This window comes from Clostridium weizhouense (assembly GCF_019431045.1).
In the GTDB taxonomy this organism is placed as follows: Bacteria; Bacillota; Clostridia; order Clostridiales; family Clostridiaceae; genus Clostridium; species Clostridium weizhouense.
The window spans coordinates 1-57,671 of record NZ_JAHXPT010000012.1; the positions used below are offsets into that span (position 1 = coordinate 1).

Consider the following 57,671-nt stretch of genomic DNA (forward strand, 5'->3'; position numbering starts at 1 on the left):
CTTCTGTAAATTTTAAGCTCAAGCCCAAATCAAAGGTTTGAGTTTTTTCTGCCTAACTTCGTATAATTTGCTATGAAAAATGGGAAGTAACACTGCAACTACCAATAAAACAGATCCTAATCAAACAGAAAAAGTTGAACAAACAAAGGAAGAAAATAATACAGCTAAAAAAGATGAACCTAAACAAGAAGCTAAAAAAGATAATAAAATAAAATCAGGAACATATAAAGTTGGAACAGATATTCCAGCAGGAGAATATTTAGTTATATCAAAATCTATTGGATATATAGAATGTGCAAAAGATAGCAAAGGACAATTAGACAGTATAATATTTAATGAAAATTTAACATCTGGTAGTAATAGTTATGTTACTTTAAATGATGGGGAATATTTTAAAGTAACTGGTGGAGAAATGTATACGGTAGCAGAAGCACCATCTATAATACCTAAAGATGGTTTATATAAAGATGGAATGTATAAAGTAGGACAAGATATTCCAGCAGGAGAATATAAAATAAAGTTAACTGGAGGTATTGGATATACTGAGGTAAGTTCAAATAGTAGACATCAATTAAATAATATAATTTCAAATGAGAATGTACAAGCAGATACATATTTAACAGTTCAAGATGGACAATATTTAAAATTATCAGGTGTAGAAATTCAAAAATAAAAATATAAGATAAAAGAGTAGTAGGTAAAAATGAACTGCTCACTATCTATTTGATAGAGAGTGGTTCATTTTGATTGTTTTTAATTTATTTTAGAATATTAATTATTTTATTTAAATTAGATTGTTTTGGAATAATCTCATTGCATTCATATTTAAAAAGAGTAGTTTTATGTATAAAATTTGAAATAATTTTTCTTGAATGAGAATAGGAAATGTTAGTAATAAAAAGTAATAAAATAAGTTTAGAAGTTTAGAAGTTTAGAAGTTTAGAAGTTTAGAAGTTTAGAAGTTTAGAAGTTTAGAATTTAAGAATTTGCTTGTATAATGCGACTTAACAAGATTTTTGATTTACAAGTTTACTATTTTTATGTAATTTTAAAAATAAAAACCATATATTAGATTTAATAATTAAAAATAAAATTATTAAATATTTTTTTTATTATAGAAAAATGCTGAAATAACCTTTAAGACTATAAGAAACATTTTTAAATAGTACCTTATTTAAAGTAAAGTGTTATGATGTTTTGCATACTATGAGGAAATGATACTTAGAAATATATAAGTAAAGTTAAAGAAAAAGAGTTTTATGTTGTTATTATTATATAGGAATTTAAAATTTATAAATAGCTAAAGAAAGAGTTAAAATTTATAGCCTAAAGTAGAAATAAAATCGATACTTTAGGCTTTTTTAAATTATTTCAATTTTAAGTTTTAAGTAAAATTTATAAGAAGGTCTGAAGTTTTTATGTACAAAACTTTAAGGATTATATTTAATTTTTAAAGCACATTTACTAAAAAACTATGATCTACTTAGTGCTATTTGTCCTTCACCAGCTATTATAATAAGATCTCCATCTTTAATAAAACCTACATTTATAGGCTCATTAATACTATCAAATCTTTTGAAATATTTCTGATTACCATTTGAGTCAATTATTATAAAGGTTGTAGGAGGAACCTCAAGAAGTCTAGCAGTAGCACGAAAAGGTTGCTTTTCAGAAATATTATATACACCTTGTTTATAGGTATCTGATACAAAAGCTGCTTTTGGAGTTTGAATAAAAGCAAATGTTGATATTAAAAATATTATTATAAAAAGTTTAAATTTCATTAGATACACCTCACTATATTATATTTTGTGAGATTTTAATAAAAATATTCACTACGTAGCTCTATATGAAAATATACTAATGAAAAGTAGAAAATGTTTTTTCATCAAAGAACTAAAACATCTAAATTTAAAAATAGACTTTAATTAAACAATAATTGTTTTAAAAAGGTAAATATAAAGGTATAGCAATGAATAATAAACATTGCTATACCTCCATTTTAATTAAACAATCTTTTTGATAAAAGCTTATACCATATTTAACAATATTCTTATAACCTTCACTTCTAAGCTCTTCAGTATATTTTTTCTCTTTTATTTGCTTTAAAGCATCATCAGCTCTTTTTTCTAAATCATCTATATCTTTAGCTATTTTAAATTCAATAACTATTGCTATTCCTCTTTTTGAAACAGATTTTATATAGATATCGCTTCTTCCTGTTCCGCCTTCTCTATTGGATTTTACTATATAATCATGCATATTAGCTAAGACTCCAGCTACAAATCCATGATAGAAATTTTCATAGGCATCATTAAAACTTATTGTTTGTATAAGCATTTTATTAAGCTCTTCTTCAAAAATCTCTGGTTCTTTATTTAATAAGGCTTCATACATTTTAGATAAATCTTTTACTTTAACCTTATCATGAAACCATTTTAGAATTTTGTTCTTAAAAATATATTTAACTTCTTTATTAGGTATTTTTAAGCTTATATAATGATTGTCTTCTTCATCCATTCTTTCACCAACTTTTTTAAAGTACCCAGTAAAGAACATGAAATTCCAAAGATTTTCCATGCTATCATAAACTTCATCATAAGTTATATCTTCATGAACTCTTTTTTCTATAGTATTTCCTTCAATCAAAAGCTCAATTTCCTTTTTGGTTAAACTATCTGCTTTTTCAATTAAACTTTTAACAATACTATTTGAGCTTGTATTTGCCCAATAAGATGTAGGAAATGCGTTTATGTTTGGTAACAAATCATAAACATATTTTACTACACTCCATGGATTATAAACATTAGTTGAACCAAAAATATATCCATTATACCATTGTTTTATAACATCATATTTTTCTTCTAAGTTATAATCTTTAAGTATTTTTTTTACATCACCATCTGTAAATCCAAAATGTTCTGCATATCTATCATTTAATATTGAAATAATATTTAAATTGTTAAGTCCTGTAAAAATACTTTCCTTTGAAATACGTAAACAACCTGTTATTACTGCAAATTCTAAAGAAGAATTTGTTTTTAATGCAGATTCAAAAAGTGATCTTAAAAATGAGATCATTCTGTCGTAAAAGCCTTCAAAAAACGAATTTTCAAGTGGTACATCATATTCATCAATTAATATTATAGTCTTTTTATTATGATATTTTTCTAAACATTGACTAAGAAAAAATAATGAATCAATATAATCTCCTTCATCACCTTGTTCTCTTAGAATCTTTAAGAATCTTTCTTTATCATCTTTTAATTTTTCACTTTTTAATATATATTCATGCCTTTTATATTCTTCTGCTATTCTTCGTGTAATAGAAATATAAGCTAATTCAAAATTAGGTTGTTTTCCTGATTTTAAAGAAAGATTAATTACAGGGTATTGTCCCATATGAGAAGTATATTTTTCTCCTGCCTGCATTATATTTAATCCTTCAAAAAGATAAGAATTATCTTCTTCTCTTTTTTCAAAGAAATATTGAAGCATGCTCATATTTAATGTTTTTCCGAATCTTCTCGGTCTTGTAAATAAATTAACTGATGCTTTATTATCAATTAAATCTTTTATTAATAATGTCTTATCTATATAATAATAACCTCTAGTTATTAACATTTCAAAATTATCTACACCTATTGGTAGTGGCTTTAATTGCATCTTGTTCCTCCTTTTAAATATAGTTAATTAAATTTGTTTATATCTTATATTATATCCTAGAAGTTACTTTTCATAAACTACAATATAAATAGAAGCTTTATGTATAAATAAAATTTCTATTTTAACAAAAAATTTATAAGATATTATTTGAAAAATTAATATTATTATATTTTCAAAATATGTTATAATTAACCAATGAAAAAATGATAATTTATTGTTGAAATTAAATACTATTTTGATTACTAATATTTCTAACTTGACATTTCTATGTGATTTTGTCTAATCAAGAATGTGATGTTTGGACTATGAGAAAAGAGATTCAGTTGGAATTATACAAAAAATATTATATTAAGTAAGTCACATATTTTGAGTATAACTAAATAGTAATTTGTAGGGGGGATTGAATGGGTAAAATATTAGGGTCTTGGAGTAGGATGCGTAAATATCTTGAACAAGAAATGCTTGCTGAATGTTTGCATGGGCGAGTTCGATATAACTGTACTTCTTATGTTGGCATGGATGGGTGCCATATTTTTGAAATATATATTGATAACAAATTGGTAAAGCAATTTTCATGGGAAACAGTTAATACCTATTTTATTGAAAATGGTTATAAAACAAATTCTAATCCTTTTGGTACAGGAGAATATTGGGATGAATTTTGGTTACTTATAGATACTGTGCCTATACAATTTAGATTAGAATATACAGATAACGAATTCTGTGAAGCTCTTGAAAAATATAGAAATCAGATTATTCAATACAGCATAAATTCTGACAATCCTTTGGAAAGAATGTTTGCTGTGTTAGATAGGAGAATTGGTAAAAGAACCCTTGCTAATGTAAAAGAAGTGTTAGACAAGCAACCAGAATGGCTTCAATTTATTTATCGGTTAAGATTGGATTCAGAGAATATATAAATATTAATAAATTTCAAGTTGAGTTATACCAAATTTTTGTTGGTTATAACTAATAAAATTTTAAAAAAGAGGTTACATAATGAAAAAAACTGTATTATTTGTTATTTTAGATAAGTATTCTGATTGGGAAGCTGCTTATTTATCTTCACTAATTTTTGCATTGGGTCAAGAGAAATATTCTATAAAAACTGTTTCATTAACGAAAGACAGTATTAAATCATTAGGTGGGTTTACTGTTATTCCAGATTATGATATTAAATTTGCTCCAACTGATTTTGAAGGTTTAGTTCTAATTGGTGGAATGTCATGGAGAACTGAAAAGGCTCAGCAGGTTAAGCCTTTAGTAGAAAATGCGTTGAACAACAAAAAAGTTTTAGGTGGCATTTGTGATGCCACAGTTTTTCTAGGCAAAATGGGTATTCTAAACAATGTAAAACATACCAGTAATGATTTAAATGATTTAAAACAATGGGCTGGAGATGCTTATATGGGAGAAGAAAAGTATATGATGCAACAGGCAGTGAGAGATAACAATATTATTACAGCAAATGGCACAGCATCTTTAGAATTTGCTAAAGAAGTAATGATTGCATTAGAAGTTGCACCTGAAAAACGTATTCTTGAATGGTACAATTTTCATAAATATGGTTGTTATGAAGTAACTATACCACATATGTAGATTTTATTAGAGGGAGTAGCAACATAATAAATAAAAAAGTAGACAAATTCTAAATTTAATAAGGAGATACTAATATGTTCATAGAAACAAAAAGATTAATTATTCGTGATTTTAAACAAGAAGATGAAGAATGTTTAATGAAAATTATTTGGCAAAAAAATGTGATACGTTTTATGAAAGACTGGTCTGAAAATAGTACTGTTCCTGGAAGGCTATCAGGGTATATTAAGTGGCTTGAATCACAAAAGGAATCAAAAGATATTTATGAGAATAAACGATATGCTGTTGAATTAAAAGAAACAAATAAATTGATTGGCATGGTTGGAATGGGCTTAGAAGATACTATAAATGAAGTAGAAATGGCATATTTTATAGATGAATATTATAGTGGAAATGGTTATGCTACTGAGGCATTAAAAGCATTATTTGAATGGTGTATAAATGTATCAGATATTCCATATATGATTCTTACCATTGATTGTGCTAATGTCGCTTCATGCAAAGTAGCAGAGAAATCAGGATTTGAATTGTTTGAAAAAAGAACACCTATCAGCCATAAACAGCCTAATATGGAAAGTGATAGCTATTTTTACTATCGTAAGTACAGATAAATTTTAATTTAATGTATACTAGTTAAACTAGTAATTTGAAAGGTAGGTATAAACATGAACCATTGTGGAACACAAACTATAGAAACAGATAGATTGATTTTGAGAAAATTTATCCCAAAGGATTCTGATGCAATGTACAAAAATTGGGCTTCAGACGTAGAAGTTACAAAATATCTTACATGGCCAGCACATAAGAATGAAGAGATTAGTCTATCAGTTACAAATGAGTGGATTGATTCTTATAGTAGAAATGATTTTTATCAATGGGCAATTGTACTCAAAGAAGAAAGTAATAACCCAATAGGGACAATAGGTGTGAATTATATAGATGAAGATGTATCTATGGCTCATATTGGATATTGTATAGGGCATAAATGGTGGCATAGAGGAATCACTTCAGAAGCATTAAAAGCAGTCATAGATTTCTTATTTAAAAATGTAGATGTGAATCGTATTGAATCAAGGCATGACCCCAAAAATCCAAATTCAGGAGCAGTTATGAAAAAATGTGAAATGGTATATGAAGGAACACTAAGAAGCTCTGATCGAAATAATCAAGGAATATGCGATGCATGCTATTATTCAATATTGAAATCAGAATGGTAAATTTAATTTTCAATAATATAAATAGTAATTTAAACGGGAGTAGTTATGAAAAGAGATATTTTATTTAAAACAGATGATTTTATATTTTCATACCGTGTAGCTGGAGTTTTAATACATGACAATAAAATATTATTGCAAAAACCAGTGAATGATGATGGCTATTCATTGATTGGAGGTCATGTAAAAATAAAAGAGACAACAGAACAAACTTTAATAAGGGAATTCAAAGAAGAAATACATGAAGAAATAAATATTGTTAGTCTATTTGCAATAGGAGAAATATTTTTTCCATGGAATAAAAGACCCTGTCATCAAATTAGTTTATACTATAGAATTCAGTTAAGTGAATTAAATTCTATACCGTCTGATGGAATTTTCAGAGGATATGATGAAATAGGAAATGAAAGAATAGATATAGATTTTTGTTGGATTCCATTAGAAAAATTGAAAGAAATAAAGGTATATCCACAAGAACTAATTCCATATATCTTGGAAGATAAAAATGAAGTGATTCATTTTATAAGTAATGATTTATAGATTCTAATAATTAGAGTATATTTACAAATAGTAATTTGATAAGAAATAGTGTTTAAGATGAATATATATGAATTTGGATTAGATGCCTATTGTAATACCAGAACTGAAAACACAAATTCAATATTGGTATGGCACACTTGAAAAAAAGCAACGTAAATTAGATATAGATTATGTTAAAAAAGTTTTTACATTAATTGAGTTTGTGGAATTAGAAAATTTAGATCACAGTGAGTTTGCTATGATTTACCCTAAAGAATTCACAAAGAAGGGACAAGTTTTTTTAATAGTTAATTTCGTAAATTCAATTTGCTAAAAAGAGAGATGGTGAAAATTAGTGATGCATACATTAGATTTCTTAGCATATGTTTGGAAGTCAAATGATATAAAAGAAGAATTATTAAATAACCTTCAAAGTGAGAAAAAAGAAGTTATAGATATTGGAGTACATCGATTAAAGTTTGATTTTAAACAGCATACAGTTCAGATAAATTGTAATGATCCTGATTACATTTTTATGTGCAAAATGGTACCTTTAGAAATGCCATTACAAACATTAGAAAATTTGATTGAAAAGGAGTTTAATAATGAGAATAATAAATGGAATTTGATATAGAAAATAATAAACAAATTACAATTTGTGGAGGGGTTGTTATGTCTAAATTAATTATTATTAGAGAAAATTCAGGTAGTGGTAAAACTACAGTGGCAAAAACGTTACAACAAAAATTAGGACATAATATTATGCTTATTTCACAGGATGTTATTAGACGAGATATCTTATGTGTACATGATGGACTTGATACAAAAGCATTACCCCTTATTAAAGAGCTTATTTTATATGGAAAAAATAAGTGTGATATTGTCATATTAGAAGGTATTTTAAATTCTAGTTGGTATCAAACATTATTTGAACTTGCAAAGTCTAAATTTAAAGATAAAATATTTGCTTATTACTATGATATTCCTTTTGAAGAAACCATAGTACGTCATCAAACAAAATCAAATTGTAATGAGTTTGGAGAAAATGATATGAAACTATGGTGGAATGAGAAGGATTTTAATAAAACTCTTTAAATATAAAGATAAATTTTAATTTAATGTATCGAAATAATCAAGGAATATGCGATGTATGCTATTATTCAATATTGAAATCAGAAGTGTAAATTTGAAGGAAATATATGTATGAATATAAAAACTATTATAATTTTCCTCAAGTTATGCGTAACTCTTGAAAATACTAAATTTCTAACAATTTAATTAAGTAGCACGCAAATTATAATAACATCTTGGAAGGGGAAAACTAAAATGACAAAAAAAATAGAAGAAGATTATTCAGATAATGTAGAATTTAAAAATATGTATAAAGATAAAGAGTATAAATTAAATTTAAGAAAAGAAACTCAACATTTTATAATTCATTATACTGAATTTGACAAAAAGTGTATAGATAAAATTTCGGATATTATTGAAAATAGTTATAATAGAATTACCAATAATTTCAATAAACAACTTCAAGAAAAATTAATTATAGAGATTCATCCAGACCGCAATAAACTTCATATAGCTTTAGGATTTCCAAATGCACCTGATTGGGTAAGAGGAGGGCTTGGAATAGGTAAAATTGTAATAGCATCACCTTTAAATCCACCACCAGGTTCAGATTTTTATAATGTATTAAATACAGCGGTTCATGAATTCGTACATATTATAGTAAATAAAATAAATGAGAATACACCAAGATGGCTGAATGAAGGAATTGCATGTTATGAAGCAAAAGACAATAATGAAAATTGGATAATAAAAACTGTTGAAAATGGATTAGTAAATAATATTATACCTACATTTAAAGATTTAGATACAGGTGAGGATTTTGAAACGTTTTTCAAACGTAATGGGTATCAATATTCATATACTATAGTAGAATCAATAATTAAATTATTTGGATATGATAAATTGTGTAACTTAATAAAAGCACCAAATAGTTTTGTAGAGATTTTTGGAATAACCGAAAATGAACTTCAAGATAAATGGATTAATTATATAAAAGTGAACTACTTGCATTGATGAAATATAAACTCTCCAGCCTGAGTGTTTTTTCTCTTTACAATTAAATTTTGCTAAAAAACAGGATTTTCTAATCAATATAATATTATTTTAAGTGTAATACTAATAGTAATTTGTAGAGCAACTAAACAGATATTTAACCAACTAAGGGATAGTACAACAAGTCATAATTTATATTATAAATATAGGAGGATAATATGTTTCCAAATATAGAAACGGCTGAAAAGGAATTAGAAATAGCAGGACAATTAAATCAGGGACCATGGGTACAACATTCTATTAATGTAGGATTAGCAGCTCAAATAATTGCTAAAAAATGTACTAATCTTAGCGATGACAAAGCATATGTATTAGGAATTCTTCATGATATAGGTAGAAGATATGGCATAAGTGCAAGAAGACATGGTATTGACGGATATAAATTTATGATGGAAAAAGGTTGGGACGAAGTAGGTAGAATTTGTTTGACACATTCATTCCCAGTTCCTGACTTTGACAAAGAAATAGGCAAAAATGATATGAGTGACGAAGAAAGTGGATTTGTTAGAACGTATATTAATGACATAACTTATGATGACTACGATAAACTATTGATTGTTTGTGATGCACTTGCAGATGCTCAAGGTTTTTGTATGTTAGAAAAGCGATTTGTCAATACAACAAGACGCTATGGAACATTTCCATTTACTGTAGAACGTTGGAATGCAACATTTGAAATGAAAGAGTATTTTGAACAACAAATGAATTGTTCTATATACGATATTCTTCCAAATATAAAAGAGACTACGTTTATAGATGTACCATTATGGAAACCAGCAGTAAAATAGACTTTAATTATAAAAATCAATTTATTTAGCTTTTAATAATTATTAATTATTAAAATTTGAAATTTAGATCTTAAATGTTTATATAATGTAAAAAAGTATAGCAAAAATCTAACATCTTATAGTTATATTCTTACTATAATAAATATAAAAGTAAATAACTAGTCAAAGATGTGATAAATATTTAAAAACATACAATTACGTGAGTTATACTAATAGTTACGATGTTAGTATAACCCACGGAAGAAGTAGTTCATCCAATAAACTATCATACTGACTAGTTATTTATTTGAATATGAGTAATTAAAAGGGCTAATCAGTCACTTTTAGTACTGAATTAAAAACTGATTTCTTTTTTTATTGCTTTTTTAGGACATATTTTTATGCATTCTCCACATCTAATACATTCTGCACTATTAGGGTTTTTACAAACTTCTATATGCATCTTACATTTTTTTACACAAGCATTACAACTTGTACACTTATTTTTATCTATTGTCATTTTACAAAAACTTACCTTATTTAATACTCCATAAATTGCACCCAAAGGACATATGTATTTACAAAATGGTCTATATATAAAGATAGAAGATCCAATAACTCCTACTAAAATTAACATTTTCCATGCAAATAAAAATCCAATAGTTTCTCTTAAAGATTTATTTAATAATACTAATGGTATTCCTCCTTCTAAAGTACCAGCTGGACATATAAGTTCGCAGAAATATGGAGGACTAATTCCAAATTCATTTACTAAGAACATTGGTAATAATATTACAAAGACAATTAAAATAACATATTTAAAATACCTTGAGATATTATCTATTTTTTTATTAACTTTAATTTTAGGAAATGGTATTTTGTAAAGTAAATCCTGTAAGAATCCAAAAGGACATAACCACCCACAAATAAACCTACCAAATATAATTCCAATCAAAGAAATAAATCCTGCTACATATAACGATACATTATATTTTACACTTCCTATAACTGCCTGCATAGAACCAATAGGACAAGCTCCCATGGCTCCTGGACAAGAATAACAATTAAGTCCTGGTACACATACTTTTTTACTATATCCCTTATAAATATTTTTTTCAAAAAAACCATTTATATTTGCATTTGTGATAATAGTAGAAAGTATTTGGAATATTCTTCTTTTATCCAATTCCTATACACTCCAAACATATATTCACTGCTTTTGTAAAAACAATATTTACTTCTTTTCTATATATACCTCCAGCAATAAAGCCTATACTAGCAATTAAAATTCCATACTTACATAGTTTTTCTCTCATACTACTTGCTCCCTTACAATAATAATCCAACAATTTTTATTTTAAAATTGTATTTATAGCTTTCTTATACTCTTCTTTACTGTAACTCCCTACTAAAGATTTACCAACAATGTTTCCGTTACTGTCAATAAATATAGTTGTTGGTGTTCCTGATAAATCTTTTAATATACCATTCTTTAGGCTTTCATCAGGGACAATATTATCATATTTTACACCTTTTTTATCAAGAATTTTTTTTGCAAGTGCTTCATTTTCATCATTAGGAGTATCAGAAACAATACCTAAAACATTTATATTTTCTTTTTCTAAATCTTCATAAAGATTTTGAATATCTGGCATTTCTTCAATACAAGGCCCACAAAATGTTGCCCATATATTTACCATAGTAAGTTTAGAATTTTTAAATATGCTACTATCTATTTCTTTTCCATCAATAGTTTTTGCTTTAAATTCTACATTTTTATAATCAGATATTTTGTCTTTTGCTTCAACTGGTGTAGATAATTTTATATTTTTCTTAAATTCATTAATTCCATCACGGACTTCTTTAAATTCCTTTTTTTCTTCATCTGATAATCCATTTTCATCATATTCATCATTATATAATAGATAACATTCTAAATTATCTTTCTCTGCTACCTTTTCATGATTTTTATAGTTTTTAAATGTTTTTTCTTTTTCTTCTATTTCCTCTTTTTGTCCATCTTTTTCTTTATTTTTATCAAGCACCATAATTACAAAGAAATCTTTTGCTTTACTTTGATATGTTTCAACTACCTTTTTTTGTTCTTCTTCAGTTTTTTCCTTTTTTGAATCTTTCTCTAATTTTTTAATAAATTCAAATGGTACATACTCATATGGAATTTGTCCAACTATATAATTTTCTCCATATTTTCCTGGCGCTACACACGTTGGAGAGACACTACCTTTTTTTTCATTCCAAACTTTTGGCATATAATATTCTAGTCCAATTTCATCGAATTTTATTTTTTCACCTTTTTTAGTGTCATCTTTACTATCTGTTTGTTCAATTACATTTTTATCTTGCTTAGTTGTTAACTTTCCACATCCTACCATTGATATACAAACTGTTGCTATAAGAAGCATTGTTAAACCTTTCTTTTTCATGTTCATTCCTCCAAATAAAAAATTTCACTTTTAGTTAATACAATAATTAATCTCTAAGTTTACTTTTAAATATCTTTTCATTTTTAATCATATAATTAAATTTTTCCTGTTGTTTCCTTCAAATCCATTATATAAATCCAAATTTAAATCATGATAAACTAAAGCTTAAATAAACCTTAAAAAAGATTGTATCTCAGAAATTCTGCTATACAATCTTTTGCTAATTTAACTGAAATGTAATGTTTCTTCTATTCAAATAATCTACAAATTATTTCTTAATTTCATTTATCTTGTGAATATATGTAAAGGCTTATTGATATAATCAATATTATTATGTTTACAATATATGTTATAATTAACCAATATAAAAGTGATAATTTAAAGGGGGAGTATATGAAAGAAAAAATAGCAGAAAATATTAATATATTGGGTAAATTTTGTGGGAAAAGAGACATCTCAATGTTGGCATCAAGTGAATTAAAACTAAAATATGGTTTGGAACAAGTTGATGTTATGGTTCTTTTTGGTGGAAGTATTTTGACAGGTGGAGATATTTTAGCAGAAGCAATGAAAAATAGAATTGCAAAGAAATATGTCATTGTTGGTGGACAAGGACATACAACAGAAAGTTTGAGAATAAAAATGCATAGTGAATTTCCTGAAATTGAAACTAGTGGATTACCAGAAGCAAAGGTGTTTGCAGCATATTTGAAATACAAATATGATCTTGAACCAGATTTGTTGGAATGTAAATCCACAAATTGTGGCAACAATATAACATACTTATTAGATTTATTAAAAGAAAATAATGTATCTTTTAAAAGTATAATTCTTTCTCAGGATGCAACTATGCAAAATCGTATGGAGGCAGGACTTCGAAAATATATTTCTAAAGATAATATAATAATTAATTATGCGGTTTATGATGCAGAGGTGCTTGTACGAGATGATGAATTAGAGTTCAAGCAGGATATTTTGGGAATGTGGAACATTGAAAGATATATTACACTATTGATGGGGGAGATTCCAAGACTTTCAGATGATTCTGAAGGATATGGACCAAATGGTAAAAATTATATTCAACATGTAGAAATACCAATTGCGGTTAGGAATGCATTTATGGAATTAAAGCAGGAGTATGGCTCTTTTATTCGTGAAGCGAATCCAATTTACTCATCATAATAATAAATTTATAATTTAAAGTATAGCAATTAAAATAGCAATTTGAAGAGAACTTAAAAATTATAAGATAATTAGGAAAGCACATTATGTATTTGTTTGTTGTTTGTGGCCAGAGAATATTTTATATTAGATAGTTAATTCTATTATAGAAAATATAAGGATTTTACATAAGTTTAATAGTGTTTGATATGAATTCTAAAATTTTATGATTTAGATAAATGTCCTAATTTTTTAGTGAGAGTGAGGGAAAGAAATGAGCTTAGAAGAAACAGAAAAATCAGATAAGATTTCAATCAATGATGATGAAAATGATAAAATTGATTGGAACAAACATTATGAAGTAGTAGAGAAAATAGGTGTAAGAGGTTATTCACAAAAACATTTCGAAGAGTGTAAGTCTATATGGAAAACTATGGTCCCTAAATCAGGGCAAGCTAATACCCTTCAAGGTGAAATGCTTAGAATAGCAGTAAAATTAAGAAATGAAGCGATGAATAATGGAAATATAAATTGGGACGATAATTTTGAATGGTTCTGCTTGTTTTTAAAAGAAAAGTTAGTAGGTTGTGGTTTATTTGATGAAGAAAAGAATATGAAAATAAAAATGATTTTAGATTATATAAATGATAATGGAAATTATGCTCGTAAATATGCTAATGGGGAGATTACTAATGATCAAGTTGATATATTCAAATTAGCATATGCAGATGACGATATTTACAACTATTTAGAAGATAGTATTGCAGAATATTATTTAGTCAATAAGTCTCCTATATTATATGAAATTAAAGATTTTATTTATAGATAAACTATTAATATGAAATTCCATTTTAATATATACCAATTAAAATGGTAGTTTGAAGGGGAGGTAAAAAATGACAATACAAACTGAACGATTGGAAATTATCCCGCTAACTCTTAATCAATTAAAACTATGGATTGAAGATATTCCTGCACTTGAAAAAGAATTAGATTGTTCCTATAAGGCAGAACCAATGCAAGGATTTTTTCTTGAAATAGTAAAGAATCAGTATGAAATAACCCTAAAAGATCCTAATAATTATTTATGGCATAGCTTTTTCTTCTTGATTCGCAAATGTGATAGGGTTGTAGTAGGTTCAGCAGATTTTAAAGATATTCCTAATGAAAATAGGGAAGTTGAGATTGGCTATGGTTTAGGTAAAGAGTTTGAGCATAATGGTTATATGACAGAAGCTGCAAAAACAATGTGTAACTGGGCATTAAAACAAAACGGTGTTACAAATGTAATTGCTGAAACTGATTTAGAAGGTTTAGCTTCTCAAAAGATTTTAGAACGTTGTGGATTCAAAAAGTATAAACAGGGAGAAACTCTTTGGTGGAGATTGTAAGTATAATATTTGAACTTAATTTGAGTTTAAAGAAAAAAGTAATTAATAAAATGTAAAAATATTGTGAAAAATTAATCTAGTGAAAAATAGACTACATTGTGGATATAAATCCCATAATGTAGTCTATTTTTATCTACTAGAATTTAAAACTTATATTAATTAATTGAAAAAACTTATCTTAAAATCAAATAGTATTTTACCATAATATGTTATAATAAAATAAGTAAATATAGTTTGATAGGTAGGAGAAGATTATAGATGGAAGTAGAATTTAAGATTTCAAAAGAAGAATTAATAGATTTTCATATGAGATATATTGCTAATACAACAATTTTTAAATATCAAATGATTTCTAATTTTATATTTAATTTTATGGTTTTTTTATTGATAATTTTTTGTTTTAAAGATCCTTTATATAAGGGTGCTGGTTTAATCACTTTATTTGTGATGCTATTATTTATAAAGAGAATTTTTAGATATAAATTAAGAAAAAAATTCTTTAAAATATATTCATTCGATAAGTATAAGAATTTATTTGAACAAACTAAATTAACTTTTACTGAAGATGGATTAAAGACTAGTACTAAATTTTCAGAAAAGGTTTATAAATGGGATTCTATAAAGAGCATACATTTAATAGAAAATTATATATTTATAAGAACAGTTAATAATGAAGACTTATTATTTTCAATACTTTCTTTTAATCCAATTGAAAATAAAGAGTTATTTTTAGATACAATAACTAAAAACACAAAATTAGAAATAGAAAAAGAATATCCTAAGGATGTTAAATATCTTTAAAACTAGATTTTATAAAATGATAGCATCTACTTTATAAATCACTTGAAAGTATATTATACGTGCAATAATTACATCTTAATCACGTAAAGTTAATTGCTTTTTTTCTTAATCCTTAAATAGAATTTATGAAATCCTATTATTGTAGGTGTGAAGATATAAGATAATAACAATAATGCTATAGCTGGTATAAATACATCTGACTTTGTTGTTTTTGCAATTATTATACCTAAAGCTGCACACAAAGAAGTAAATGATGATATCAATCCTTTATTTATTTTTATTTTTCTAAATCCATTTCTCATTTTATTTTTAATATTTTTTGCTATGGCAATAACTAAACATATATATATAATTATGCTTATAATAATTACAATCAAAGCTTCTAATAAATCTAGATTTTGTACAAAAATCATCATAGAAAGACTGAAATATAAAATTGAACTACCAATAAAAGCTACAGATGTATAAAGATTTATTAAAAATTCTAATCTTTCTGGAAAAATATATAGAATTAAAGAAATTAAATTGTACACACTCATAATAATAATAAAATTAATTATCTCAGACCAAGTAATTGATTTATTATATACAGCTATATTATAAATATCCACAGAAAGAAAATTCATTATATTGCAAATAAACATCACTAAACGTATCAATGATCTCATTTCTTGTTTTTCTTTTTTAGCTGAATAAATTTCCATGAATTCTTTATTGCATTTCATCTTAACTCTCCATTCCCTAGTCTTAACCTAATTAAATAGACATCTTACTTTTTATAATAATATTTATATTTTTAATCGATGTTATAAGAATTTTTAATATTATTTCTATATCTAATATTTTACCATAAAAAGGATTATTATTAGATGTAATTTATATATGAATATTAAATTATTTATTATATTTTATTACAAAAGATGTTATAAATATTATTAGAAAAGTAAGTAATTATATTTGTAACATAATAGTTAATCATAAATAATAATAAAATTATTGGATTATAGAGTATAAAGCTGATATAAATTTAGTTATGTTTTAATATAGTCTTGAAATTGAGTATTAAAAAAAATTATAGATGGAATTATCCACCTATAATGCTCCGATACACTTTTTATTTTATAGAATATTATATTAGTCTATTTTTTATATAACATATCTATATGTGGAATGTTATCTTCTAAATATTCCTTAGAAGTTTCTTTAAAACCAAGACTGCCATAAAAATCAACCAAATATGCTTGTGCTTGAATCTTAATCTCTTTCTCATTTAAATTTAATTCTATAAACTTGATTGCTTTTAACATCATTTCTTTTGATATACCTTTGCCACGATAATCTTTATGTACTAGTACTCTTCCAATAGACATTTCATTATATGAAACCCCTTTGTTTAAGATTCTTAAATATGCAATAATTTTATCGTTATCTTCAAGGTATAAGTGATGTGCGTTTTCATCTTTTCCATCACAATCTTGGTAAGCACACTGCTGTTCTACAATAAATACTTCATTTCTTATTTCTAAAATTTTATATATGTCTTTAATTTTTAATTCTTCAAATTTTTTTAGTTTCCAATCCAATGTTTTGCCCCCTTTTAATTGTTTATTTATTGTTCTATATGATATTTATTTTAACACAATTTACAAATTTCACACAGTATATATATTGACTCTTTATTCTTTAATCTTTTAGTTTTATAAATGAAAGTTCTATATTGATTTGAACTATAAAGTTTTTAATCTTATAAAATATGGTATAATTTAGAAATAAATTAATAATATGGAGAAAAATAAATGAAAAAGAAAATTATTAAAAGAATAATTCTTATAATTATATTATCTATTATTGCATTACTATTTAGGCCTACATACACACCAAGTATAGATGGTGATAAAAGTATTAGTAAATTAGTTAATATTAAAGTTTGTGGTCAGAATCAAACACTGTTAATCAGAGGAAAGAATAAAGAAAATCCTATTATTTTATTTTTACATGGTGGTCCAGGCTTAGCACAAATATGTTATGCAAGAAAGTACCAATCAAAGTTAGAAGATGATTTTTTAGTTGTTAATTGGGATCAGAGAGGTTCGGGAAAGTCATACTCATTTTTTATGAATAAAGATAATTTTACAAAAAATCAATTAGCAAAGGATGCAAGAGAGATAATTGACTATCTATGCAAGAATTACGGAAAGGATAAAATAATTCTAGTAGGTCATTCATGGGGAACTGAATTGGGTATGAACATAATAAAGAATGATTCTTCTAAAATCTTAGCATATATTGGAGTTGGACAAGTAGTTAATAATACAGAAGGAGAATGTATATCGTATGAACATGCTATAGATTTAGCAAAACAAAATCAAGACAATAGTGCATTAAATATTTTAGAGGACATAGGTAATCCACCTTATAAAGATGTCATAAAGGCTACATTAGAAAAAGAAAATATTATAAAGAAATATTGTCCATTAGAAAAAGATATTAATGTTACAAAAGATGTTGTTGAAGGATGTTTATTTTCACCTGAATCAAATTGGTTAGATGCAATAAAATATATATGTGGAAATAAGCTTTCTGCAGAGAAATTATGGGGAACAAATAAAGATTTCAATTTATTTAATGATGTGAAAAAAGTGGATATCCCAATTTATTTTTGTGCAGGGAGATATGATTACACAACTCCATCAGTTTTGGTAGAAAAATATTATAAAATGCTACAAGCTCCATATAAAGAGTTTATTTGGTTTGAAAATTCAGCACATTATCCACAATATACTGAAAGTGATAAATTTCATAACTTATTATTAGATATTTTAAAGACTAGAGGAGATATAATATGAAGAGTTATAAGACAATAGAATTAGCAAAAATGTTTAATCTTCATTCTAATACTATTAGGTTTTATGAGAGTATTGGTTATATTTCAAAAGCTAAGCGTAAACTTAATGGTTATCGTGAATTTACAGATAAACATGTTTTACAGTTAAAAATATGTAGACATATCTTAGGATATAGATATACAAATAGCCATATACGAGATATAGGAAAACTTATTATTACCTCGGCTGCAAAAGGTAATTTAATAGAAGGAAAACAATATGCTCATGATTATATTAAAATTATTGAAAATGAAATAGCTTTAGCAGAAAAAACATCTCAATCATTACATAAGTGGGCAGGGTTAAAACATGATATAGGTAATAGTAATAATATAGAAAAACTTTATACACGTAAAGAAGTAGCTTGTTTGCTAGGAGTTACTAGTGAAGCAGTTCGTAATTGGGAACGTAACGATTTAATAAAGTCAGATAAAAGAGGTAATAAAAAAGAAGTTTTATTTAATAAGATTGATTTAGATAGAATTCGGATAATTTATATGTTGCGACAGACTGGTTATAGTATGTCTGCAATTCATCGTTGTCTTATGGTTTATGACAAAGGACAAGCAGAATTAGTAATAGTTGCTCTTAATAAAATAGATAAGCAAGAACTATTATCAGCAGGAGATTGTTGGTTAAGTGAGCTAAGAAATTTAAAAGTAGCTGCAGAAAAAATTCCATTAATCTTTGATAAGTTAGAAGAAGCATAATATTAACCTTACAGTTGTACACCACCATATTTTTAAGTTGTATAGTTTGAATAAAGATACATTTTATACAATAAGCAATAGAAGGAGAATATTATGAACAATAGTGAATTATTAAAATTAATTACTAGGGAGCGTCCAGTAGGAACAGAAACTAATGCAGAGATATTAAATTATCTTGAACAAGAATTTATGGATACAGGTTATGAAGTTACATCTTTGCCATTTGACTGCGTTGTTTGGAAACATAAAAAATCTAAAATGAAAGTAGAAAATATAGAATTGGAAATTAATCCTAGTCCATTTTCAAAACCTTTTAATGGGAGTGGAAAGGCAGTGATTATAGAATATTTAAAACAATTACAAAATCAAAATTTGAGTGGAAAAATTATTGTATTATGTGGTGGGCTAACTGAAAGACCTTTACAACCTAAAGATTTTCCATTTTACTATCCAGATGAAGATAAGGTTATTATTTCATTATTAGAATCACAAAAACCTAAAGCTATTATATGTATTACAGGAAAAAGTCAGTTGAATGGTATGAATCCTTTTGCTATGTTTGAGGATGGCAATTTTTCTATTCCATCTGCATATATGAGTGTCGATATACTACCACAATTAAAAAAGCTAATAAATAAGAGTAAAGTTATTTCGTTGTCAATTAATTCTGAGAATATAATGGCAAGAAGTAGGCAATTAGTAGCACATAAAAAAGCTATTAATTCAAAAAGAAAAATTGTAATATGTGCACATATGGATACTAAGTATAATACTTTAGGTGCACTTGATAATTCAACTGGTGTTTGTGTTTTAATGAAAATAATGAATTATTTTAAACAAGTCTCTTATCCAATTAATATAGATTTTGTTCCGTTTAACAGTGAGGAATATTTTGGTGCTAATGGAGAGGTTAATTATTTAAATTATATTAATAATAATGAGAATGAGAATGAAATTTTATTAGTAGTAAATATTGATTCACCATGTCATATTAATTCACAAACTGCTATTTCCTATTATAATATGGATGCAAATATACAATCCATTATAAACAGTATTATAGAAAGACATAAGAATATAGTGAAAGGTAATGAATGGTATGCTGGAGATCATTGTGCATTTGCTTTAAAAGGTATACCATGTTTAGCTGTCACATCATCTGATTTATTTGATGGTGCTTTAGAATATACACATACACCTAAGGATACGTTGAATACGATTGATCTCCAATTGATAACTACGACTGCTAAATTTATATCAGATGTAATCAAAAAATTGGATTTAAATTTTAATTAAAAAGGATTAGAGAAATGAGTAAAGAAAGGCAATATTATTTTTTAGATGCTTTTAAAGATGCAATTATTATAGAAATTGGAAGGTGCTATCCTGGTGATCATGAATATTATTGCTGAAAAAAAGTATTTGTGGTTAATTACGGAATATGGGATTAATTTTTTATAAATTATAAATAGTAATTTGAAGGGGAGAGATTGGGGGGATTATACATGGACATTAATGAAATAAAATTTCCTAAAGATATATTTCAATATATGAATGACAATATAGAGTATGGGTGGATTGATATAAATGGTGATAAACATATTAAAATAATGAAAGATTTTAGAAAAATCTATAGAATATCTTCTATAGAAGAAACGATTGATAGTGGATTAGGGACATGTATAGAACAAGTCGCTTTAATGCATTATTTACTCGACAAGTTAAAGGTAAAAAATAAAATGTTCTGTTGTAGAATTTATGAACCAGATGATTATGGTAATTTAGAAGAGGAAGAACATATGCATTGTTTTGTACTTTACTATTTAAACAATAAGGTTTATCATATGGAACATCCTAATTTTGAGAAAAAAGGCATATATGAATATGATAGTGAAGAATCAGCAATTAATACTATTGTTAATTACTATATACAATTAAGGGGAGGAAAAGATAGTCCACTAGCAGAATTTTATAAAATCGAAAAGGGGTTATCGTTTAAAGAATTTAATAAGTACATTAATCAAGTTAATTTTGCAATTAAATGATATATATTTTCAAAACACAATTTATTTAGTGTTTTTTCGAATCATCTATAAATATTATGTCTAAAAATAGTATACAAAATATTCCAAAAATATATTGAACTTTCTTGATTACAAGTGTAAACTAAAAATAGAAATTACATTTGTAATCAGAAAGGAGCTTAAATAATAATGGACAATATACCTAAAATATCAAATGCTGAATGGGAAGTGATGAAAGTAATATGGAACTGTCCTGAAATTACATCAGTCAATATTATACGTGAACTAAAAGATAGAGTAGAATGGAAACCATCTACAATAAAGAGTCTAATAAATAGACTATTAAATAAAAACGTAATTGGATTTAAAAAATTAAGTAATGAATATTTATATTTTTCATTGATATCAGAAGATGAGTGTATAAAAGAGGAAAGTAAATCTTTTATTAATAAAGTATTCAATGGATCTGTTAAATCAATGCTTTTAAACTTTGTTGAATCCAAAGAAATATCCGAGACAGATATAGAAGAATTAAAAGACATACTCAAACAATCAAATAAAAAGAAAGGTTGATGTGTATGGATTTTTTGCATATTTTCGAAATTATTATATTATCTTCTTTGATTGGAAGTATAATTATACTAATTACATTAACTATTAATAGTATATTTAGATATAAGTTAAATCCCACATTTCGTTATTATATATGGTTAATATTAATTATAAAATTAATCTTTCCTTTTGGACCGGAAAACTCTCTGAATTTTTCTAAGATATACCAAAGAGTATATATAGAAAAGTATACAAATGAAACCTCATTAAAAGTACAAGAAAATTCTAAAAAACAATCTAAAAACACAAATCTAGATGATTTTAAATCAATAAATTCTTTTCAAAATTCAAATGATAATAAATTTACCCACAAAATTTATATACCGTTCAAAAATAAACTTCATATTGAAAAAATATTCTTTTTCTTATGGATATTAGGCGTCATATTCTTAACTTGTATGTTTATTTCAGCACATAAAAAACTTAAACAAATAGTTAAAACTTCTGTTAAAGATGTAACTGATGCTCATAAAGAAATTTTATATAACTGTATAAATATTATGCATATGAAAACTAAGGTAAAAGTATTATATTCTTCAAAAATAAGCAGTCCTTGTTTATGTGGATTAATTAAGCCAAAGATATTAATTCCAATAACTCTAGTAAAGAATATTAATGAAAAAGATTTTAAATATATTTTAATGCATGAGTTAACCCATTTAAAAAGGAAAGATGTATTAATAAATTGGATTATTATTTTATTGTCAATTATTTACTGGTTTAATCCAATAGTTGTTTATGGTCTTAAGAAAATTAGAAAAGACTGTGAATTTTCATGTGATAATAATGTAATGTCTTATTTGAATGAAGATGAAAATATACAATATGGTAATGTATTAATAAAAGTATTGGAATTGTGTAGATGTAATAATAGAGTTAGAGGGGCCACTTCAATGGTTAGGGATAATTTAGAGATCAAAAGGAGGATTATTATGATTTCAAAATATAAGAAAATAAATTTTAAGGGCATATTACTAGCTACTATTATTGTTGTTATTATAGGCGTGTTAGCAATCAAAGTAAATGCTTCAAAGCTAAATATTGATAATATTATAAAAGCAGAAGTTTCAGCTCCTGATAATATAGTTAATAATAATGAATCTAACCCTAAATCATTAACCACTACAAATAATATATCAAGTGATAACGCAAAGCCTGTAGGAGGATTGTCATCTGATATTATAATTTATAATAGTCATGCCGATGAAGCTTACCAATCTGGTATAAGTGTAACTGATATAGGTAAGTTAATTAATGATAAACTTTTAAAAGAAGGCATAAAAAGTGAGTTTATCAAGTGCACAGTTCCTAAAGAATATAATGAATCATATCAAAATTCACGTGATTTAATAACATCAAATGTTAAAGATTATTCAAATAATATTTTGTTAGACATGCATCGAGATGCAGCAAATTATTCTAAATCTGATACAAGAAAAATAACAGTTATTCTTGCTAAAAATAATCCTTATTATGAAAAAAATAAAGAATTTGCTGAAGGTTTATTACAAAATATAAATAATTCAAATGAAATTAAAACAGGAATAATTTCGTATAATCATGGAAAATTGTGTTTCAATCAGGATCTATCTAAAAATTCACTACTTATTAATTTGGGTAATGACATGTCTAATGATAGTGATATAGAAGCTTGTGTAAATGCACTTGTTTCAGCTTTAAAGAAATTTTAATTTTATAGTATAACAAAAAAACAATATATCGATAATTATTATATTCCTAATGTGAATACTTTATAAAAAACAGCAAAATAAAATGCCATAGCTTATAAATTATAATGTATTTGTAAAATGAAAAATGTAGATTTAAAATAGAATTATAGTATTGCTTATTAATAGATTAATTAAATTTCAGGTTTACAAAATATAATTTTCTCTCCTTTTAGTAAGTGTAAATTAAAAATCAAGCTTGATTAAATAACTTTTAATTTATACTAAAAAATAATTTAGAATTCGGAGGGATTATAAAATGGCAGAAAACATGACAGAAAATGCAAAGTATATATATTCATTTTTTAGAAATAAAGGTTGGACAGGTAACTCTATTTGTGCAATGTTAGGAAATATGCAAGGTGAATCTGGAATTATTGCAGATATTAATGAAAAAGGTGGAGGTGGAGGATATGGTTTAGTACAATGGACTCCAAAATCTAATCTTACTAATTGGGCAAATAGAAATGGATTAAATTATAGAACTGTTGATACACAATGTAGAAGAATACAATGGGAACTTGAAAATAGTCAACAATTTTATGCAACAAGAGCATATCCAATGAATTTTAGAAAATTTACTCAAAGTACAGATAGTCCTACTTATTTAGCAAAGGTATTTATAAACAATTATGAAAGACCTGCTAATCCTAACCAACCACAAAGAGGTGTTTGGGCTGAACAATGGTATAAACGTCTTGTTAATGGAGATACTTCCACAACCCCTTCTACACCATCAACTCCATCAACTGGAGGTAGCACATATACAGTTAAATCTGGTGATACTTTAAGTGGAATTGCTGCAAAATTTGGTGTTACTGTAGGTCAACTACAATCATGGAATGGAATCAGTAATCCTAATAAAATTTATGTAGGACAAGTTCTTAAAGTAAAAGAAAATACACCATCAACTCCATCTACTGGAGGTAGCACATATACAGTTAAATCTGGCGATACTTTAAGTGGAATTGCTGCAAAGTTTGGCGTTACTGTAGGTCAACTACAATCATGGAATGGAATTAGCAATCCTAATAAAATTTACGTGGGACAAGTTCTTAAAATAAAAGGATCTTCTGGTGGACATACTGGAAATATCACATATACAGTTAAGTCAGGTGATACTTTAAGTGGAATTGCTGCAAAGTTTGGTGTTACTGTAGGTCAACTACAATCGTGGAATGGAATCAGTAATCCTAATAAAATTTATGTAGGACAAGTTCTTAAAATAAAGAAGTAATTTGTAAATTTCTTTATAAAGACCAATCATATATTATATAAAAAATTTAATGGGCAGTAATAGCAGCAGCTACTATTGCCCATATTTTTATATTAACTATCCATGAAAATAACCAGTTCTTGATGAAACTACAACATAGGGGACTTCCTTACCATCATTTTCTATATATGCTTGATATAAATCATCATGTAAATGTTCTAATCTAACAACTTTTTCTCCATATTTATCATATAAATCTTGTTCAAATAACTTTTTCCAGTTATTAGCGATAGGAGCATTTAGAGTTATATATTCTGCAAATTTTTCTAAATTCTTAGAATTGCCACCACTTTTTATATATTGTTTATATAAACTTTCAATATCAACTTGATTTAAAAAACTTTTGCTCCACTTTATTTTTTGTGCTTCTGATTTATTTTCTTGACCATTAATAATATAATCTATAATTTTTTCTTTAATATTTTCATCAGTTGCACTATTTGGCGAATGAGAAGATTTATCATTAGAAGTATCAACAGATGTTTTTTCATTAGAAGAATTATTAGAACTTTCTTTTGTATTTTTTGATTTATTAGTATCATTAGAATTTTCTTTTATATTTTTGTGTTTGTAATTATCATCAGTACTTTCTATACTAGCTTGGTTTGAATTATTATTCACTAAATTATTTGTATTTTTAGATTCATTTGATGAGCAGGACGTTAGAAAAATTGTAAAAAATAATGAATAAGCAATTAGCTTCTTCATTATATCATCACCCCTTTTTTTACTAATTTTGTATTATAATTGTAATATATATGATATAATAGTGCAAAAATTTTTAAAAAATATAACTTTAAAAATCTGTATTATTTTAAGAATTAATATATTATTATTCTAAAAATAATTACTTAGAGTAAAATTATTAAATAGTTATATATAATTAAGGAGGAATAATTATGGAATTTTTACTAATTTTATTAGGATTATTATTTTTATATATTATAATACAATTTGCTATTGACAGGTCTATAAATACAAAAATATTAAAAGAAAATCTTAAAGTTTTAATAGAAATAAGAGAATTGCTTAAAAAGCAAAATAAAAATCTTTAACTAAAACATATAGTATTATGCTATTTAAGTTATATAGTAAATATGGCAGAATATTTTTTCATAAAAAACATATTATAAAATTAGTTAAATAAATAGTATGGAGGATTATAATGAGATGTTTAAAGAATCTACTAATTTTTATTATGGTTCTAATTACGACAATGTTTTTACCGATAGAAATTAATAAAAACAATACTTATGCTAATTCAAATTTTATTAAAAAAGCTCCTATTAAAATAGGCGTATTTTTACATGATTTTAATGAATATCTTACGCTTGTAAAACAAAATTTAGAAGATATTCAAAAAGAAAATCCAGATAAAGTTGAATTTACCTTTTTTGATGCAAAAGAAAATCAATCTATACAAAATGAAAGTATTGACAAAGCTCTTATAGAAGATTATGATGTTTTAATTGTAAATTTACATACTATAAAATTAAATGAAGTGGAAAATATTCTAAATAAAATAATTAAAAAAGATATACCATTAATTGTATTTAATGAACCAGACAAAGATTTAATAAACTTTGTTGGACGATATGGTGTTTTTATAGCAACTCTTGGTGAGGAATCTGGCATTTTAGAAGGGCAGATTCTGGCTGATGAATGGAATAATCATAAAGAAATTATAGATAAGAATAAAGATAACATATTGCAATATATTATGTTAAAAGGAAGAATTGGTAACCCATTAGTAGATCAAAGGACCAAGTTTGCAATTTCAACACTTAATGAAGCTGGAATAAAAACAGAAGAGCTTACATCATTCAATGGTGAGTGGAGTAAAGATTTAGCTAGAGAGGCTATTGAATCTATGTTTTTAAAATATGGGAACAGAATTGAAGCTATAATTTCAAATAATGATGCTATGGCAATAGGTGCTATTGAAGCCTTACAAAAATATGGATATAACAAAGGTAATAAATCAATGACTATTCCAGTAGTGGGAATTGATGGAATACCAGAGGCTATAGAATTGGTTAATAAAGGATATATGACAGGGACTGTTATCCAAGATCCTCGTGCTAATGCTGAAGCTCTTTATAAGGTTGGAATGAATCTAGCTTATAAAAAACCTCCTCTTGAGAATACAGATTATAAATTTGATGATACAGGAAATGTAATTAGATTACCTTACAAGGAATATAAAAAGCAATAATATATTTATATAAATAAAAACACCGTATTATTTAGTAGATAAATTTTACGGTGTTTTCATATTGTATAAAATTTAGATTAAAAAAATAAGATTTACTTAGTTATAATTTATCTTAAATAAAGTGTTTAATATTTACTCATAATCTCCTTCTTTCATAATTTTGTATGAAATTATAATATTCCTTAAAAGAGAATATGTTAAAGTTAAAACACAATTTACAAAGTGATTAAATATAAGAATAATTAAAAAATTATTACAATGATAGTATATGTAATATTATTCTTGTAATTTTATATATGAGCGAATATAATTTATTTAAATGTAAATGCAAATCTATTGCAAATAAGCGAGACTTATATGGAGACTAAAATAAATATAGTATCTGGATTTTTAGGTGCAGGAAGAATTTCTTTAATAAAAAGATATAAATAATCCAATCACAATTTAGAGGTGAAAAGATGAAGATAAAAATTGAAATAGTTATGGGGTTTCTTGGCTCAGGAAAAACTAATTTTATAAATTCTATGTTACAACAGGAAGAATTACAAAATGAAAGTATTGTAGTTATCCAAGATGAATTTGGAAAATGTGAAATAGAATCTGATTTTAATAATCATAAATCAAGTAAAATAATTGTAATAAAAAATGATGAAGGTAAAGAAATTGATGTAGATTATGTTAAAAAAATTATAAGTGAATATAATCCTAATAGAATTTTTATTGAAGTAAATGGTATGAAAAATTCTAATAATATTATTAATATATTTAATGAGAAAAGTATAACCAAAATATGTAGAATTGATGACATAATAAGTATAATTAATATAAGAAAATTTCCTATGTATTTTAGAAATATGAAAAGTATAGTTGGAACCCATATTTTTAATAGTGAAACTATAATTTTAAATAATATAAGTAAGTTAGAAAAGAATGATTTTCTAGATACACTAAAAGAAATTAAAAATATTAATGAAACAGCTAATATTCTTAAACATGTTTCTATAATAAATGAAAATCAAGAAAAAGAAGAAGATTATTTAGAAATAGAAAAGCATTCTTTTGTTTTTAATACTTTAGTATATTTAATTCCGTTAATATTTATATTAACTTACTTTATTATAATTACAACATTAAATATTGATATATCTAGTGAATACTTAGATAAATTTAGAAAGTTTAATACTATGTTTATAAGCATATTGATTCAAGGCTTACCTTTCATTCTTATTGGAAGTTTTGTATCAGCAATAATTCAAAGTTGTATATCGAGAGATAAGTTGATGAAATTATTTCCTAAAAATATTTTTTTATCATGCATAGTTGCAGCTTTGGCAGGGATATTATTTCCTATATGTGATTGTGGGACTATACCAGTTGTTAGAGGGCTTATGAAAAAGAAAGTACCAATAGCAGCAGGAGTTACTTTTATGTTAGCATCACCAATAGTAAATCCAATAGCCATTATTTCAACTATATATGCTTTTCAAGGAATGAAATCTGTAGTAATTTATAGGGTATTTACAGGTATAATAATTTCAATTTCAGTAGGTCTTATTATGCAGTTTTTTACAAAGAAAGATGAGGAAATTTTAAAAAGTAGTGAAGATATAATTGAGTGTAATTGTGGATTTTGTAATGAAGGTTATGATTATAATAAAAGCAAATTAGAAAAGGTAAAGTCTATATTTATTCATGCCGCAGATGAATTTTTTAATGTAGGAAAATTTATGATTATAGGAATTTTTTTATCTAGTATTTTCCAAAGTATATTATCATTAAATAATAGTAGCTATATTCCAAATGATAATAGAAGTTCACTTTTGTTTATGATAGGACTAGCTTTTTTACTTTCAGTATGTTCAACTTCAGACGCCTTTATTGCGAAAGGATTTTTAAAGCAATTTTCAATAAATTCTGTAATGGGATTTTTAGTAGTTGGGCCTATGTTAGATGTTAAAAACACAATTATGCTTTTGGGAAGTTTTAACAAGAAATTTGTATTAAAGTTAATATTTGTTATTATTATAGTGTCATTTGGAGTTTTAATTAATTGTAATTTAGCTTAGTATATAAGTTCCAATAAAGTTTGTTCATTAATATAAATTTTAGAATATTTATAAATAGTATTTCTTATTAGTAGAGTGAGGAACTTATATAGAAAAATTTATGATATTATGCTTCTAACTAGATATTTTTAATTAAAGATATAATTTTATATGAAAATTATATAAAAAGTATAAATGTAATAACTTAATTAGAACATATATATATTAAAAAATAACAGAATAATATGTTTTGCATACTATTTAGGTATTTTTTAATATTTTAAGATTGATTGAAAGAAGGTCAGATATGAAAAAATTAAATTCAGATATTATTATAAAGATATCAATATTACTTGGTTTTTCATTATTTTATTTTAAAATTATTGTAAATAATGAGTTGACAATGTATGTACATCCAAGAATTGTTCCTTTTGTAGTTTTTGGAATGATATCTATGTTTATAATTGCATTATTTTTAGTTAAAGATATTTTTCAAAATAAAAAGAAAAAAATTAAGTTTAAGAATTATATAATTTTTATGATTCCACTAATTATGATATTTTTTATGGAAAGTAATAGTGTAAGTTCTACTGCAATTAAAAGTAGTGATATCAATGTAAATACAACTTCTAATGTAATATCAGATAGTAATTTAAATAATCTTTCAAGAGATAATATTAATCAAGATAATAATTTAGAAAACGACTCAAGATCTGATGTGTATAAAGAAAAATATGAAAATAATCTACAAGTTACAAGTGATAAAAAGGAATTAGATATTAAAGATAATGTTATAAACATAAATTCCAAAAACTTTATATTTTCACTTGATGAAATTTTAGCGAATCCAGAAAAATATGTAGGACAGGACATAGAAATAACAGGATTTGTGTATAAAGATAAAAATATTAAAGAAAATGAATTTATAATAGGAAGATTTATGATGGTATGCTGTGCAGCAGATATGCAAATTGCAGGAATCAAGTGTGACATTAATAATCTAGAATCCTATGATAATGATACATGGGTAAAAGTAAAGGGAAAAATAAAAACTGACATTTATGAAGGTACTATAGAACCAGTTATAGTAGTTGAAAAGATAGAAAAAGATCTTAATCCAGATACCTCATATGTATATCCATTTTAAAATTTGGTTATGTTTTAAGTGAATGTTGATATTGTAGTATAAAGCTCATGGACAGGGGAATTTGCTTTAAGAACTCTAAAATAAAGCTTAGTCCAATTAATGCATGCTCCCAATCAAAGATTGTTGACAAGCAATTAATTGTACAAATCTTCATTGAGAGTTCTAAAAAGTAAATTTTAATGCCAGTTCGCCCTTATACTAGAATATCAACACTGTTTTAAAACATAGCGTAAAATTTATTGTAAAAGAATAAATTTTAATTAACAAAGGAATTGAAAAATTAGAATTAGATATTTTATAAAAATAGTACTATTTTGAAATATAAATTAAACTATAAAAATAAAAATACAAATTAACATTACGAAATTGAAAGAATATCGTAATTTAAATCGATACTAAAATAAAAATATTTAGTTTAAAATTAACCCATACCTTAGATAAGTGAAAAATAATTATTTAAGATTCATATAAATGGAGGGATTAATTTTGAAAAAAATATTTATAACATTAGGAATAATAGGAACATTAATAATTGGAGCAGGTATAGGTACTAGAAGTTTAGTATATCCATTAACTAATAAAGACACTATAAAAAAATATTCTAAAGAATATAATGTAAAGCCAGAAGTAATTGCTGCAGTAATACATTTTGAAACTAACTTTAAGCCAACACCTTATAAAGAAGGACATAAAGTTGGTTTAATGAACATAAATGATACTCAAGGTCTTAATATGGCTAAAGAAATGGGATTGAATATTACAAAACCTGAAGATATCGCATCCGATGATGTAAATATAGCACTTGGAACATGGTATATTTCTAACAATGGTGGTGATTCAAATTTAAATGATATGATGGGGCAATGGATTTTACGTAATAATGATGAAGATGATAAAGAAAAAATGGTTGAATATGCAAAAGAATATTATGGAGAAAAAGTAGAAAGCAGAGCTAAAGTTTATAAGATGTTATATCCAGAACTTCAATTTTAAATATATATTACTCTTCACAGTTAGCTTATATAAGCAATATGAAGAGTAAAAAAAATTATATCCTAAAGTAGAGATTTCAGAATTTCTATTTTAGGATTTTTATTAGGCATATGAATAAAAAATAATAAGTCCAAAATGCTCTGAGTATTTTTCGTTAGGCAAGGAAGCATATTTCTCTGATAGCTAGCCTATTAGGCAAATCTGCTGACGCAGTATAATGGAAAATAGGTTTGGCAAATGGACTTGTTATTTTTTTTGATTATGTCTTATCTTAAATTTTTTGCTTTAAGTAAAATTAACAAAATTCTTTATACTTCTTCATATATTAATTTTATAAAAATATTCTCTTCATGTTCATTTAATACATCATTTAGTTCATCTTGGTTAATAGGAGTTCCTAATTTAAGAAGATTGCTCATAAAACTATCTGAATTTGCATGAAATAAATATACTTCTGTTCCTAAATTTAAATCAATATTATTAGTAAAATATTCAGATGAATATTTTAAAAGATTTTCATCTATATTACAATTCCCGCTGGCAAAACCATTATTTTCATCATTGCCTAAAAGAAAGTTTATTTTATTATTTTGAAGATTCATAACTATAATTTTATTATCATTTTCTACTTTTTCACATGTGTTGTCTTTAAGCATACTTGTAATTCTTTGTTCCTTTATTTTTTCAGTATTTTTATAAACTTCATACATAAACGTTATCTTATAATTTTTGTCTTTAGGAAGATTTTTTAGATGATACATTAATACTTTATTTCCAGTTACATTAATACTTTATTTCCAGTTACATTTAATAAATAGGTCTCATTTTTGGATAATTCTTTATATACAAGTTCTGTTTTATTATTTCTAGTAAGATAACAACTTATTAATAATAGTGCTGAGACTAAAATTAATATCGTTAATTTTAATTTTTTGTGCATAATAGTTATATTCCCCCTTTTAAAAAGTTAAATAAATGTATAAAGAGCAATTACTATATTTAAAAATATTTAAATATTAATATAATAGATATAAATATCTATCTTATAATATGCAGTTTAATTTAAATTGCGTGCATGCAATTTTGTTACTATAAATTGATTATACAATATTTGGTATAATTAAGTATTGACAATATTTAATTCTTAATAAAACATTAATGAAGGATAAAATTAAAAAGTAAATCCTTTTTGTACTTCTAATTTTTATAACAATGTATTTAAAAGTAAATATATAATTATTGGCTTTTGACAATAATTATATATAAGAGTAATATAAAAATAACTAATTTTTATCAAATTAATATTAAATTTATTTTTTAGTATTAATTAAATGATTTATAAGTAAATTTTAAATTATTATCATAGTATATTATTGAAAAATAATTTTTAAATAGGAAGTAACTTTATGTGTATAGAAGAATTATCAGATACTCTTATAGATCATTTTAATTATCCAAGAAATATTGGAATAATTGATTATCCAAACGGAGAAGGATTTAATGGAGATCCAAAGTGTGGAGATTACTTAGAAATATATATAAGAGTAGAAAATAATTTAATTGAGGATATTAGTTTTTTAGTTTTTGGATGTTTTGGAGCCATTGCTACTGGTAGTATGACAATGGAACTTGCAAAGGGAAAAACTTTAGAAGAAGCTTTAAAGATTACTGAAGAAGATATTATACAAGCTTTAGGAGGATTGCCTGAAGACAAAAAGCATTGTTCTAATTTGGGGGTTACGGCACTCAAAAATGCTATTAAGGACTATTATAGTAAGGAGAAGAATTAATGAGTTTAAAAATAACAACTCTTATAGAAAATGAGCCTGATCAAAATAATTTTTTGATTAATGAACATGGACTTTCTTTATATATAGAAATTAATAATATAAAGATTTTGTTTGATACAGGTCAAAGTGGGAATTTTATTAAAAATGCAAAAAAATTAAAAGTTGATTTAAATAATTTAGATTATGTAATATTAAGTCATGGACATTATGATCATAGTGGTGGATTTATGAAGTTAGTAGAAAACATAAATAATTCATTTAAATTAATAGTTGGAGATGGATTTTTAAATAAAAAGTATAAATTATTAGAAGAAAATAAATATAGATTTAATGGTAATACTTTTGATGAAAAATTTATTAAACAAAATAATATTCCTACAAAGTATATTAATGAAGATACTTATAATATTAGTGAAGATGTAATTGTATTTTCTAACTTTGAAAGAAGTACTGACTTTGAAGTTCTTAATAAAAAATTTTATATCAAGAAAGATACTAAATATATAATTGATGAATTTTTAGATGAAATAGTATTAGCTATTAAAGTTAAGGAAGGATTAGTAGTTATACTTGGATGTTCACATGTTGGAGTTGTAAATATTTTAAAAACAATAATGAAAAGAACAGGTATGCCTATTTATTGCGTAGTTGGAGGAAGTCATTTAATTGAAGCAGATGACTTTAGATTAAAGAATACAATTAAATTTTTAAAAGAAAACAATATTTCTATTTTGAGATTGTCTCATTGTACAGGAGAAAAAGGTATAAGAGAACTTCAATGTGAATTTGGAGAAAAATTTGTATATAATAATACTGGCAATATTATTGAGATTAGTTAAAGATAGTAAATAAAAAGATTATATATGCTTTTTGTAAGTAGCAAACGAATGTGTTGAATTATTATTTAGACATATTTGTTTGCTATTTTTATTGTTTAGAAAATTATATCCTTAGAAAGTTATGGATAACTTAAATCATATTTTTAAAATGTTAAGAAATAAAAACTAAAGAATAAAAAGAATATATATTCGCCCGATTTTTCTTTTTTTACATGCATTCAAAAAGGTAAAAAAGTAAAAATTTATGAATTAACATATTTTAAATAAATAAAAATATAATTGGCATTTGACAATAATAAAAAATAGGAGTAAAATCATAATTAGCAAATGCCAATAAAGTTAGGGAGATGATTAAATGAAAATAGCAATTTCAGCAAAGGGAAAAAATATTGATGATTTACTTGATATGAGATTTGGAAGATGTGAGTATTTTCAAATATGTGATACAGAAAGTGCAGAGATTAAAATTTTAGAGAATAAAGGGATATTAGCAAGTGGGGGAGCAGGCATAGCAGCTTCTAATCAATTAATTGATGAAAATATAGATGTTATTATTACAGGAAATCTTGGTCCAAATGCTTTTGAACTTATTGAAAAAGCAGAGATTAAGGCATATAAATGTGAAAGTATTTCTATAAAATCAGCATTAGATAAATATAAAAATAATGAACTTGAAGAAATACAAATTGCAGGTATGTCACATCATGGAATGCATAATTAGATTGGAGGAATAGAGGCTATGAATATAGCAGTTCTTAGTGGAAAAGGGGGAACTGGGAAAACTACAGTTTCTACAAATCTTGCCCTTGCATTAAAAGCAAATTATATTGACTGTGATGTAGAAGAACCTAATGGATTTATATTTTTAAAACCTGAAATAAGTGAAGAAAAACAAGTTAAGATTGACTATCCTTTTATAGATTATAAGAAATGTGTTTCGTGTGGGAAATGTGTTGATGTATGTCAATTTAATTCTCTTGCAAAAGTTAAAGAAGATATAGTGCTTTTTAATAAGTTATGTCATGGATGTGGAGCTTGTAAAATTGTATGTAAATATGATGCGTTAACTTATAAAAAAAGAGAAATAGGAAAAATTGAATTTGGAAAAGCAAGGGGAATAGAGTGTAGAAAAGGATTGTTAAATATAAGTGAACCAATGGCTGTGCCAGTTATAAGGGAGCTTCTTAACGATTTGCCTGAAAACATTAATTTAATTGATTGTCCACCAGGAACTTCTTGTAATGTAGTAACTAGTTTAAAATATGCAGATTCAGCAATTCTTGTTACAGAACCTTCAGAATTTGGACTTCATGATTTAAAAATGGCTGTTGAACTTGTAAAAATGTATAACATTCCTTTTGGAATAGTGATAAATAAAGATGATGGAAAAGATAATATAATAAAAAAATATTGTAAAAATGAAAAAATAGATTTAATTGGAGTTATACCTTACAATAGAAATTCTGCAGTTTTATACTCTAATGGAGAAGTTTTATATGATGATTTAGAACATAAGAATTTATTTGATGATTTATCTAATAAAGTTAAGGAGGTGCTGAAATGGAATTAGTAGTTTTAAGTGGAAAAGGTGGAACAGGAAAAACTACAGTTGCCACTTCACTATCTGAACTTGCAAAAGATGTAATAAGAATAGATTGTGATGTAGATGCACCAAATTTATATATGTTTTATAAAGGTAATGATATTGAAAAAAATAAATTTTATGGAAGTAAAAAAGCTACTATAAATGAATTAAGTTGCATTCAATGTGGAAAATGTAAAGAAATATGTAAATTTAATGCTATAGAAGATTTTAAAATAAATTCATTTTTATGTGAGGGATGTGGAGCGTGCACTTTAGTATGCCCTAAAGAAGCTATAAAATTAGAAGACGAAAAAACAGCTGATACTTTTATTACTAAATTAGATAATGGAATAATATCAAGAGCAGAAATGGAAATTGGTAGCGATGGATCAGGAAAACTTATAAGTTATTTAAGGAAAAATGGTAGAAAGTTTAATTTAGAAGAAAAATTAACAATAATAGATGGTTCACCAGGAATTGGTTGTTCTGTAATATCATCTGTTACTGGAAGTGATGCAGTTTTAGTTGTTACCGAACCTACTAAATCAGGACTTGAAGACTTAATGAGAGTTGTTGCATTGTGTGAACATTTTGGTATTTTTACAATGGTTTGTATAAATAAATTTGATATAAATCTAGAAATGAGTAAGAATATAGAAAAATTTATTAAAGATAAGGGATTAAGTTTGGTAGGAACAATTCCTTATGATGATGATGTTATGAAATCTATAAATGAATTAAAACCAATTGTATATTATACAGAAAGTAAGGCATCAGAATCTATTAAAGAAATGTGGAATAATATAAAAAAAATTATTTATTAAAGATATAAAGCTTTTAGTTACAAAAGGAGATCATAAATGGAAAAAGTATTAGAATTTCATAAAGAAGGATATAATTGTGCAGAATCTGTACTTAAAGCATTTAATGAGGAAAATGGATTGAATATTCCAGTATCAATAGCTAGTCCTTTTGGTTCAGGAATGACTGTTGGAAGTACTTGTGGAGCAATAACAGGTACACTTATGGCAGTAGGAATGTTAAAAGGCAGAAATACAAATGAAGAAGTAAATAATTCAAGAACAGTTACAAGAGAAGTGATTAATAAAGTTAAAGAAAAATATGGAACAATTGAATGTATTGAACTTAAGAAAAAAGGTGTATCTTGTGATGAAATAATAAAATATGCTTATGATATATTAAAAGAATATTCAAAATAAGATTAAATATTGTAATTACAAATTACAAAATTATTAATATAAAATTTAAAATATTTAGGAGGAAATGAAAATGAAAATAGCAATTGCAACTCAAGAAAAATATGTAAGTGGACACTTTGGACACTGTGAAGGATTCACAATTTATGATTTAGAAGAAGGAAAATCTCTAAAAAAAGATTTTATACCTAGTCCAGGACATAAACCAGGATTTTTACCAGTTTTCTTAAAAGAAAAGGATGTAAATGTAATAATTGCAGGTGGTATGGGAGAAACAGCACAAGATCTTTTTAAAGAAAATAACATAGAAGTTTTTGTTGGAGTTCAAGGATTATGTGATGATGTTATTCAAAAGTTTATAAAGGGAGAATTAAAATCAACAGGAAGTGTATGCACTGAACATGCTCATGAAGGACACTGCAATGACTAATAATTGGGAATATATATATGGATAAAGATATTTCTTTTTATAAAGATATAATTCAAAAAAATGGACATAAATTTACTATGCAAAAAAGAATTGTATTATTAGAAATAATTAATTCTAAGACTCATTTATCAGCAAAAGAAATTTATGAAAAAGTTAAAAATGAAAATATTGGTTTTACTACCATATATAGAAGTTTAAAATTATTTAGTGATTTAGGTATAATAAAAGAAATAAATATTGATGGGATAAGTTATTATGAAATAAAAATTTTTAGTGGAAAGCCTCTGCATATTCATTTTAAATGTTCCAAATGTAATAGTATAATAGATATTGATGACAACTATTTAAATTTAGAGTATATTAAATTAAATAGAAAAGTTGAAGAAAAAAAGGCTGTAGAAGTAAATGATGTAGATATTATGCTAATTGGAATATGCAACAGATGCAAGGAGGATGAAGATGGCAAGACCAACAAAGTTTAGACGAGTAGAATTTTTCCCAGAAGATAACTATTTTGTACCTTGGGGAAAACCTAAATGTGAAATTGAAGAGATAGTTTTAAAGGTAGAAGAACTTGAAGCTATGAGATTAAAAGATATTGAAGGTTTAAATCAAGAAGAATGTGCTGAAAAAATGGAAGTCTCAAGACAAACATTTCAAAATATTATAGATAGCGCAAGAAAAAAGACAGCACTTGCTTTAACAGAAGGAAAAGCAATAAAAATAAGTGGTGGACATTATACTACAAAACTTTGTAAATTTAAATGTCTAGATTGTGAAACAGTTTATGAGATAAATTATGATCAAGATAGATTTATTTGCCCAAATTGTGGTTCAGAAAAAGTTATGTGCAATAAGAAAGCACAATTTTGTAAAGATTGGTGCAAGGGTAATAATAGAGAAATTAATACTTAAGGTTTTAAAGACGGGAAGTAGAGTATATGTTTAAAGAAGAATATTCAAATATTGTTATGGATCATTTTATGTGTCCTAGAAATATGGGATTAATAAGTAATTTAAATGGAGAAGGAACAAATGGGGACCCGAAATGTGGAGATTACTTAAATATATATATAAGAGTAGAAAATAACTTGATAGAAGATATAAGTTTTTTAGTATATGGTTGTCCAGCATCGATTGCTACAAGTAGTATGACAACAGAACTGGCAAAAGGTAAAACGTTAGAAGAAGCATTAAAAATTACTGAAGATGATATAATAGATGCTTTAGGAGGATTACCTGAAAATAAAAAACATTGTTCTAATCTTGGTGTTATGGCTTTAAAAAATGCTATTCAGGATTATTATAAAAGAAAAATATGATAATAAAAATATATGATAAATAATATAGTTATAATTTTTATTATAAAGTGTTTAGAGTTAGGGTTTGATTTTCTAGATACAAAGTTATTTAAAAGAGCCCAAAGTAGAATTTTAAGTTTTCTACTTTGGGCTCTTTTATTTATTTTTGAGCTTCACTAGATGTCCAAGTTCTTAAATGTGATTTTCTAACTTTATCCTTACCAGCTGCATCTAATTTCCAATAATCGCTTGATAAAGCACCTTCCCAATGTCCGTATACTGGATTTGGTAAGATAATAAAGTGAGTTCCAAAATTATCTTTATTTTTATCAACTAATTCATTTCTTTCTGCTACCCCTTTACCATAAGAACCAACAGGGAAATCACCTTCATCATCACCCATATAAATTATTACATTATAATCTTTAGTTATCTCATCCATTCTAGGTTGTTTATTACTAGAAGTAGTTTTTAAACGCATATGTTGTTTATCTACGCATGGATAACCTAATTTTTGAAGATTTTTTATTGTAGCGTCAAGTCCAGTTTTTTCATCTCTTCCTGTTACATAAAATATTTCCACGCCTTTACTTGAAGCATAATTTAAGAATTCTTTTGCGCCAGGCATAGCTTTAGCATCAGCGTGATCTACCCATTCTCCCCATGTTTTATCACTAAAAGCTTTATCTTTGCCAATCAATCCTGCTTCATATTCATTATTATCAATTACAGCTTCATCACAATCAGTAATTATAGCTAAAGGTTTATCTCCAGTTTTAAATTTTGAAGATTCTTTATCTACAATCATTTGTGCAGTATTATAAGCTTGATAGCATAAGGCTCTATATTCACCAGATGTTTGCATCCAAGCTACTCCCATTACTAATTGTTCATTTAAATCTTTTAAACTTTTATTAGATTCAGTACTTATTTTTTGTTGAGTATCCTTATCTTGTCCAATATTTGTAGTTGCTAAAGCAGTAGTGGATGAAGACATTAAGACAAAACTTAATGCCATTGACATTAAAAATTTCTTTTTACTTTTTAACATATAAACCCCTCCTATTTGTAAAAGATTACATATAAATATATTCTACATATGTATAAAATTTCCTTTAGGCTATAATATTTCTTTTTAAATTTTAACTGTGAATAATAATATATAAGTAAAATTTAATATCTTTGATTTAAAAAATATTTAAATCAAAGATATTTATGTTCTATAAGAGAAAATAAATATATAGAATATATAGATTTTAATCATTTGTTTATTTCAATTAATCCTATAAATAAATATATTTTTACTTATTAGGATAAATATGTTTTATAAGGATTAAATATGAATAAATTTTAACTGTATATTCAAAATTTATTCATATTTATGATATAATTTAATATGTAAAATTGTAAATTATAACTATAATATAGGAGGAAAAAATGAATAATTTTACGTTAATAGTAGATATCTTTTTACATCTTGATAAATATTTAGGAACAGTAATAAATAATTATGGAATAGAAACATATTTAATATTATTTTTTATAATATTCTGTGAAACAGGGCTAGTAGTAACTCCATTTTTACCAGGAGATTCACTTATTTTTGCAGCAGCTACGTTTGCAGCTCTTGGAGCAATTAATATTTATATATTAATACCTATTTTGATAATATCAGCAGTTTTTGGGGATACAGTAAATTATGAGATAGGAAGATTATTGGGAAAGAAAGCCTTTAAAATTTGCAATGGTAAACTTATAAAGAAAAATCATATAGATAAAACTAATGAATTTTATGAAAAATATGGTGGTAAGACAATAATATTTGCAAGATTTATTCCTATAGTGCGTACTTTTGCACCTTTTGTAGCAGGTATAGGTAAAATGAATTATAAAAAATTCTTTTTATTTAACTCTATTGGAGGTACTTTATGGGTGTTAATAGTAGCATTGTCTGGATACTTTTTTGGACAAGTAGAGTTTATAAAAAATAATTTTTCAATAGTTGTTATTATGATAATTTTTATATCTATATTACCTGCTTTAATTGAATTTGCAAAACATAAATTAAAAAAAACTGCAATGGATTAATAAGAGATATTTTCTGTTTAGAATTGCTTTTATTTTAATTTAAATGTAAAGTATAAATGGAAGTTTATACTTTTAACTAATTTTAATTTTAGGAGAAAAAATAATGAATATACAAATATTTGGGATTAAAAAATGTTTTGACACAAAAAAGGCTGAAAGATATTTTAAGGAAAGGAAAATAAATTTTCAATTTATAGACTTGAATGAAAAGGGTATGAGTAAAGGCGAACTTTCAAGTGTTTTAACAAGCATAAATATAAATGATTTAATAAATTCTAAAGCTAAAGACTATATTAAATTAAATTTGAATAATATAAGAAGTAGTGAAATAAAATCAGAAATACTTTTAAAGAATCCTAAAGTAATGAATACTCCGGTAGTAAGAAACGGTAAAATAGCAACTATAGGATATAAACCTGAAATTTGGGAAACTTGGGAATAAAAATAAGTCTATCAATAACGATAGACTTATTTTTATTTAGTATTTTTTTTACGTTTTTTGGTATTTTTTTTCATAACAGAATAACCAAATGAACCAATAGGTTTTTTACTTAATGGGAAATATTCTCCATGACAATAAGAAATTAAATTGGCATTTTCAAAATGAATCTTTCCATTTTCATCTAATAAATTTGAATCAATATGTGAACATAAAACTTCGGCTATAAACATATCATGTGATCCTAAAGGAACAATTTGGCTTACTTTACACTCAATATTAATAGGACATTCATTTATATAAGGAGTAGATATTTTATCACTATCTTTTAATGTAAATTTCATTTCTTCTATCTTATTATTTTTTTTCCCAGATCTAACACCACAATAATCTACTGCTTTAACTAAATCAGAGCTAGGCAAATTTACAACAAACTCCATAGATTCTTTTATATATTCATAAGAAAGTCTTTCGGGCCTTATTGAAATATATAACATAGGAGGTCTAGTAGAAGCAGTACCAGTCCATCCTACAGTAAAAACGTTAGTTTCACCTTGGCTATTTTTAGAAGTAATTAATACTACGGGTACAGGGTTTAAAATTGCACTACCCTTAAATTGAATTTTATCCATATATATTCTCCTATGTAAATAAAACTTATAATTTAGTTATTTTTAATATCTTCTTCTATAACGTCTTCTTCTATTTCTATTATTTTTAGCCATATTTCTAATAAAGAATATTAATGTAACTATTATAATAGCTATTATTAATACAGTACCATATAATAATAGGTTGTCTTTAAAAATTTTTCCTACAGATATTCCAACTGTACCTTGAACTTCTTCACTATAGTTTCTAGTACTATATGTTAATTTAGTATCTTTATTGAAAGCAAGTTTCCAAGCACTACCGTTTGAAGGATTATAAGTTATCTTTGAATCCTTATCGTTTATATCATTTTTATAATACATTACATCTTGAGTCAAAGCTATAGGAACAGTAATAGTTTTTGTTGGTCCAAAGAACCCAAATGCTTTGTATTGTAAATCAGTAGTACCAACTTCTTCATTTGCTTTTTTGTATACTTCTTTTTGTGCTGTAGAACTATAATTCATGATTGCGTCCATGTCATTAAACTTAGTCATGTCAGCATTATCAATCTGTCTACTCTTAAGTACTACACCTATTAACTGTCTTCCATCTTTTTCATACACAGCAGCTAAACAACCACCAGCAGCATTTGTTAATCCAGTTTTTCCAGCAATATTACCATTTTTACCAAGTCCTAAATTTCTATTTTCTAAAATTATTCTAGTGTTACCAATGTTTATTGGTGCTTCTTTTAATTCCATAGTTTCTTTTTCCCATGGATTTTCGAAAGCAGCTTTGGTAATTAATGATAAATCATACGCTGTTGTGTAGTGGTTAGGATCATGTAGACCATTAGCAGTAATAAAATTACTATTATTAGCACCTAGTTCTTTTGCTCTTTTGTTCATTAAATCTGCAAATGCGGTAGCACTACCAGAAACATTATCAGCAATCATATAAGCAGTATCATTACCAGAGAAAAGAAGCAATCCTTTCATTACGTCATCAGCAAGCATTTTATCTCCAATTTTCATGCTATTTTTCATGTAGTTAATGTTTAAAGAATATTCAGGTTGATCTTTAGCTGATTTTGTAAAAGTAATTTCTTGATTTTTACTCCTGTTTTCAGCTAACAATAAGCCTGTTAAAAGCTTAGTAGTACTCGCTGGATATCTTTTGCTGTCTGCATCTTTAGAATAAATTACCTCTCCAGTCTTTAAATCCATTGTTAAAGCTGCTTCAGCTTGAATTGTTGGTAAGTTTTGTGTTTTTGATTCACTAGCATAACTCTTTAAAGAAAATGGTGTAAATAATGAAATGGAAAGAGTTAATGCAAGTGTTTTTAAAATAAAATTTTTTTTCAAGTAAGATCTCCCCATCTCTATATTAATATATTAAACAACATTAAGTATAACATTTATGTTACATAATAACAATAAAATCAACGTAATTAGAGGTAAATCTACCAATTACAATTGTTAGATTTACCTCTAATTACTACATATATATTAAAATTTTTTGAACAAACTATATATAACAATATAAAAGGTTTGAAAAGGGGTGAATAGCATGAAAAAATATGTAAAATATGTTATGTTAACTGTTTTGAGTTTAATAATGCTTTTTAATTCATTTACTGTAAATGCATTACAAAATACGGAAAGGAAAATCGTATATTTAACTTTTGATGATGGACCGTCACCTCATAATACAGAGAATATTTTAAGTATATTAAATGAGAATAATGTAAGAGCTACATTTTGCGTAATAGGATCAAATGCATTAAGACATAAAAATATTATTAAACATTTAGATGAGTATAATATGTCTATAATACCTCATTGTAATAATCACAAATACGATGAGTTATATTCATCAACAGAATATTATATGAATGATTTAAAAAGTTGTATGAAAATAATAGATAATTTAACTAATAAAAATAATACATTTAATTTTGTTAGAATGCCTGGAGGGTCTGATAATCTTGTATGTAATTCTGATGTCTTATATAATATAAAAAGTGAACTTAAACGAGAAAGGATAAATTACATAGATTGGAGTGTAGATTCAGGGGATGCTTCTGCAAAATTAGTTTCAGCAGAAAACATAGAAAATAATATTCAAAAACAAGTAGGCACAAATAAAATAGAAGTAGTCTTAATGCATGATTTAGATAATAAAATAACTACAGCAGATGCACTTCAAGATGTTATTGATAGATACAAAAAGTTGGGATATGAATTTAAAACTCTTAACGAAATTGAAGATTGGGAGATTGAGTATTTAACCAATAAACGTATTATAAATAAATGAACGTACTTATAAATAAATTTATATAAAAATATAATTGGGTAAATTATTTTATTTACCCAATTATATATAGATATTAAATTTTATCTACTACCTTATTTAATCTTTTATGAATAGTTTGTTTAGCATTTATCTCAAAAGTATCATCTAAGTTTTCTAAATTTATATCTTTACAATATTTTTTAGATAAAGCCAAACTTAATAATTTATCAGCAAATTCAGGATTTTTAGATAAAAATGAACCATGGAAGTAAGAACCAAAAGTATTTTTATAAATACAACCTTCATATCCATCTTCACCATTATTACCATATCCATGGATACACTTTCCAAGTGGAGTATTGTTATTTATATATGTTCTACCAGAATGATTTTCAAATCCAACGTATGTTTGATTAAATTTTTCATTATATATTTCTGTATTTCCAATAAATCTTGTATCTCCACCTTCAGTATATATGTCCAATATTCCAAGTCCATTGATTTTTTCACCATTAGGAGCAGTATAATAGTTACCTAATAATTGATATCCTCCACATATTGCTAGAAGTACTTTTCCTTCTTCTATATATTCTGTTAAACTTGATTTTTTTATTTTATTCAAATCATCTGATACAATAGATTGTTCATAATCTTGACCACCGCCAAAGAAAAGTATGTCTATTTCATCTTTATTTAATTCATCATTTAAAGAAGAATTAATAATATTTACTTTAATTCCTCTAGATTCAGCTCTATGTTTTAAAATTAATACATTACCTATATCACCATATACATTTAATAAATCGGGATATAAGTGGCAGATAGTTAATTCCAAACTATTACCTCCTTTAATTACCATAATTTTTTTATGTAGCCTTTTGAATGAAGGTACTTTCTATAGTTTATCATTGCAGTATATGTTGCAAGAATATATACTTTAGAACAGCTACTATTTTTTATTGCTTCTGTTAATTTTTCATAATCTTCTTCAAGTACAAATTTATCCTTATCAAGACCAGCTATTTTTAATCTTACAGCCATATCATACATTCTCATACCAGAAACAAATATATTTTTAATTGGAAGTGATGAGATTTTTTCAAAGTCTACATCCCATATCCATGAAACATCTCTACCATCAGCATAGTTATCATTTAATAAAAATGCAGCTGAAAAATCTTCTTTATTAAGGCAAAGAGTATCTAATGCTTGATTATAACCAGCAGGATTTTTAACTAAAATTATTTCAATATGTTTATTATCTATTTGTATTTGTTCTTGTCTACCAAAACTTGAGTTTTGATTTTGAAGAGAATTTGCAATTATATTATCTTCAACTCCGAGTTCTTTTGTTATTGAATAAGCACATAATGCATTGTAAATATTATAAGCCCCAGATTGACTTATTAAGATTTCTGTATCATTAATAAGAACAGATGAATTCTCAGGAGTTAAATCAAAAATCTTATTAACTGAATAAGATAATTCAGGTCTTTTATAGCCACATTCATCACAATAAAAATCTCCTAAATGATTGTAAGTTACAAAATTGTAAGAGTACCTAGATTTACATACTTTACAAAATTTTGAGTCTGCATTTATATCTATAGAAGAATTTTCTGAAATAGGGGTATTAAAACCATAATATATAGTTGGATTTTTTAAATCTAATTTTCCAAGTAAAGATTCATCTCCATTTAGAATTAATTTAGAAGAAGGAACTTTTACAACACCTTCTAAAATTTTATTTAAAGTTGTATAAACTTCACCATATCTATCTAACTGATCCCTAAATAAATTTGTTACGGTTATTATTTCAGGGTTAATATGCTCAGTAATAAATTTAACATTAGCTTCATCAACTTCAATTACAGCATATCTATTTTCTACCTTTTTAAAGAACTTGTAATTTGATATAAAACAAGCGGTAATACCCGGATATAGATTAGCCCCTGTGTTATTAGTTATAACATTAAAGTCTTTTTCCCTTAGTATGTTTGTAATCATACTAGTAGTTGTTGTTTTCCCATTAGTTCCAGTTACTAATATCACTTTATAACCAGCACTAACTTTTTTTAAGATTGTCTTATCAACTTTTAAAGCTACTTTTCCAGGAAAAGTACTTCCACCTTTTAAAATATGTTTTGAAAGAAAAGCAGTACTTTTTGCTAAAAGTATACTTAAAATAGATTTAATACTTATTTTAGTCACCACCTAATCAAATTTTAAGGCACATGAAAAGGGAATAATAGATAATAGTGTAGGTACTTTTTATCTATTATTTTCAACAATATACCTAATATTAATAATATAAGATTTTACCATAAATATCAAAAATAATACTAAAATCTTGTATAAGTATATCATAAATTTTTAATGAACCCAATAAGGCATATTAAAGAAAATAAAAGATAAAAGTACATTATATATTTTGTGATATAAGTTATGTTGTTTTGGTATTATTTAAATGTGAATTATGTTAATAAAAGAATAAATATGGATTTTTATATCAAGGTTTGTTAAAATATAAGACAAGTATAAAATTAAGGGCAAATAAAAATAGAATATAGAGTATTTGTAACATAAATTGAAAAAATAATTTACCAATTAAAGTGAGGAGTGTACATATGGAAAAGATAAATAAGACTTCTTTTCTACAAAAGATATCTAAGTTTTATAAGAGACTTTGTAAAAAATACAACTATTTTAGTTCGATAATAACAATTATTTTAACGATGGCATTAACAATGGGAATAGTAATCACTACTAAAAATATTATGACAACAGATGAAGTGGTGTCGATTGCAATTAATTCAGCAGAAGAAGCTTTTTATAATAAAAAATACGATGTAGCTATTGAAGAGTATCAAAAGTTACAAGAAAAATCACAATGGCCATTACAAAATCTTAAAATTGCAGAGATTTATTCTATTAAATGTGATTATGTAAAATCTAATGAGTTACTTTCTAAGGTATATGAAGCCAGAAACAAAGCAATAACTAATATTGACAAAAAAGAATTACAAGAATGTTCAGATGATGAACTGACTAATGAATTGGTAGTTACATATTTTATGAATGGAGAATCTAAAAAGGCATTAGAATATGGAGAAGTATTTTTAAAGGAAAATTCTAATAATAAAGAATTATTAAATACAATATTTAATATTTATATTATGAATAATCAACCAGACAAAGCTAAAGAAATAGTTAATAATTATCCAAATGAAGATTTGACAGTAGATGAATTAACAATTTTAGCTAGAATGAATATGTTAACAGGAAACTGGGAAAATGGATTGAAACTTTTAGAAGATGCATGGAATAAAGACAATTCAGAAATAATGATATTGGATGTTATAGAACAAGTATATTCATATGATAAAGATGAATTTGTAAAAAAACTTTCAGAATTGGAAAAAAAGAATTCTGATAAAGAATTCTTTAAAGTATGTTTAGCTAAAGTATATTCAATGAGTAAGGAATCAGCACAAAAAAGTATAGAGATGATTAAAAAAATTTCTGATAAAATTGAAGATAAGAGAATGATAAAGCTTATAGAATATAAGGCGTATAAAAATATTGGACAAGAAGAACCACAAAAAGTATTACAAGAAATTTTAAATGATAATTCTGAATCATTTATAGATTTATATATTGCATCATTATATAGTTATGAAAATGGCGATTGTAAAGCAGCTCTTAATTATGCTAATAAAAGTATATTAGTAAATAAAAATTATTCAAATGTTTATGGTATTTTAATACCGGATATAATGATAAAAGAGGCTAAAGGAGAAGAATTAAAACTAGAAGTTATAGAACCATTTTTTAGAATTTCTTTAAATAAAGAATTATTTAATCCGTCAGTAGTACTTAATATTGCACAATATTATTCAGATGTTATTAAAGACTCAAATAAAGCGTTACAATATTATGATATTGCTGCAAAAATGAATCCTAAAAATGCAGAAATATATTATAATTCTGCATTGATTAAAATTAATAATCAAAGAGAAAATGAAGCTATAGAATTATTAAATAAAAGCATAAAATTAGATGATAAAACTTCAAAATATTATAGAACATTAGGAACTTTATACTTAAATAAAGGAAAAAATGAAGAAGCTATAAAAGCTATAAGAAAGTCATATGATATTGATAAAAATGATATTTTGACATTAAATAATGCAGGATATTATTATATAACAGTTGAAAAGGATGCAGATAGAGCTTTAGCAAACTTTAAGGGGGCTTATGAAGGAATTAATGAGAAAATAGATAATAAGACTAAAGAGATAATAACTGATAATTATAACCGAATTAAGAATTATAAAAAAGGTGATAAAAACGGATCAATAATCTCACAATTTAAATTGGTACAATAAATATTAATGATGGGGAATTTATCTCCATCATTAATATTTAAGGACATTCAAAAATAATAGATTAGTTGCTTGTTTATTTTGTATTATACTATATCAGCAAATTTAACGAATAAGCTCTTTATTAATTAAATTTATAAAATATAACAACGCATCTTTAATCTAATATTTAATGTGCCGTATAAAGAAATTATGGTAAAAATACAAGTTATGTTTTAAAATAAAGTTGATGATTTAATATAAATAAAGTTAATTTTATATATTAGTATGGAGGGGAATATGTATCCAATAAAATTTGATAATCTATATTATGAAAGAATATGGGGAGGAAGAGATCTAGAGTTATTTAGAGACAATATGCCAAAAGGCACTATAGGAGAAAGCTGGGATATAGCTTGTCATGAAAATGGAGTGGGAATAGTTTCTAATGGTAGTTTGAAAGGAATGTCATTTGAAAAAATAATAAAATTATATAGAGATGATATTATAGGAAAAGAAATTAAAGATGAAAAATTCCCACTTTTAATTAAACTGATAAATGCTAAAGACAAATTATCAGTTCAAGTACATCCAAATGATGAGTATGCTAATAGAGTTGAAAAAGATTCAGGAAAAACAGAAGCATGGTATGTAGTAAGTGCTGAGGAAAATTCATATTTAATTGTTGGAACAAAAGATTGTGATAAAGAAAAATTTGGAAATTCAATAGAAAATGGAGATTTAGATAAATATTTAAATAAGGTTCCAGTAAAAAAAGGAGACTTTTTTTATGTACAAAGTGGTTTAGTTCACGCTATATGTGAAGGAGTTATAATTGCAGAAATTCAACAAAGTAGTGATACAACATATAGGGTATATGATTATAATAGAGGAAGAGAAATACATGTAGAAAAGGCCTTAGACGTTATTGATTTCTCACTTAAAGGTGAAAATTCTAATGGAATTTTAATTGAAAATGTAAATTATGATAAGGTTTATTTGTGTCTGAGCGAATATTTTACAATACAAAAGTATATAATAAAAAATTCTATAAAAGAACAAAGTGATGAAAATAGATTTTATTTATTTACTTGTGTAGAAGGTAATGGAAAAATTAAGTATTCTAAAGGAGAAGAAGAAATTAAGTTTGGAGATAGTATATTAGTTCCAGCAAGTTTAGGTGAGTATGAGTTAATAGGAAAGTTTACTTTATTAAAAAGTTATGTGCCAGATGTAGAAAAAGAAAAAAATGAAATATTAAAATATGTTATTAAATAATAGTTTATATTTTAAGTGAAATTTATATTATAGACAATTCGTAACTTTAAAAAAATTAAAAGGTTATAGAGGAAATTCTTATTAATAATGTATAATTGGTAATAATTGAAGAAAACTTAAGAAGAAAACTTCAATAGACAGATTAACAGATTAAATATAATTTGTTAATTATCTATTGAAGGTGGTGTAACAACTTTGCTTTATAAAGGAGATAAAAGATGAAAAACATAGGAATGAAAAAAATTATAGGGATAATTTTACTTGTTTTGGTATCATCTAGTTTGTTTTTTATGAATTTTTCAAAAAATAATCCTAAAAAAGAATTTGAAGTTTTAACTTGGAATAATTATTATAATGAAAATAATATTGCTTTTTTTTATGAAAATAGTGATGAGAAAAAAATCAAACTATTAGAATCTACCTACACTGTGAAAAATATTATAGATAAGGAAACTAGTGAATTAGACAAAGTTTTAAAAACTACTGATATTTTAAATAGTATAATTAAATATGATGATGTTGCTGATTTAGATTTAAAATCAGGTTATGATATTTTAAAAGAAAAGGGAAACAGCAAAAAAGCATCTGCAAATAATATGGCAATTATAGAAAGAGATTTATTAACTTCAATTGGGTTAACTAGTAGAGTAGGTGTATTTAGAAGCAGAAATTCAAATAATAATTCAAATCCAGAGTACTATGTTGTTGAATATTGGAGTAAAGAAAAAAATAAATGGGTCATGATAGATTTTTTGGATAGAGGTTATTTTAAAGAAGAAGATAATATATTATCTGCTAGTGAACTTATGAACAAAGATATCAATAAATTATCATATACAGGAAATACAAAAGATAAAAATTACAAAAATGATTTAAATAAATATTTGAATTCTTATACAATACCTATAGATAATACTGTAAAATCTATTAAAAGTAATGCATATATAACATATGTAACCAATAAACACTCAGTAGAAATAAAATTAAAAAATAAATTTCTTCCACCAACAATTTATACAGAGGAAACTAAACTTTTAGAAAAAGATCCACAAAATAATAAAATAGGAAATGATGAGAAGGCATATATAATTTTGATGAAGAAAAACGATTTAGTAGAAGTTGCTAATGCAAATGAAGGAAAAAAAGATGCATCTAAAAAAGATACTATAATAGTAGGAGCCTTTAAAAATGGCAAAATAGTGGATAACTATTATTTGAATATTAATGATGGTGGGTATGAAAAAGTTAATAAATATAAAGAAGTAGAAATGGAATTAGGACAAACGAGCATTGATTTATCTTTAGATGGAAAAAATTTAATAAATAATATAAATTTAAGGAAAAATTAATAATATGTTATAAAAATAATATTATAATTAAATGGGAAACTTAGTCGGAAAGAGAGTGTTAAGTGAATGGGATTAGATTTTATATTTATATTAAAAGCTATTATTATAGCAATTGTTGAAGGATTAACGGAATTTGTTCCAGTATCTTCTACAGGACATATGATACTTGTTTCAAACTTTATAAATTTTAAGGGTGAATTTGTTGATATGTTTGAAGTAGTAATTCAATTAGGGGCAATATTGGCAGTAGTAGTTTTATATTGGAAAAAGATAAAAGATAGTGTTATAGAATTTTTTCAATATATCTTTACTAAAGGCAAAAAGGGAGAAGTTGGTTTTAGATTTGGTATTAATGTTTTAATAGGATCTATTCCAGCAGGGATAATAGGAGTTTTATTCTATAGTAAAATAAAAAAATTATTTAGACCTGAAGCTGTAGTTGTAGCATTTATAGTTGGAGGTATTTTATTAATAATAATTGAAAATATTTTTAGAAAGAAGAAACATTCAGTCAAAAGTATAGATAAAATAACACCAATACAAGCAATAAAAGTAGGATTATTTCAAGTGCTTTCAATGTGGCCAGGAATGTCTAGAAGTGCTTCAACAATAATGGGAGGTTGGGTTGCGGGGCTTTCAACACCTGTAGCAGCAGAATTTTCATTCTTTTTAGCGATTCCAGCAATGGTTGGATCAACAGCAAAAGATTTATTTGAATTTAATTATTCTCATATGAATACTACTAATCTTGTAGCATTGATTGTTGGATTTGTTGTTGCTTTTTTAGTGTCATTAGTTGTGATGGATGGATTTATTGCTTATTTAAAGAAAAAACCTATGAGAGTATTTGCAATATATAGAGTGCTTGCAGGAATATTATTGGGAGTACTTATGTTTAAAGGAATTATATCTGTAACAATGTAAATGGAGTTTTTGTTTTTTATATAATTATAAAAATTAAATTTATAAAGATAATATAGATAATTTAAAGAATAAAACTTAGATTATATTATTAAAAATGTAATAAATTTTACAAGAAAAATATGGAAAATTAATAATAAAAAAATATGTATTATATAAAAAAGCTAAACATACTTATTATAATGTATAGGTATGTTTAGTTTTTTATTTATATTCTTAGAGAAAGGCTTAATTTGCTGAAAATTTAAACTTTTCAGAATATAAACTTTGTGCTATGATTAAAGTAAAGAAAAGGAAAAAAGAATATCTGTATCATTTAATAAATTTATTATTAAAATTAAATAAGAATTTTAGAATATATACACTAATTAATGTAGTTATATTCCAAAAGACATTAAAGGATTGGGGGAGTTTTAAATGCAACACAATATTAAAAAAATAGCATTATTAACTGGAGGCGGAGATTGCCCCGGACTAAATGCAACGATCAGAGCAATCACAAAATCTGCAATATTAAATTATGGTTATGAGGTCATAGGTTATAAATTTGGTTATAGAGGATTATATAATAATGATTTTATGCCATTGACATTAGAAACTGTATCAGACCTTTTACCTAAGGGTGGAACTATACTTTATAGTTCTAATAAGGATAATTTATTTGATTATTCTGTAGAAGAAAATGGTAAAGTAGTAAAAAAAGATGTTTCTGATATAGCCATTGAAAATATGAAAAAAGAGCATGTTGATGCTTTGGTAGTAATTGGTGGGGATGGTACATTGACATCAGCAAGAGATTTTGCTAGAAAAGGTGTTAATGTTATAGGCGTACCTAAAACTATAGATAATGATTTAGGATCCACTGATACAACTTTTGGATTTAATACAGCTACTGAAATTGCAACAGAGGCACTAGATAGACTTACAACAACAGCTCAATCTCATCATAGAATAATGATTCTTGAAGTAATGGGCAGAAATGCAGGATTTATAGCATTAGAATCAGGAATAGCCGGTTCAGCAGATATTATATTATTACCTGAAATGCCATATGATATAAAAAAGATAATTGATAAGATTAATCAAAGAAAGCGTGAAGGAAATTTATTTACAATTATTGTTGTTGCTGAAGGTGCGAAAGAAAAAGATGGAAATATTGTAGTTTCTAAGATAGTATCTGATAGCCCTGATCCAATCAGACTTGGAGGAATTGGAAACAAATTAGCAGCAGATATTGAAAAAATTATTAAGGATCAAGAAGTAAGATGTACAGTGCTTGGACATTTACAAAGAGGAGGAAATACATGTACTTTTGATAGAATACTTTCTACAAGATATGGAGTAGCAGCAGTTGAACTTATAAATGAAGGTAAATTTGGTAATATGGTTGCTTTAAAGGGAACAAAAATTACTTATAGTAGTTTAGAAGATGTTATAGGAAATAACAAGGTTGTAGATAAAGAAGGAGAACTTGTTAATGTAGCAAAAAAAATAGGTGTATGTTTTGCAGACTAAATAATTAATAATTTTATAAATTATGCTAAAACATTATAATTAGTGGTATACTATAACTAGTTACAATTAAATGGATTTTTTTAGAAAGCTGGTGGGTATTATGAAAGGAATAAAAAGATATTTGGAATCAAGAATTGGAACTTATGGCTTTTTTTTCGAAGATTTGAATGGTGGTTTTTCTTATGGATACAACGAAAATGTTCAAATGGTTGCAGCCGGTTGCATGAAACTCCCTATAGCAGTATCGGTCATAAAAGATGTTGAGAGAGGAAGATTAACGTTTCTTGATAAGGTGAAAATTGATCAAGAGGATAAGGTTTATGGTACAGGAATAATTCATGAATTTAATGATAGAGAATATACTATATTTGAATTATTAGTAGCAATGTTAATTCAAAGTGATAATACAGCTGCAAATAAATTAATTGATATAGTAGGTATGGATAGAATAAATGAGGATATTAAAACATTAGGATTAAAGAATACCTCTTTAAATAGAAAAACGTCTGATGAGCGAAGTGCTAGTAAAGGAATTGAGAATGTTACAAGTGCTTTAGATTTGTCAAAAATTTGGAAACATTTACATGAATCTACTTTTTTAGACGAAAAAAATAGTACAATGTTGATTGATATACTTAGAAGACAACAAAAGAAAAATAAATTAGGGTTATATATTCCTGATGATTTAAAGTATGAAATATCAAGTAAAAGTGGAGATAAAAATGGTGTCGAGAATGATACTGCGTTAATACAGTTATCTAAAGGGAATTTTGTTTTTACAATGATGTCTTTAGCTGTACCTAATAGTGTATATGGAACTGTAACATTAGCTAAAAGTGGAAAAATGATGTGGGATGAAATAAGTAATCATTGGAATTAATTTTTATTGACACATTATAAAAATAATGGTATGCTTACACAAAGAATAACCTTTAATTTGATCCAGAGAGATCAGCAAGGAAGTTATATAATACCATGTTTTAGGGTTTATTGCGCCTTCCTTTATATAAAGGAAGGCTTTTTTGTATAGCTAATTATATTTTTGCATATAGATAAAATAATTTGTTTAAGTATAATGCTGAACTAGTTTACAGATACTAGTACTGGTTATAAGCTATAAGATGTGGCGCTATCTAAATTTAATATAGATAGATTTGATATAACTTTTTATAAGTTTTAATTAACGGTTAAAAAGGAGTGATATCATAATGATAAAAGGTAAACATTTAATAGATCCTATGGATTTTACAGTAGAAGAACTAAATGAAGTCTTCGAATTAGCAAGTCAAATTATTTCATGTCCTGAAAAATTTTCTCATGTATGTGATGGAAAGATACTAGCCACTTTATTTTATGAGCCAAGTACGAGAACTAGATTTAGTTTTGAAGCAGCAATGATGAGGCTTGGTGGGAAAATTCTTGGTTTTTCAGAACCTAATTCATCATCAGTTTCAAAAGGTGAAACATTATCAGATACTATAAAAATGGTATCTATATATACTGATATAGTAGCAATGAGACATCCTAAAGAAGGTTCAGCTAAAGTAGCAAGTCTTTTTTCAACTGTTCCAATAATTAATGCAGGAGATGGTGGACATCAACATCCAACTCAAACTTTAACTGATTTATTAACAATAAAGATGTTAAAAAAAGGATTAGATAATCATACTATTGGAATATGTGGAGATTTAAAGTTCGGAAGAACAGTCCATTCATTAATTAAAGCAATGTCAAGATACAAAGGAAATAAATTTGTATTAATCTCTCCTCAAGAATTAAAAATACCACAATATATTAGAGAAGAAATATTAAAAAAGAATAATATAGAATTTATAGAAGTAGAAAGATTAGAAGATGTAATTGAACAAATTGATATATTGTATATGACAAGAGTTCAAAAAGAAAGATTCTTTAATGAAGAAGAATATTTAAGATTAAGAGATAGTTATATATTAAATAAAGAAAAAATGTCTGGTGCTAAAGATGATATGATAGTGATGCATCCATTACCAAGAGTAAATGAAATTTCATATGAAGTTGATGATGATAAAAGGGCAGTTTATTTTAAACAAGCTGAATATGGAATGTATGTTAGAATGGCGTTAATAGCTAAACTTTTGGGGGTGTTATAGATGTTAGAAATTACAAGTATTAAAAATGGATTAGTTATAGATCATATTGAAGCTGGAATGGGAATAAAAATATTTAATTATTTAGGACTTGATAAAAGTGATTATAGTGTTGCTCTTATAATAAATGCTGAGAGTAAAAAGTTAGGGAAAAAGGACATAATAAAAATAGAAAATTGTGAAGAATTAGATTATACGGTATTAGGTTTACTTTCTCCAAGTATAACTATTGATGAAGTTAAAAATGAAGAAATTATTGGAAAGATAAAGCCAACATTACCTGAAAAAGTTATAGATATTTTAGAATGTAGAAATCCAAGATGTATAACTCAAACTGAAAAGTATGTTAAGCATTCATTTGTATTAGTTAGCAAAAAAAAGGGTACTTATAGATGTGAGTATTGTGATGAAATAACTAAATTATCTGAAGTTTAAAAAGAGGTGAATGTAATGGAACTTTTAATTAAAAATGCTAGAGTTATAGATGTGAGTCAAGATTTTATAGGAGATATTTATATAAAAGATGGTTTGATAAATCAAATTGGAAAAGATATATTAAAAGAAAATGTCGAGGTATTTGATTGCAAAGGTAAAGTTTTAATGCCGTCATTTATTGATACTCATGCACATTTTAGAGATCCAGGTCTTACGTGGAAAGAGGACTTAGAAACTGGTTCTAGAGCGGCATTAAGAGGTGGATATACTGGAGTTTGTTTAATGGCTAATACTAATCCAATATGTTCGTCAAAAGAAGTTTTAGAATATATAAGAAACAAATCTATTGAGTTAAATTTGATTGATATACATCAATGTTTATCAGTAACTAAAAACTTTGATGGAAAAACTTTAAGTCATTTAGAAGAATTTAAAAATGATAAAGAAGTTAAAGCATTTTCAGATGATGGAGTTGGGGTATCTAATTCTAATACCATGATGGAAGCGATGAAAATAGCAAAGAAAAATAACTGGGTTTTGATGTCACATGCAGAGAGTCCAGAATTTTCAAAGATAGATATGAGAATAGCTGAAAATATGATGACTTTAAGAGATTTAGAACTGTCTAAAATTACAAAAGCACATCTTCATATGTGTCATGTTAGTACTAAAGAAGCACTTGAATATATAATTAATGCTAAAAATACAGGTGTAAATGTAACATTAGAAGTAACACCACATCATATTGCATTGACTTCAGAGGTAAGTAACTATAGAGTTAATCCACCAATAAGAGAAAAAGAAGATGTAGAAGCAATTTTAAAAGCTATAAAACTTGGTTTTGTAGATACAATAGGAACAGATCATGCACCACATACATTAGAAGAAAAGTCAAAGGGTTCTCCAGGGATGGTAGGAATAGAAACAGCTTTTTCAGTATGTTATTCAAAATTGGTTAAGGACAGAATAATATCTTTAAATGAACTAAGCAAACTTATGTCATATAATCCAGCTAAGCTTTTGGGAATGAATAAAGGAAAAATAAGCATAGGAATAGATGGGGATTTTGTTTTAGTTGATATAGATAAAAAAATAAAAGTAAATTCTGAAGAGTTTGCATCTAAAGGAAGTAATACACCTTTTGACGGTATGGAATATTATGGCGAAGTTCTTGCTACAATAAAAGGTGGAGAAATTAAATATAAAAAATAGAGATAAAACTTAATGAAGTAGCTTTCTTAAAATAATTTACTATATTAACATTTGTTTAAAAAACGTAAATACAGGAATATATCAAAAAAGTTTTTTAAGAAAGCTTATAATAAAAAATAGGAGGACTTTGCTATGACAAGTTACATAATGGATAAATTATATGATAGGGTTGAGAAAAGAGGAGTAGTTTGTGTAGGATTAGACACATCATTAGATTATATCCCAGAACATTTAAAAGAGGGAAGAACTTCAAGTGAAGCGATATTTGAGTTTAATAAGCAAATAATAGATGCAACATATGATGTAGCATCATGTTTTAAAGTTCAAATAGCCTATTATGAAGCATTAGGTTTAGAAGGATTAACGGCTTACAAAAAGACATTAGAATATTTAAGAAAAAAAGATGAAATTATAATTGCAGATATAAAAAGAGGAGATATAGCAGCAACCGCAAAGATGTATGCAAAAGCTCATTTTGAAGGGGATTTTGAGGCAGACTTTATAACCTTAAGTCCATATATGGGAATGGATAGTATAGAGCCATATATCCCATACATAGAAAGTGGCAAA

65 protein-coding genes (1 of these 65 running past the window's edge) are annotated in these 57,671 nt (G+C 25.5%); 50 read left to right on the forward strand and 15 right to left on the reverse strand.

The window, feature by feature from the left end:
* Positions 1-79: 79 nt before the first annotated feature.
* A complete protein-coding gene (locus tag KYD98_RS13825; RefSeq protein WP_219780634.1) occupies positions 80-673 on the forward strand; it encodes an Rv1352/Rv1906c domain-containing protein in 594 nt (197 codons plus the stop codon).
* 799 nt (positions 674-1,472) lie between these two features.
* Here the strand turns inward: KYD98_RS13825 and KYD98_RS13830 are convergent.
* Both KYD98_RS13830 and KYD98_RS13835 read right to left on the reverse strand, forming a co-directional pair.
* Positions 1,473-1,784, reverse strand: coding sequence for a hypothetical protein (locus KYD98_RS13830; protein WP_219780635.1), 312 nt, complete (start codon positions 1,782-1,784; stop codon positions 1,473-1,475).
* Between the two features lie 205 nt (positions 1,785-1,989).
* Complete coding sequence (locus KYD98_RS13835) at positions 1,990-3,666, reverse strand: AAA family ATPase (RefSeq protein WP_219780636.1); 1,677 nt, start codon at positions 3,664-3,666, stop codon at positions 1,990-1,992.
* Positions 3,667-4,100: 434 nt separating this feature from the next.
* Here KYD98_RS13835 and KYD98_RS13840 point away from each other — a divergent pair, with 434 nt between their 5' ends.
* The 10 genes from KYD98_RS13840 to KYD98_RS13885 all read left to right on the forward strand — a co-directional run bounded on the left by KYD98_RS13840 (position 4,101) and on the right by KYD98_RS13885 (position 9,910).
* Complete coding sequence (locus tag KYD98_RS13840) at positions 4,101-4,586, forward strand: SF0329 family protein (protein ID WP_219780637.1); 486 nt, start codon at positions 4,101-4,103, stop codon at positions 4,584-4,586.
* A gap of 79 nt (positions 4,587-4,665) precedes the next feature.
* On the forward strand, positions 4,666-5,265 hold the full coding sequence (locus KYD98_RS13845) for a type 1 glutamine amidotransferase family protein (protein ID WP_219780638.1): 600 nt from the start codon (positions 4,666-4,668) through the stop codon (positions 5,263-5,265).
* 74 nt (positions 5,266-5,339) lie between these two features.
* On the forward strand, positions 5,340-5,876 hold the full coding sequence (locus KYD98_RS13850; protein ID WP_219780639.1) for a GNAT family N-acetyltransferase: 537 nt from the start codon (positions 5,340-5,342) through the stop codon (positions 5,874-5,876).
* A 54-nt stretch (positions 5,877-5,930) separates the two neighbouring features.
* Positions 5,931-6,482 carry a GNAT family N-acetyltransferase gene (locus KYD98_RS13855; protein ID WP_219780640.1) on the forward strand — a complete coding sequence of 184 codons (552 nt, stop codon included), beginning with the start codon at positions 5,931-5,933 and terminating at the stop codon, positions 6,480-6,482.
* 45 nt (positions 6,483-6,527) lie between these two features.
* Positions 6,528-7,019, forward strand: coding sequence for an NUDIX hydrolase (locus KYD98_RS13860; RefSeq protein ID WP_219780641.1), 492 nt, complete (start codon positions 6,528-6,530; stop codon positions 7,017-7,019).
* Positions 7,020-7,101: 82 nt separating this feature from the next.
* On the forward strand, positions 7,102-7,332 hold the full coding sequence (locus tag KYD98_RS13865) for a hypothetical protein (protein ID WP_219780642.1): 231 nt from the start codon (positions 7,102-7,104) through the stop codon (positions 7,330-7,332).
* Between the two features lie 21 nt (positions 7,333-7,353).
* Entirely contained in the window at positions 7,354-7,632 is a 279-nt protein-coding gene (locus KYD98_RS13870) for a hypothetical protein (protein ID WP_219780643.1), read from the forward strand.
* A gap of 38 nt (positions 7,633-7,670) precedes the next feature.
* Positions 7,671-8,093, forward strand: a complete 423-nt coding sequence (locus tag KYD98_RS13875; protein WP_219780644.1) for a P-loop NTPase family protein — start codon at positions 7,671-7,673, stop codon at positions 8,091-8,093.
* Positions 8,094-8,324: 231 nt separating this feature from the next.
* Positions 8,325-9,083, forward strand: a complete 759-nt coding sequence (locus KYD98_RS13880) for a peptidase MA family metallohydrolase (RefSeq protein WP_219780645.1) — start codon at positions 8,325-8,327, stop codon at positions 9,081-9,083.
* A gap of 197 nt (positions 9,084-9,280) precedes the next feature.
* Positions 9,281-9,910: an HD domain-containing protein gene (locus tag KYD98_RS13885; protein ID WP_219780646.1), complete on the forward strand. Its 630-nt coding sequence runs from the start codon at positions 9,281-9,283 to the stop codon at positions 9,908-9,910.
* Between the two features lie 334 nt (positions 9,911-10,244).
* On the opposite strand, the gene KYD98_RS13890 is transcribed toward KYD98_RS13885, so the two are convergent.
* The 3 genes from KYD98_RS13890 to KYD98_RS13900 are packed head-to-tail and all read right to left on the reverse strand — an operon-like array spanning position 10,245 to position 12,333.
* Positions 10,245-11,075, reverse strand: coding sequence for a 4Fe-4S binding protein (locus KYD98_RS13890; protein WP_219780647.1), 831 nt, complete (start codon positions 11,073-11,075; stop codon positions 10,245-10,247).
* On the reverse strand, positions 11,068-11,205 hold the full coding sequence (locus KYD98_RS13895) for a CD1871A family CXXC motif-containing protein (RefSeq protein ID WP_219780648.1): 138 nt from the start codon (positions 11,203-11,205) through the stop codon (positions 11,068-11,070). Before KYD98_RS13895 ends, KYD98_RS13890 begins: the two co-directional genes overlap by 8 nt.
* A 36-nt stretch (positions 11,206-11,241) precedes the next feature.
* On the reverse strand, positions 11,242-12,333 hold the full coding sequence (locus tag KYD98_RS13900; protein WP_219780649.1) for a TlpA family protein disulfide reductase: 1,092 nt from the start codon (positions 12,331-12,333) through the stop codon (positions 11,242-11,244).
* A gap of 393 nt (positions 12,334-12,726) precedes the next feature.
* Between KYD98_RS13900 and KYD98_RS13905 the strand changes: the two genes are divergently transcribed.
* The 4 genes from KYD98_RS13905 to KYD98_RS13920 all read left to right on the forward strand — a co-directional run bounded on the left by KYD98_RS13905 (position 12,727) and on the right by KYD98_RS13920 (position 15,686).
* Positions 12,727-13,515 (forward strand): YdcF family protein, encoded by a 789-nt coding sequence (locus KYD98_RS13905; protein ID WP_219780753.1) that lies wholly within the window; start codon positions 12,727-12,729, stop codon positions 13,513-13,515.
* 253 nt (positions 13,516-13,768) lie between these two features.
* Positions 13,769-14,323 (forward strand): hypothetical protein, encoded by a 555-nt coding sequence (locus KYD98_RS13910; protein WP_219780650.1) that lies wholly within the window; start codon positions 13,769-13,771, stop codon positions 14,321-14,323.
* A 67-nt stretch (positions 14,324-14,390) separates the two neighbouring features.
* Entirely contained in the window at positions 14,391-14,885 is a 495-nt protein-coding gene (locus KYD98_RS13915; protein ID WP_219780651.1) for a GNAT family N-acetyltransferase, read from the forward strand.
* Between the two features lie 258 nt (positions 14,886-15,143).
* Positions 15,144-15,686 carry a YcxB family protein gene (locus tag KYD98_RS13920; protein WP_219780652.1) on the forward strand — a complete coding sequence of 181 codons (543 nt, stop codon included), beginning with the start codon at positions 15,144-15,146 and terminating at the stop codon, positions 15,684-15,686.
* An 89-nt stretch (positions 15,687-15,775) separates the two neighbouring features.
* Here KYD98_RS13920 and KYD98_RS13925 read toward each other — a convergent pair whose 3' ends face one another.
* Together KYD98_RS13925 and KYD98_RS13930 are read right to left on the reverse strand one after the other, a co-directional pair.
* Entirely contained in the window at positions 15,776-16,411 is a 636-nt protein-coding gene (locus tag KYD98_RS13925) for a hypothetical protein (RefSeq protein WP_258049828.1), read from the reverse strand.
* Positions 16,412-16,825: 414 nt separating this feature from the next.
* The gene (locus tag KYD98_RS13930; protein ID WP_219780653.1) at positions 16,826-17,269 is read right to left on the reverse strand and encodes a GNAT family N-acetyltransferase; all 444 of its coding nucleotides are present in this window, start codon (positions 17,267-17,269) and stop codon (positions 16,826-16,828) included.
* Between the two features lie 213 nt (positions 17,270-17,482).
* Here KYD98_RS13930 and KYD98_RS13935 point away from each other — a divergent pair, with 213 nt between their 5' ends.
* The 7 genes from KYD98_RS13935 to KYD98_RS13965 all read left to right on the forward strand — a co-directional run bounded on the left by KYD98_RS13935 (position 17,483) and on the right by KYD98_RS13965 (position 24,881).
* A complete protein-coding gene (locus KYD98_RS13935; RefSeq protein WP_219780654.1) occupies positions 17,483-18,532 on the forward strand; it encodes an alpha/beta fold hydrolase in 1,050 nt (349 codons plus the stop codon).
* A complete protein-coding gene (locus KYD98_RS13940) occupies positions 18,529-19,281 on the forward strand; it encodes a MerR family transcriptional regulator (protein WP_219780655.1) in 753 nt (250 codons plus the stop codon). Before KYD98_RS13935 ends, KYD98_RS13940 begins: the two co-directional genes overlap by 4 nt.
* Positions 19,282-19,374: 93 nt before the next feature.
* On the forward strand, positions 19,375-20,577 hold the full coding sequence (locus KYD98_RS13945; protein ID WP_219780656.1) for a M28 family peptidase: 1,203 nt from the start codon (positions 19,375-19,377) through the stop codon (positions 20,575-20,577).
* 209 nt (positions 20,578-20,786) lie between these two features.
* Positions 20,787-21,326 (forward strand): transglutaminase domain-containing protein, encoded by a 540-nt coding sequence (locus KYD98_RS13950; protein ID WP_219780657.1) that lies wholly within the window; start codon positions 20,787-20,789, stop codon positions 21,324-21,326.
* Positions 21,327-21,494: 168 nt separating this feature from the next.
* Complete coding sequence (locus tag KYD98_RS13955; protein WP_219780658.1) at positions 21,495-21,878, forward strand: BlaI/MecI/CopY family transcriptional regulator; 384 nt, start codon at positions 21,495-21,497, stop codon at positions 21,876-21,878.
* Between the two features lie 5 nt (positions 21,879-21,883).
* Entirely contained in the window at positions 21,884-23,608 is a 1,725-nt protein-coding gene (locus KYD98_RS13960; RefSeq protein ID WP_258049830.1) for a M56 family metallopeptidase, read from the forward strand.
* A 295-nt stretch (positions 23,609-23,903) separates the two neighbouring features.
* Positions 23,904-24,881: a phage tail tip lysozyme gene (locus KYD98_RS13965; RefSeq protein WP_219780659.1), complete on the forward strand. Its 978-nt coding sequence runs from the start codon at positions 23,904-23,906 to the stop codon at positions 24,879-24,881.
* 96 nt (positions 24,882-24,977) lie between these two features.
* Here the strand turns inward: KYD98_RS13965 and KYD98_RS13970 are convergent, their stop codons facing one another.
* Entirely contained in the window at positions 24,978-25,628 is a 651-nt protein-coding gene (locus KYD98_RS13970) for a hypothetical protein (protein ID WP_219780660.1), read from the reverse strand.
* A gap of 191 nt (positions 25,629-25,819) precedes the next feature.
* On the opposite strand from KYD98_RS13970, the gene KYD98_RS13975 reads away from it, so the two are divergent.
* The 5 genes from KYD98_RS13975 (at position 25,820) to KYD98_RS13995 (ending at position 31,320) form a co-directional block, all read left to right on the forward strand.
* A complete protein-coding gene (locus tag KYD98_RS13975; RefSeq protein WP_219780661.1) occupies positions 25,820-25,975 on the forward strand; it encodes a hypothetical protein in 156 nt (51 codons plus the stop codon).
* Between the two features lie 110 nt (positions 25,976-26,085).
* Entirely contained in the window at positions 26,086-27,135 is a 1,050-nt protein-coding gene (locus KYD98_RS13980) for a galactose ABC transporter substrate-binding protein (protein WP_219780662.1), read from the forward strand.
* Positions 27,136-27,593: 458 nt separating this feature from the next.
* On the forward strand, positions 27,594-29,201 hold the full coding sequence (locus KYD98_RS13985; protein ID WP_219780663.1) for a permease: 1,608 nt from the start codon (positions 27,594-27,596) through the stop codon (positions 29,199-29,201).
* A gap of 286 nt (positions 29,202-29,487) precedes the next feature.
* Positions 29,488-30,327 (forward strand): TIGR03943 family putative permease subunit, encoded by an 840-nt coding sequence (locus KYD98_RS13990; protein ID WP_219780664.1) that lies wholly within the window; start codon positions 29,488-29,490, stop codon positions 30,325-30,327.
* Between the two features lie 486 nt (positions 30,328-30,813).
* Positions 30,814-31,320: a transglycosylase SLT domain-containing protein gene (locus KYD98_RS13995; protein WP_219780665.1), complete on the forward strand. Its 507-nt coding sequence runs from the start codon at positions 30,814-30,816 to the stop codon at positions 31,318-31,320.
* 308 nt (positions 31,321-31,628) lie between these two features.
* Here KYD98_RS13995 and KYD98_RS14000 read toward each other — a convergent pair whose 3' ends face one another.
* Together KYD98_RS14000 and KYD98_RS14005 are read right to left on the reverse strand one after the other, a co-directional pair.
* Positions 31,629-32,081, reverse strand: a complete 453-nt coding sequence (locus KYD98_RS14000; protein ID WP_219780666.1) for a hypothetical protein — start codon at positions 32,079-32,081, stop codon at positions 31,629-31,631.
* A 17-nt stretch (positions 32,082-32,098) separates the two neighbouring features.
* On the reverse strand, positions 32,099-32,260 hold the full coding sequence (locus KYD98_RS14005) for a hypothetical protein (RefSeq protein ID WP_219780667.1): 162 nt from the start codon (positions 32,258-32,260) through the stop codon (positions 32,099-32,101).
* A 466-nt stretch (positions 32,261-32,726) separates the two neighbouring features.
* Here KYD98_RS14005 and KYD98_RS14010 point away from each other — a divergent pair, with 466 nt between their 5' ends.
* The 10 genes from KYD98_RS14010 (at position 32,727) to KYD98_RS14055 (ending at position 38,503) form a co-directional block, all read left to right on the forward strand.
* A complete protein-coding gene (locus tag KYD98_RS14010) occupies positions 32,727-33,110 on the forward strand; it encodes an iron-sulfur cluster assembly scaffold protein (protein WP_219780668.1) in 384 nt (127 codons plus the stop codon).
* Positions 33,110-33,949, forward strand: coding sequence for an MBL fold metallo-hydrolase (locus KYD98_RS14015; RefSeq protein ID WP_219780669.1), 840 nt, complete (start codon positions 33,110-33,112; stop codon positions 33,947-33,949). Before KYD98_RS14010 ends, KYD98_RS14015 begins: the two co-directional genes overlap by 1 nt.
* 355 nt (positions 33,950-34,304) lie before the next feature.
* Positions 34,305-34,670: a NifB/NifX family molybdenum-iron cluster-binding protein gene (locus KYD98_RS14020; RefSeq protein WP_219780670.1), complete on the forward strand. Its 366-nt coding sequence runs from the start codon at positions 34,305-34,307 to the stop codon at positions 34,668-34,670.
* Between the two features lie 18 nt (positions 34,671-34,688).
* The gene (locus KYD98_RS14025) at positions 34,689-35,519 is read left to right on the forward strand and encodes a P-loop NTPase (RefSeq protein ID WP_219780671.1); all 831 of its coding nucleotides are present in this window, start codon (positions 34,689-34,691) and stop codon (positions 35,517-35,519) included.
* Entirely contained in the window at positions 35,510-36,358 is an 849-nt protein-coding gene (locus KYD98_RS14030; RefSeq protein ID WP_219780672.1) for an ATP-binding protein, read from the forward strand. The genes KYD98_RS14025 and KYD98_RS14030 overlap by 10 nt, the downstream gene beginning before the upstream one ends.
* Positions 36,359-36,394: 36 nt before the next feature.
* Positions 36,395-36,754 (forward strand): C-GCAxxG-C-C family (seleno)protein, encoded by a 360-nt coding sequence (locus KYD98_RS14035; protein ID WP_219780673.1) that lies wholly within the window; start codon positions 36,395-36,397, stop codon positions 36,752-36,754.
* Between the two features lie 70 nt (positions 36,755-36,824).
* On the forward strand, positions 36,825-37,181 hold the full coding sequence (locus KYD98_RS14040; RefSeq protein WP_219780674.1) for a NifB/NifX family molybdenum-iron cluster-binding protein: 357 nt from the start codon (positions 36,825-36,827) through the stop codon (positions 37,179-37,181).
* Between the two features lie 17 nt (positions 37,182-37,198).
* On the forward strand, positions 37,199-37,663 hold the full coding sequence (locus KYD98_RS14045; protein WP_219780675.1) for a Fur family transcriptional regulator: 465 nt from the start codon (positions 37,199-37,201) through the stop codon (positions 37,661-37,663).
* Positions 37,641-38,096, forward strand: coding sequence for a DUF134 domain-containing protein (locus KYD98_RS14050; protein WP_219780676.1), 456 nt, complete (start codon positions 37,641-37,643; stop codon positions 38,094-38,096). The genes KYD98_RS14045 and KYD98_RS14050 overlap by 23 nt, the downstream gene beginning before the upstream one ends.
* Before the next feature lie 26 nt (positions 38,097-38,122).
* Positions 38,123-38,503, forward strand: a complete 381-nt coding sequence (locus KYD98_RS14055; protein ID WP_219780677.1) for an iron-sulfur cluster assembly scaffold protein — start codon at positions 38,123-38,125, stop codon at positions 38,501-38,503.
* A gap of 139 nt (positions 38,504-38,642) precedes the next feature.
* Here KYD98_RS14055 and KYD98_RS14060 read toward each other — a convergent pair whose 3' ends face one another.
* Positions 38,643-39,533, reverse strand: a complete 891-nt coding sequence (locus tag KYD98_RS14060) for a 5'-nucleotidase, lipoprotein e(P4) family (RefSeq protein ID WP_219780678.1) — start codon at positions 39,531-39,533, stop codon at positions 38,643-38,645.
* Positions 39,534-39,919: 386 nt separating this feature from the next.
* On the opposite strand from KYD98_RS14060, the gene KYD98_RS14065 reads away from it, so the two are divergent.
* Positions 39,920-40,570 (forward strand): DedA family protein, encoded by a 651-nt coding sequence (locus KYD98_RS14065; protein ID WP_219780679.1) that lies wholly within the window; start codon positions 39,920-39,922, stop codon positions 40,568-40,570.
* A 103-nt stretch (positions 40,571-40,673) separates the two neighbouring features.
* Positions 40,674-41,012, forward strand: coding sequence for an arsenate reductase family protein (locus tag KYD98_RS14070; protein WP_219780680.1), 339 nt, complete (start codon positions 40,674-40,676; stop codon positions 41,010-41,012).
* A gap of 32 nt (positions 41,013-41,044) precedes the next feature.
* Here KYD98_RS14070 and KYD98_RS14075 read toward each other — a convergent pair whose 3' ends face one another.
* Positions 41,045-41,641: a flavin reductase family protein gene (locus KYD98_RS14075; protein WP_219780681.1), complete on the reverse strand. Its 597-nt coding sequence runs from the start codon at positions 41,639-41,641 to the stop codon at positions 41,045-41,047.
* Between the two features lie 42 nt (positions 41,642-41,683).
* Positions 41,684-42,967, reverse strand: coding sequence for a D-alanyl-D-alanine carboxypeptidase family protein (locus KYD98_RS14080; RefSeq protein WP_219780682.1), 1,284 nt, complete (start codon positions 42,965-42,967; stop codon positions 41,684-41,686).
* 205 nt (positions 42,968-43,172) lie between these two features.
* Between KYD98_RS14080 and KYD98_RS14085 the strand changes: the two genes are divergently transcribed.
* A complete protein-coding gene (locus KYD98_RS14085) occupies positions 43,173-43,919 on the forward strand; it encodes a polysaccharide deacetylase family protein (protein ID WP_219780683.1) in 747 nt (248 codons plus the stop codon).
* 73 nt (positions 43,920-43,992) lie between these two features.
* Here KYD98_RS14085 and KYD98_RS14090 read toward each other — a convergent pair whose 3' ends face one another.
* Together KYD98_RS14090 and KYD98_RS14095 are read right to left on the reverse strand one after the other, a co-directional pair.
* Positions 43,993-44,733, reverse strand: coding sequence for a type 1 glutamine amidotransferase (locus KYD98_RS14090; RefSeq protein ID WP_219780684.1), 741 nt, complete (start codon positions 44,731-44,733; stop codon positions 43,993-43,995).
* A gap of 17 nt (positions 44,734-44,750) precedes the next feature.
* A complete protein-coding gene (locus KYD98_RS14095) occupies positions 44,751-46,109 on the reverse strand; it encodes a Mur ligase family protein (protein WP_219780685.1) in 1,359 nt (452 codons plus the stop codon).
* Positions 46,110-46,525: 416 nt separating this feature from the next.
* Between KYD98_RS14095 and KYD98_RS14100 the strand changes: the two genes are divergently transcribed.
* From KYD98_RS14100 to pyrF, 10 genes are all read left to right on the forward strand, one after another.
* Positions 46,526-48,286 (forward strand): tetratricopeptide repeat protein, encoded by a 1,761-nt coding sequence (locus KYD98_RS14100; RefSeq protein ID WP_219780686.1) that lies wholly within the window; start codon positions 46,526-46,528, stop codon positions 48,284-48,286.
* A 276-nt stretch (positions 48,287-48,562) separates the two neighbouring features.
* The gene (locus KYD98_RS14105; RefSeq protein ID WP_219780687.1) at positions 48,563-49,540 is read left to right on the forward strand and encodes a type I phosphomannose isomerase catalytic subunit; all 978 of its coding nucleotides are present in this window, start codon (positions 48,563-48,565) and stop codon (positions 49,538-49,540) included.
* Between the two features lie 218 nt (positions 49,541-49,758).
* Entirely contained in the window at positions 49,759-50,889 is a 1,131-nt protein-coding gene (locus KYD98_RS14110) for a hypothetical protein (protein WP_258049833.1), read from the forward strand.
* A 66-nt stretch (positions 50,890-50,955) separates the two neighbouring features.
* The gene (locus KYD98_RS14115) at positions 50,956-51,813 is read left to right on the forward strand and encodes an undecaprenyl-diphosphate phosphatase (RefSeq protein WP_219780688.1); all 858 of its coding nucleotides are present in this window, start codon (positions 50,956-50,958) and stop codon (positions 51,811-51,813) included.
* Between the two features lie 414 nt (positions 51,814-52,227).
* Positions 52,228-53,325 carry a 6-phosphofructokinase gene (locus tag KYD98_RS14120; protein WP_219780689.1) on the forward strand — a complete coding sequence of 366 codons (1,098 nt, stop codon included), beginning with the start codon at positions 52,228-52,230 and terminating at the stop codon, positions 53,323-53,325.
* Between the two features lie 100 nt (positions 53,326-53,425).
* Positions 53,426-54,205, forward strand: coding sequence for a serine hydrolase (locus tag KYD98_RS14125; protein ID WP_219780690.1), 780 nt, complete (start codon positions 53,426-53,428; stop codon positions 54,203-54,205).
* A gap of 328 nt (positions 54,206-54,533) precedes the next feature.
* Positions 54,534-55,457 carry an aspartate carbamoyltransferase gene (gene pyrB, locus KYD98_RS14130; RefSeq protein ID WP_219780691.1) on the forward strand — a complete coding sequence of 308 codons (924 nt, stop codon included), beginning with the start codon at positions 54,534-54,536 and terminating at the stop codon, positions 55,455-55,457.
* Positions 55,458-55,889: an aspartate carbamoyltransferase regulatory subunit gene (locus KYD98_RS14135; protein WP_219780692.1), complete on the forward strand. Its 432-nt coding sequence runs from the start codon at positions 55,458-55,460 to the stop codon at positions 55,887-55,889.
* Positions 55,890-55,904: 15 nt separating this feature from the next.
* Positions 55,905-57,101, forward strand: coding sequence for a dihydroorotase (locus tag KYD98_RS14140; protein ID WP_219780693.1), 1,197 nt, complete (start codon positions 55,905-55,907; stop codon positions 57,099-57,101).
* Between the two features lie 132 nt (positions 57,102-57,233).
* Positions 57,234-57,671, forward strand: the 5' portion of a protein-coding gene (pyrF, locus tag KYD98_RS14145) for an orotidine-5'-phosphate decarboxylase (RefSeq protein WP_219780694.1). The gene runs 435 nt beyond the window's last position; 438 of the gene's 873 nt are visible here — the first part of the coding sequence; it begins with the start codon at positions 57,234-57,236; the stop codon falls past the right edge of the window.

Bases quoted from the DNA above. Each gene is read 5' to 3' on its own strand.
- KYD98_RS13920 (WP_219780652.1), top strand. From the start codon at position 15,144: ATGGAAGTAGAATTTAAGATTTCAAAAGAAGAATTAATAGATTTTCAT.
- KYD98_RS13885 (WP_219780646.1), top strand. From the start codon at position 9,281: ATGTTTCCAAATATAGAAACGGCTGAAAAGGAATTAGAAATAGCAGGA.
- KYD98_RS14060 (WP_219780678.1), bottom strand. From the start codon at position 39,533: ATGTTAAAAAGTAAAAAGAAATTTTTAATGTCAATGGCATTAAGTTTT.
- KYD98_RS13875 (WP_219780644.1), top strand. From the start codon at position 7,671: ATGTCTAAATTAATTATTATTAGAGAAAATTCAGGTAGTGGTAAAACT.
- KYD98_RS13840 (WP_219780637.1), top strand. From the start codon at position 4,101: ATGCGTAAATATCTTGAACAAGAAATGCTTGCTGAATGTTTGCATGGG.
- KYD98_RS14040 (WP_219780674.1), top strand. From the start codon at position 36,825: ATGAAAATAGCAATTGCAACTCAAGAAAAATATGTAAGTGGACACTTT.
- KYD98_RS13830 (WP_219780635.1), bottom strand. From the start codon at position 1,784: ATGAAATTTAAACTTTTTATAATAATATTTTTAATATCAACATTTGCT.
- KYD98_RS14110 (WP_258049833.1), top strand. From the start codon at position 49,759: ATGAAAAACATAGGAATGAAAAAAATTATAGGGATAATTTTACTTGTT.
- KYD98_RS14120 (WP_219780689.1), top strand. From the start codon at position 52,228: ATGCAACACAATATTAAAAAAATAGCATTATTAACTGGAGGCGGAGAT.
- KYD98_RS13950 (WP_219780657.1), top strand. From the start codon at position 20,787: ATGGACATTAATGAAATAAAATTTCCTAAAGATATATTTCAATATATG.
- KYD98_RS13970 (WP_219780660.1), bottom strand. From the start codon at position 25,628: ATGAAGAAGCTAATTGCTTATTCATTATTTTTTACAATTTTTCTAACG.
- KYD98_RS14005 (WP_219780667.1), bottom strand. From the start codon at position 32,260: ATGCACAAAAAATTAAAATTAACGATATTAATTTTAGTCTCAGCACTA.
- KYD98_RS13915 (WP_219780651.1), top strand. From the start codon at position 14,391: ATGACAATACAAACTGAACGATTGGAAATTATCCCGCTAACTCTTAAT.
- KYD98_RS14045 (WP_219780675.1), top strand. From the start codon at position 37,199: ATGGATAAAGATATTTCTTTTTATAAAGATATAATTCAAAAAAATGGA.
- KYD98_RS13850 (WP_219780639.1), top strand. From the start codon at position 5,340: ATGTTCATAGAAACAAAAAGATTAATTATTCGTGATTTTAAACAAGAA.
- KYD98_RS14020 (WP_219780670.1), top strand. From the start codon at position 34,305: ATGAAAATAGCAATTTCAGCAAAGGGAAAAAATATTGATGATTTACTT.
- KYD98_RS13865 (WP_219780642.1), top strand. From the start codon at position 7,102: ATGCCTATTGTAATACCAGAACTGAAAACACAAATTCAATATTGGTAT.
- KYD98_RS14050 (WP_219780676.1), top strand. From the start codon at position 37,641: ATGGCAAGACCAACAAAGTTTAGACGAGTAGAATTTTTCCCAGAAGAT.
- KYD98_RS13910 (WP_219780650.1), top strand. From the start codon at position 13,769: ATGAGCTTAGAAGAAACAGAAAAATCAGATAAGATTTCAATCAATGAT.
- KYD98_RS13955 (WP_219780658.1), top strand. From the start codon at position 21,495: ATGGACAATATACCTAAAATATCAAATGCTGAATGGGAAGTGATGAAA.
- KYD98_RS14125 (WP_219780690.1), top strand. From the start codon at position 53,426: ATGAAAGGAATAAAAAGATATTTGGAATCAAGAATTGGAACTTATGGC.
- KYD98_RS14140 (WP_219780693.1), top strand. From the start codon at position 55,905: ATGGAACTTTTAATTAAAAATGCTAGAGTTATAGATGTGAGTCAAGAT.
- KYD98_RS13980 (WP_219780662.1), top strand. From the start codon at position 26,086: ATGAGATGTTTAAAGAATCTACTAATTTTTATTATGGTTCTAATTACG.
- KYD98_RS14070 (WP_219780680.1), top strand. From the start codon at position 40,674: ATGAATATACAAATATTTGGGATTAAAAAATGTTTTGACACAAAAAAG.
- KYD98_RS13825 (WP_219780634.1), top strand. From the start codon at position 80: ATGGGAAGTAACACTGCAACTACCAATAAAACAGATCCTAATCAAACA.
- KYD98_RS13940 (WP_219780655.1), top strand. From the start codon at position 18,529: ATGAAGAGTTATAAGACAATAGAATTAGCAAAAATGTTTAATCTTCAT.
- KYD98_RS13945 (WP_219780656.1), top strand. From the start codon at position 19,375: ATGAACAATAGTGAATTATTAAAATTAATTACTAGGGAGCGTCCAGTA.
- KYD98_RS13935 (WP_219780654.1), top strand. From the start codon at position 17,483: ATGAAAAAGAAAATTATTAAAAGAATAATTCTTATAATTATATTATCT.
- KYD98_RS13855 (WP_219780640.1), top strand. From the start codon at position 5,931: ATGAACCATTGTGGAACACAAACTATAGAAACAGATAGATTGATTTTG.
- KYD98_RS13925 (WP_258049828.1), bottom strand. From the start codon at position 16,411: ATGAAATGCAATAAAGAATTCATGGAAATTTATTCAGCTAAAAAAGAA.
- KYD98_RS14025 (WP_219780671.1), top strand. From the start codon at position 34,689: ATGAATATAGCAGTTCTTAGTGGAAAAGGGGGAACTGGGAAAACTACA.
- pyrB (WP_219780691.1), top strand. From the start codon at position 54,534: ATGATAAAAGGTAAACATTTAATAGATCCTATGGATTTTACAGTAGAA.
- KYD98_RS13985 (WP_219780663.1), top strand. From the start codon at position 27,594: ATGAAGATAAAAATTGAAATAGTTATGGGGTTTCTTGGCTCAGGAAAA.
- KYD98_RS13960 (WP_258049830.1), top strand. From the start codon at position 21,884: ATGGATTTTTTGCATATTTTCGAAATTATTATATTATCTTCTTTGATT.
- KYD98_RS14000 (WP_219780666.1), bottom strand. From the start codon at position 32,081: ATGTATCATCTAAAAAATCTTCCTAAAGACAAAAATTATAAGATAACG.
- KYD98_RS14055 (WP_219780677.1), top strand. From the start codon at position 38,123: ATGTTTAAAGAAGAATATTCAAATATTGTTATGGATCATTTTATGTGT.
- KYD98_RS13895 (WP_219780648.1), bottom strand. From the start codon at position 11,205: ATGAGAGAAAAACTATGTAAGTATGGAATTTTAATTGCTAGTATAGGC.
- KYD98_RS14115 (WP_219780688.1), top strand. From the start codon at position 50,956: ATGGGATTAGATTTTATATTTATATTAAAAGCTATTATTATAGCAATT.
- KYD98_RS14085 (WP_219780683.1), top strand. From the start codon at position 43,173: ATGAAAAAATATGTAAAATATGTTATGTTAACTGTTTTGAGTTTAATA.
- KYD98_RS13990 (WP_219780664.1), top strand. From the start codon at position 29,488: ATGAAAAAATTAAATTCAGATATTATTATAAAGATATCAATATTACTT.
- KYD98_RS14010 (WP_219780668.1), top strand. From the start codon at position 32,727: ATGTGTATAGAAGAATTATCAGATACTCTTATAGATCATTTTAATTAT.
- KYD98_RS14105 (WP_219780687.1), top strand. From the start codon at position 48,563: ATGTATCCAATAAAATTTGATAATCTATATTATGAAAGAATATGGGGA.
- KYD98_RS13860 (WP_219780641.1), top strand. From the start codon at position 6,528: ATGAAAAGAGATATTTTATTTAAAACAGATGATTTTATATTTTCATAC.
- KYD98_RS13905 (WP_219780753.1), top strand. From the start codon at position 12,727: ATGAAAGAAAAAATAGCAGAAAATATTAATATATTGGGTAAATTTTGT.
- KYD98_RS14035 (WP_219780673.1), top strand. From the start codon at position 36,395: ATGGAAAAAGTATTAGAATTTCATAAAGAAGGATATAATTGTGCAGAA.
- KYD98_RS14100 (WP_219780686.1), top strand. From the start codon at position 46,526: ATGGAAAAGATAAATAAGACTTCTTTTCTACAAAAGATATCTAAGTTT.
- KYD98_RS14065 (WP_219780679.1), top strand. From the start codon at position 39,920: ATGAATAATTTTACGTTAATAGTAGATATCTTTTTACATCTTGATAAA.
- KYD98_RS13975 (WP_219780661.1), top strand. From the start codon at position 25,820: ATGGAATTTTTACTAATTTTATTAGGATTATTATTTTTATATATTATA.
- KYD98_RS14075 (WP_219780681.1), bottom strand. From the start codon at position 41,641: ATGGATAAAATTCAATTTAAGGGTAGTGCAATTTTAAACCCTGTACCC.
- KYD98_RS13965 (WP_219780659.1), top strand. From the start codon at position 23,904: ATGGCAGAAAACATGACAGAAAATGCAAAGTATATATATTCATTTTTT.
- KYD98_RS13900 (WP_219780649.1), bottom strand. From the start codon at position 12,333: ATGAAAAAGAAAGGTTTAACAATGCTTCTTATAGCAACAGTTTGTATA.
- KYD98_RS14015 (WP_219780669.1), top strand. From the start codon at position 33,110: ATGAGTTTAAAAATAACAACTCTTATAGAAAATGAGCCTGATCAAAAT.
- KYD98_RS14030 (WP_219780672.1), top strand. From the start codon at position 35,510: ATGGAATTAGTAGTTTTAAGTGGAAAAGGTGGAACAGGAAAAACTACA.
- KYD98_RS13880 (WP_219780645.1), top strand. From the start codon at position 8,325: ATGACAAAAAAAATAGAAGAAGATTATTCAGATAATGTAGAATTTAAA.
- KYD98_RS13845 (WP_219780638.1), top strand. From the start codon at position 4,666: ATGAAAAAAACTGTATTATTTGTTATTTTAGATAAGTATTCTGATTGG.
- KYD98_RS14135 (WP_219780692.1), top strand. From the start codon at position 55,458: ATGTTAGAAATTACAAGTATTAAAAATGGATTAGTTATAGATCATATT.
- KYD98_RS13835 (WP_219780636.1), bottom strand. From the start codon at position 3,666: ATGCAATTAAAGCCACTACCAATAGGTGTAGATAATTTTGAAATGTTA.